The sequence below is a fragment of the Amycolatopsis sp. NPDC048633 genome (genome assembly GCF_040650695.1).
Classification (GTDB): domain Bacteria; phylum Actinomycetota; class Actinomycetes; order Mycobacteriales; family Pseudonocardiaceae; genus Amycolatopsis.
Genome location: NZ_JBEZHS010000039.1, coordinates 1 through 56,753, shown reverse-complemented (window position 1 = coordinate 56,753; position 56,753 = coordinate 1). Strand labels below are relative to the sequence as shown.

Annotated in this window: 55 protein-coding genes and 1 riboswitch (1 of these 56 running past the window's edge); of the genes, 35 read left to right on the top strand and 20 right to left on the bottom strand. The window is 71.4% G+C overall.

From position 1 onward, the window contains the following. From AB0C38_RS42040 to AB0C38_RS41980, 13 genes are all read right to left on the bottom strand, one after another. Window positions 1-211: the 5' end (the start) of a hypothetical protein gene (locus tag AB0C38_RS42040; protein ID WP_360684468.1), read on the bottom strand. 434 nt of this gene lie to the left of the window's left edge; only the first 211 of its 645 coding nucleotides appear in the window; its start codon is at window positions 209-211; its stop codon lies beyond the left edge, outside the window. A 68-nt stretch (window positions 212-279) separates the two neighbouring features. Beyond that, window positions 280-1,056 carry a hypothetical protein gene (locus tag AB0C38_RS42035; RefSeq protein WP_360684465.1) on the bottom strand — a complete coding sequence of 259 codons (777 nt, stop codon included), beginning with the start codon at window positions 1,054-1,056 and terminating at the stop codon, window positions 280-282. Then, entirely contained in the window at window positions 1,053-1,556 is a 504-nt protein-coding gene (locus tag AB0C38_RS42030) for a hypothetical protein (RefSeq protein WP_360684462.1), read from the bottom strand. The genes AB0C38_RS42035 and AB0C38_RS42030 overlap by 4 nt, the downstream gene beginning before the upstream one ends. Then, window positions 1,544-2,743: an MlaD family protein gene (locus AB0C38_RS42025; protein ID WP_360684459.1), complete on the bottom strand. Its 1,200-nt coding sequence runs from the start codon at window positions 2,741-2,743 to the stop codon at window positions 1,544-1,546. The genes AB0C38_RS42030 and AB0C38_RS42025 overlap by 13 nt, the downstream gene beginning before the upstream one ends. Next, the gene (locus AB0C38_RS42020) at window positions 2,743-3,804 is read right to left on the bottom strand and encodes an MCE family protein (protein ID WP_360684456.1); all 1,062 of its coding nucleotides are present in this window, start codon (window positions 3,802-3,804) and stop codon (window positions 2,743-2,745) included. The genes AB0C38_RS42025 and AB0C38_RS42020 overlap by 1 nt, the downstream gene beginning before the upstream one ends. Then, window positions 3,801-4,835, bottom strand: a complete 1,035-nt coding sequence (locus tag AB0C38_RS42015; protein WP_360684454.1) for an MCE family protein — start codon at window positions 4,833-4,835, stop codon at window positions 3,801-3,803. The genes AB0C38_RS42020 and AB0C38_RS42015 overlap by 4 nt, the downstream gene beginning before the upstream one ends. Next, window positions 4,832-5,815 carry an MCE family protein gene (locus AB0C38_RS42010; RefSeq protein ID WP_360684452.1) on the bottom strand — a complete coding sequence of 328 codons (984 nt, stop codon included), beginning with the start codon at window positions 5,813-5,815 and terminating at the stop codon, window positions 4,832-4,834. The genes AB0C38_RS42015 and AB0C38_RS42010 overlap by 4 nt, the downstream gene beginning before the upstream one ends. Further along, window positions 5,812-6,816 (bottom strand): MCE family protein, encoded by a 1,005-nt coding sequence (locus AB0C38_RS42005; protein WP_360684449.1) that lies wholly within the window; start codon window positions 6,814-6,816, stop codon window positions 5,812-5,814. The genes AB0C38_RS42010 and AB0C38_RS42005 overlap by 4 nt, the downstream gene beginning before the upstream one ends. Further along, entirely contained in the window at window positions 6,813-8,087 is a 1,275-nt protein-coding gene (locus AB0C38_RS42000; protein ID WP_360684446.1) for an MCE family protein, read from the bottom strand. The genes AB0C38_RS42005 and AB0C38_RS42000 overlap by 4 nt, the downstream gene beginning before the upstream one ends. Then, on the bottom strand, window positions 8,084-8,935 hold the full coding sequence (locus AB0C38_RS41995) for an ABC transporter permease (RefSeq protein ID WP_360684443.1): 852 nt from the start codon (window positions 8,933-8,935) through the stop codon (window positions 8,084-8,086). The genes AB0C38_RS42000 and AB0C38_RS41995 overlap by 4 nt, the downstream gene beginning before the upstream one ends. 2 nt (window positions 8,936-8,937) lie before the next feature. Then, the gene (locus tag AB0C38_RS41990) at window positions 8,938-9,732 is read right to left on the bottom strand and encodes an ABC transporter permease (protein ID WP_360684440.1); all 795 of its coding nucleotides are present in this window, start codon (window positions 9,730-9,732) and stop codon (window positions 8,938-8,940) included. 466 nt (window positions 9,733-10,198) lie between these two features. Next, window positions 10,199-11,191, bottom strand: a complete 993-nt coding sequence (locus AB0C38_RS41985) for an LLM class flavin-dependent oxidoreductase (RefSeq protein WP_360684437.1) — start codon at window positions 11,189-11,191, stop codon at window positions 10,199-10,201. A gap of 8 nt (window positions 11,192-11,199) precedes the next feature. Beyond that, window positions 11,200-12,579, bottom strand: a complete 1,380-nt coding sequence (locus tag AB0C38_RS41980; protein WP_360684434.1) for an FAD-dependent monooxygenase — start codon at window positions 12,577-12,579, stop codon at window positions 11,200-11,202. A 60-nt stretch (window positions 12,580-12,639) separates the two neighbouring features. Here AB0C38_RS41980 and AB0C38_RS41975 point away from each other — a divergent pair, with 60 nt between their 5' ends. The 3 genes from AB0C38_RS41975 (at window position 12,640) to AB0C38_RS41965 (ending at window position 17,156) form a co-directional block, all read left to right on the top strand. Then, window positions 12,640-12,843 carry a helix-turn-helix domain-containing protein gene (locus AB0C38_RS41975; protein WP_360684431.1) on the top strand — a complete coding sequence of 68 codons (204 nt, stop codon included), beginning with the start codon at window positions 12,640-12,642 and terminating at the stop codon, window positions 12,841-12,843. Between the two features lie 4 nt (window positions 12,844-12,847). Further along, complete coding sequence (locus AB0C38_RS41970; protein ID WP_360684428.1) at window positions 12,848-13,315, top strand: Clp protease N-terminal domain-containing protein; 468 nt, start codon at window positions 12,848-12,850, stop codon at window positions 13,313-13,315. A 76-nt stretch (window positions 13,316-13,391) separates the two neighbouring features. Further along, entirely contained in the window at window positions 13,392-17,156 is a 3,765-nt protein-coding gene (locus AB0C38_RS41965) for a hypothetical protein (RefSeq protein ID WP_360684550.1), read from the top strand. A 301-nt stretch (window positions 17,157-17,457) separates the two neighbouring features. Here AB0C38_RS41965 and AB0C38_RS41960 read toward each other — a convergent pair whose 3' ends face one another. After that, window positions 17,458-19,572, bottom strand: coding sequence for an ATP-binding domain-containing protein (locus AB0C38_RS41960; protein ID WP_360684425.1), 2,115 nt, complete (start codon window positions 19,570-19,572; stop codon window positions 17,458-17,460). A 123-nt stretch (window positions 19,573-19,695) separates the two neighbouring features. Between AB0C38_RS41960 and rsmD the strand changes: the two genes are divergently transcribed. The 13 genes from rsmD to AB0C38_RS41895 all read left to right on the top strand — a co-directional run bounded on the left by rsmD (window position 19,696) and on the right by AB0C38_RS41895 (window position 29,040). Continuing rightward, complete coding sequence (rsmD, locus tag AB0C38_RS41955) at window positions 19,696-20,253, top strand: 16S rRNA (guanine(966)-N(2))-methyltransferase RsmD (RefSeq protein ID WP_360684422.1); 558 nt, start codon at window positions 19,696-19,698, stop codon at window positions 20,251-20,253. Between the two features lie 58 nt (window positions 20,254-20,311). Next, complete coding sequence (gene coaD, locus AB0C38_RS41950) at window positions 20,312-20,797, top strand: pantetheine-phosphate adenylyltransferase (RefSeq protein ID WP_360684419.1); 486 nt, start codon at window positions 20,312-20,314, stop codon at window positions 20,795-20,797. A gap of 142 nt (window positions 20,798-20,939) precedes the next feature. Further along, on the top strand, window positions 20,940-21,650 hold the full coding sequence (locus tag AB0C38_RS41945) for a ribonuclease domain-containing protein (RefSeq protein ID WP_360684416.1): 711 nt from the start codon (window positions 20,940-20,942) through the stop codon (window positions 21,648-21,650). 63 nt (window positions 21,651-21,713) lie between these two features. Next, entirely contained in the window at window positions 21,714-22,214 is a 501-nt protein-coding gene (locus tag AB0C38_RS41940) for a SigE family RNA polymerase sigma factor (RefSeq protein WP_360684413.1), read from the top strand. Beyond that, a complete protein-coding gene (locus AB0C38_RS41935) occupies window positions 22,214-22,897 on the top strand; it encodes a hypothetical protein (RefSeq protein ID WP_360684410.1) in 684 nt (227 codons plus the stop codon). Before AB0C38_RS41940 ends, AB0C38_RS41935 begins: the two co-directional genes overlap by 1 nt. 113 nt (window positions 22,898-23,010) lie before the next feature. Beyond that, window positions 23,011-23,739, top strand: a complete 729-nt coding sequence (locus AB0C38_RS41930; RefSeq protein ID WP_360684407.1) for a DivIVA domain-containing protein — start codon at window positions 23,011-23,013, stop codon at window positions 23,737-23,739. Window positions 23,740-23,956: 217 nt separating this feature from the next. After that, window positions 23,957-24,565, top strand: a complete 609-nt coding sequence (locus tag AB0C38_RS41925) for a YceD family protein (RefSeq protein ID WP_360684404.1) — start codon at window positions 23,957-23,959, stop codon at window positions 24,563-24,565. 70 nt (window positions 24,566-24,635) lie between these two features. Continuing rightward, window positions 24,636-24,818 carry a 50S ribosomal protein L32 gene (gene rpmF, locus AB0C38_RS41920; protein WP_247062158.1) on the top strand — a complete coding sequence of 61 codons (183 nt, stop codon included), beginning with the start codon at window positions 24,636-24,638 and terminating at the stop codon, window positions 24,816-24,818. A gap of 13 nt (window positions 24,819-24,831) precedes the next feature. Continuing rightward, the gene (rnc, locus tag AB0C38_RS41915) at window positions 24,832-25,584 is read left to right on the top strand and encodes a ribonuclease III (protein ID WP_360684400.1); all 753 of its coding nucleotides are present in this window, start codon (window positions 24,832-24,834) and stop codon (window positions 25,582-25,584) included. A gap of 151 nt (window positions 25,585-25,735) precedes the next feature. Next, on the top strand, window positions 25,736-26,593 hold the full coding sequence (gene mutM / locus AB0C38_RS41910; protein ID WP_360684397.1) for a bifunctional DNA-formamidopyrimidine glycosylase/DNA-(apurinic or apyrimidinic site) lyase: 858 nt from the start codon (window positions 25,736-25,738) through the stop codon (window positions 26,591-26,593). Between the two features lie 58 nt (window positions 26,594-26,651). After that, on the top strand, window positions 26,652-27,086 hold the full coding sequence (locus tag AB0C38_RS41905) for a helix-turn-helix domain-containing protein (protein WP_360684394.1): 435 nt from the start codon (window positions 26,652-26,654) through the stop codon (window positions 27,084-27,086). A 227-nt stretch (window positions 27,087-27,313) separates the two neighbouring features. Next, window positions 27,314-27,883: a hypothetical protein gene (locus tag AB0C38_RS41900; protein WP_360684391.1), complete on the top strand. Its 570-nt coding sequence runs from the start codon at window positions 27,314-27,316 to the stop codon at window positions 27,881-27,883. Beyond that, on the top strand, window positions 27,880-29,040 hold the full coding sequence (locus AB0C38_RS41895) for an MAB_1171c family putative transporter (RefSeq protein ID WP_360684389.1): 1,161 nt from the start codon (window positions 27,880-27,882) through the stop codon (window positions 29,038-29,040). The genes AB0C38_RS41900 and AB0C38_RS41895 overlap by 4 nt, the downstream gene beginning before the upstream one ends. Before the next feature lie 15 nt (window positions 29,041-29,055). On the opposite strand, the gene AB0C38_RS41890 is transcribed toward AB0C38_RS41895, so the two are convergent. Continuing rightward, entirely contained in the window at window positions 29,056-29,958 is a 903-nt protein-coding gene (locus AB0C38_RS41890) for an SMP-30/gluconolactonase/LRE family protein (protein ID WP_360684386.1), read from the bottom strand. Between the two features lie 61 nt (window positions 29,959-30,019). Between AB0C38_RS41890 and AB0C38_RS41885 the strand changes: the two genes are divergently transcribed. The 4 genes from AB0C38_RS41885 to AB0C38_RS41870 all read left to right on the top strand — a co-directional run bounded on the left by AB0C38_RS41885 (window position 30,020) and on the right by AB0C38_RS41870 (window position 33,251). Continuing rightward, window positions 30,020-30,466: an Lrp/AsnC family transcriptional regulator gene (locus AB0C38_RS41885; RefSeq protein WP_360684383.1), complete on the top strand. Its 447-nt coding sequence runs from the start codon at window positions 30,020-30,022 to the stop codon at window positions 30,464-30,466. A gap of 88 nt (window positions 30,467-30,554) precedes the next feature. After that, window positions 30,555-30,878 (top strand): PadR family transcriptional regulator, encoded by a 324-nt coding sequence (locus AB0C38_RS41880; RefSeq protein ID WP_360684380.1) that lies wholly within the window; start codon window positions 30,555-30,557, stop codon window positions 30,876-30,878. After that, a complete protein-coding gene (locus tag AB0C38_RS41875; protein ID WP_360684377.1) occupies window positions 30,875-32,131 on the top strand; it encodes a hypothetical protein in 1,257 nt (418 codons plus the stop codon). The genes AB0C38_RS41880 and AB0C38_RS41875 overlap by 4 nt, the downstream gene beginning before the upstream one ends. A 148-nt stretch (window positions 32,132-32,279) precedes the next feature. Next, on the top strand, window positions 32,280-33,251 hold the full coding sequence (locus tag AB0C38_RS41870) for an alpha/beta fold hydrolase (RefSeq protein WP_360684374.1): 972 nt from the start codon (window positions 32,280-32,282) through the stop codon (window positions 33,249-33,251). A 231-nt stretch (window positions 33,252-33,482) separates the two neighbouring features. On the opposite strand, the gene AB0C38_RS41865 is transcribed toward AB0C38_RS41870, so the two are convergent. Further along, on the bottom strand, window positions 33,483-34,004 hold the full coding sequence (locus tag AB0C38_RS41865) for a general stress protein (protein WP_360684372.1): 522 nt from the start codon (window positions 34,002-34,004) through the stop codon (window positions 33,483-33,485). A gap of 228 nt (window positions 34,005-34,232) precedes the next feature. Between AB0C38_RS41865 and AB0C38_RS41860 the strand changes: the two genes are divergently transcribed. Genes AB0C38_RS41860 through AB0C38_RS41845 form a run of 4 tightly spaced genes read left to right on the top strand, consistent with a single transcriptional unit; the run spans window position 34,233 to window position 38,407 of the window. Beyond that, complete coding sequence (locus AB0C38_RS41860; RefSeq protein ID WP_360684547.1) at window positions 34,233-35,579, top strand: glutamine synthetase family protein; 1,347 nt, start codon at window positions 34,233-34,235, stop codon at window positions 35,577-35,579. Beyond that, complete coding sequence (locus AB0C38_RS41855; protein WP_360684369.1) at window positions 35,560-36,276, top strand: gamma-glutamyl-gamma-aminobutyrate hydrolase family protein; 717 nt, start codon at window positions 35,560-35,562, stop codon at window positions 36,274-36,276. The genes AB0C38_RS41860 and AB0C38_RS41855 overlap by 20 nt, the downstream gene beginning before the upstream one ends. Beyond that, window positions 36,273-37,640: an aldehyde dehydrogenase family protein gene (locus AB0C38_RS41850; protein WP_360684366.1), complete on the top strand. Its 1,368-nt coding sequence runs from the start codon at window positions 36,273-36,275 to the stop codon at window positions 37,638-37,640. Before AB0C38_RS41855 ends, AB0C38_RS41850 begins: the two co-directional genes overlap by 4 nt. Beyond that, window positions 37,640-38,407: a 3-oxoacyl-ACP reductase gene (locus AB0C38_RS41845; protein WP_360684363.1), complete on the top strand. Its 768-nt coding sequence runs from the start codon at window positions 37,640-37,642 to the stop codon at window positions 38,405-38,407. The genes AB0C38_RS41850 and AB0C38_RS41845 overlap by 1 nt, the downstream gene beginning before the upstream one ends. On the opposite strand, the gene AB0C38_RS41840 is transcribed toward AB0C38_RS41845, so the two are convergent. Next, a complete protein-coding gene (locus tag AB0C38_RS41840; protein WP_360684360.1) occupies window positions 38,404-38,613 on the bottom strand; it encodes a hypothetical protein in 210 nt (69 codons plus the stop codon). The two genes, AB0C38_RS41845 and AB0C38_RS41840, sit on opposite strands and share 4 nt — an antisense overlap. 72 nt (window positions 38,614-38,685) lie before the next feature. On the opposite strand from AB0C38_RS41840, the gene AB0C38_RS41835 reads away from it, so the two are divergent. The 7 genes from AB0C38_RS41835 (at window position 38,686) to AB0C38_RS41805 (ending at window position 48,287) form a co-directional block, all read left to right on the top strand. Further along, window positions 38,686-39,996: a helix-turn-helix transcriptional regulator gene (locus tag AB0C38_RS41835; protein ID WP_360684358.1), complete on the top strand. Its 1,311-nt coding sequence runs from the start codon at window positions 38,686-38,688 to the stop codon at window positions 39,994-39,996. A gap of 78 nt (window positions 39,997-40,074) precedes the next feature. After that, a riboswitch (glycine riboswitch) is annotated at window positions 40,075-40,168 on the top strand. Between the two features lie 145 nt (window positions 40,169-40,313). Further along, window positions 40,314-43,145, top strand: coding sequence for an aminomethyl-transferring glycine dehydrogenase (gene gcvP / locus AB0C38_RS41830; protein ID WP_360684544.1), 2,832 nt, complete (start codon window positions 40,314-40,316; stop codon window positions 43,143-43,145). Window positions 43,146-43,151: 6 nt separating this feature from the next. Next, on the top strand, window positions 43,152-44,243 hold the full coding sequence (gcvT, locus tag AB0C38_RS41825) for a glycine cleavage system aminomethyltransferase GcvT (protein WP_360684355.1): 1,092 nt from the start codon (window positions 43,152-43,154) through the stop codon (window positions 44,241-44,243). Window positions 44,244-44,255: 12 nt separating this feature from the next. After that, window positions 44,256-44,633, top strand: a complete 378-nt coding sequence (gene gcvH, locus AB0C38_RS41820) for a glycine cleavage system protein GcvH (protein WP_360684352.1) — start codon at window positions 44,256-44,258, stop codon at window positions 44,631-44,633. Next, window positions 44,633-45,907, top strand: a complete 1,275-nt coding sequence (gene glyA / locus AB0C38_RS41815; protein WP_360684349.1) for a serine hydroxymethyltransferase — start codon at window positions 44,633-44,635, stop codon at window positions 45,905-45,907. Before gcvH ends, glyA begins: the two co-directional genes overlap by 1 nt. Beyond that, a complete protein-coding gene (gene lipA / locus AB0C38_RS41810; protein ID WP_360684346.1) occupies window positions 45,904-46,905 on the top strand; it encodes a lipoyl synthase in 1,002 nt (333 codons plus the stop codon). The genes glyA and lipA overlap by 4 nt, the downstream gene beginning before the upstream one ends. 14 nt (window positions 46,906-46,919) lie before the next feature. Continuing rightward, the gene (locus tag AB0C38_RS41805; protein ID WP_360684343.1) at window positions 46,920-48,287 is read left to right on the top strand and encodes an L-serine ammonia-lyase; all 1,368 of its coding nucleotides are present in this window, start codon (window positions 46,920-46,922) and stop codon (window positions 48,285-48,287) included. Between the two features lie 7 nt (window positions 48,288-48,294). Here the strand turns inward: AB0C38_RS41805 and AB0C38_RS41800 are convergent, their stop codons facing one another. Then, entirely contained in the window at window positions 48,295-48,522 is a 228-nt protein-coding gene (locus AB0C38_RS41800; protein WP_360684340.1) for a hypothetical protein, read from the bottom strand. Window positions 48,523-48,660: 138 nt separating this feature from the next. On the opposite strand from AB0C38_RS41800, the gene AB0C38_RS41795 reads away from it, so the two are divergent. Continuing rightward, a complete protein-coding gene (locus tag AB0C38_RS41795) occupies window positions 48,661-49,386 on the top strand; it encodes a GntR family transcriptional regulator (protein ID WP_360684337.1) in 726 nt (241 codons plus the stop codon). An 82-nt stretch (window positions 49,387-49,468) separates the two neighbouring features. Beyond that, a complete protein-coding gene (locus AB0C38_RS41790) occupies window positions 49,469-51,376 on the top strand; it encodes a transglycosylase domain-containing protein (RefSeq protein ID WP_360684541.1) in 1,908 nt (635 codons plus the stop codon). Window position 51,377: 1 nt separating this feature from the next. On the opposite strand, the gene AB0C38_RS41785 is transcribed toward AB0C38_RS41790, so the two are convergent. Then, window positions 51,378-52,034, bottom strand: coding sequence for an O-methyltransferase (locus AB0C38_RS41785; protein ID WP_360684334.1), 657 nt, complete (start codon window positions 52,032-52,034; stop codon window positions 51,378-51,380). Window positions 52,035-52,248: 214 nt separating this feature from the next. Between AB0C38_RS41785 and AB0C38_RS41780 the strand changes: the two genes are divergently transcribed. Both AB0C38_RS41780 and AB0C38_RS41775 read left to right on the top strand, forming a co-directional pair. Further along, window positions 52,249-53,571, top strand: a complete 1,323-nt coding sequence (locus tag AB0C38_RS41780; RefSeq protein ID WP_360684331.1) for a PLP-dependent aminotransferase family protein — start codon at window positions 52,249-52,251, stop codon at window positions 53,569-53,571. A 95-nt stretch (window positions 53,572-53,666) separates the two neighbouring features. After that, on the top strand, window positions 53,667-54,791 hold the full coding sequence (locus tag AB0C38_RS41775) for an NAD(P)/FAD-dependent oxidoreductase (protein ID WP_360684328.1): 1,125 nt from the start codon (window positions 53,667-53,669) through the stop codon (window positions 54,789-54,791). Here AB0C38_RS41775 and AB0C38_RS41770 read toward each other — a convergent pair. Continuing rightward, window positions 54,788-56,581 carry a hypothetical protein gene (locus AB0C38_RS41770; RefSeq protein WP_360684325.1) on the bottom strand — a complete coding sequence of 598 codons (1,794 nt, stop codon included), beginning with the start codon at window positions 56,579-56,581 and terminating at the stop codon, window positions 54,788-54,790. The two genes, AB0C38_RS41775 and AB0C38_RS41770, sit on opposite strands and share 4 nt — an antisense overlap. Window positions 56,582-56,753 lie beyond the last annotated feature (172 nt).

Genomic DNA, 56,753 nt, shown 5'->3' with positions numbered 1-56,753 from the left:
GGTCGTCGATCAGCAGGTTGCCCTTGAGCGAGCCGGGGCCGAGCTGCATGGCACTGCCGGTCTTCTTCACCGTGGTGCTGCCGGTGACCTTGTACGAGACGGGGATCGGGATGACGTCGGCCGAGGCCGGGGTCACCACGACCCCGGTCAGCGCGACGGCCGCCGCCGACGTGAGCACGGCCATTCTCCTCAGCTGCGTTGCCACGGACATGGGTGTCCTCCTTTTGCGTTTCCCGACCGCTTCCGGGTGCTCCCGGAAACGGTGAAGTACTCGTCGGTTCAGCGCGGTTCGAGTGCGGTGACGACCCAGCCGTCACCCGTGTGTTCCGCGGTCACGGAAAGCTGCGCCGCGGCGCTGTCGGTTGCATTGTTGTCAGCCCGGACGGCTGATTGATCGAGAAAGACGAGTAACCGCGCGTGACCATTCTGGAGTTCTTGAACGGCGATCGTCGAAACGCGCGAAGTGAGCACGAGTTTCTGCTCGGGCGCCTTCTGTCGAACCTGGGCGAAGAGCTTGTCGTAGGAATCCTTGGCGGACCCCCGCAGCACCGCGGCGGCGGCCTTTTCGGTGACGTCGGTCTTGTCGTAGGAATAGGAGAAGATCCGGTTCATCGCGAGGGTGACGGCGGAGGTGACATCGGCGGTGGCCCCGACATCGGTGAGCGCGAGGTTGTCGGCGGCGGGGTTGCCGGAGGCGGAACGGGCTTCGAGGGTGAACCAGACACCGGCGCCGGTGAGGACCAGGGCGGCGGCGAGCATGAGGGCTGGCAGGCGGAGCCAGGCGGGGCGGGGCTTGGCGGGGGCTGCGGCCTCGGCTTCCGCCGGTTCCGCTTCGTCTTCGGTGGCTTCGGCCGGCTCGGCAATCGGCCTGGGCTCGGCCTCGGATGCTTGGTCGGTTTCGCCACCGGCCCCGGCTTCGCCGGCGCTGGGCTCGGTGGCGGGTGAGCTGCCGCTGGTCCCGCGGCTCTCGGCCCCGCCCTCGCGCTCCCCGCCCCGGGACTCCACCTCGGCCGGAGCCTCCTCGTCCCGCACTTCGATCACCTTCGCGCGGTTCATCGCGCACCCACCGGGAGCTGGTCCAGCGCGCTCAACTTCCACCCGTCGGCCGTCCGTGACAGCGCCGCCGCGAAGCGGTTGCGCTTCACCGCCGGGGCCGTTCCTTCCTTCGCCATCGTGATCTCCACCGAGGCCAGCATCTTCGCCGTGCCCGCGTGCTCGTCCAGCTCACTGAGCGCCGCGTCCAGGACCCGGCCCGTCGCCACCGTCGCGTTCGCCGTCAGGGTTTCCTTCGTCTTGGGGTCCGTGCGGGCCAGCTGGTCGTGCAGGGGACCCGTCGAGGCCGCCAGCCACTTGCCCAGCCCGCCGTTCACGTCGTGGTAGTCGAGGCTGCTCAGCTCCGCCACCAGCGTCCGGCCGCTCGACAACGCCTCGTCGCGGGCCACCCCGTACGTCAGCGACGCATCATGCGACGCCGCGTACCACGAGTAGCCCGACCAGCCGGCGAACACGGCCGCGGCCGCCGCGACCACCACCGCCCCCTGCTTCAGCGCAGCCACAGCATCTCCTCGAGGCTCGTCGACGTCGCTTGCCCGTCGAGTCCGGTCAGGCCGCCCGGCAGCGCCGGCTCCGGCACCGGCGGGTGCGGTGCGTTCTGCACGCCGCGCACCGAGCTCTCGTTCCCGTACGGCAGCGTGCAGGCCGCTCCGGTGTTGAGCGGCAGGGGGGAAAGATCGTCGCTCGGCCGGTGCTGTGTCCCCTCGTAGCCCTGGACGCACGGCGGCGGGTTGTCGAAGTTCAGCACCAGCCCCATCCGCAGCGCGTCGCCGCGGGGGTTCAGCGCCGACCCCACGCCCGCCACCGCGCGCGGCATGTTCGCCAGCAGCGACTCCTCCGCCGCGGTGCGGGTGCCGAACACCCGGGCCGTCGTCAGCAGGTTGGCCAGCAGGATCGGCAGCCCGGGGTCGTTTTCCTTCAGCAACGACGAAAGCTCCGTCGCCGCCGGCGGCGCGGTCGCGATCAGCCGGCGCAGATCGCCGTCGGAACGAGCCAGCTGCTGGGCGAAGACACGAGCGTTGCCGCTGAACGAACGCCACTCCGACGACGAGTCGACCTGCGTCCGCAGCACCGTCGCCCCGTCGTTGATCAGCTTCGACGTCTGCGGCAGGTTCGCGCTCGCCTCGTGCGTGAACGTCGTCGCCGAGTCCATCAACGTCTGCAGGTCCGGGCCGGCGCCGCGCAGGGCGTCGTCGAGCTCGTCGACCACCGTGCGCAGGTCCTGGGTCGGCACCGACGCGGTGAACGAGTCCAGGTCCGTCAGCAGGCTGTTCACCGGCAGCGGCAGCGTCGTCGACTCGCGCCGGATGACCGAGCCTTCGCCGAGGTACGGCGCGTCGCCCGTGCGCGGCTGAAGGTCGACGTACTGCTCGCCGACCGCCGACCGGTTCGCCACCACCGCGCGGGAGTCCGCCGGGATGGGCGGCGCGCCGTCGTCGATCAGCAGGTCGGCCTCGGTCCCGGTGACGGTCAGCCGCAGCTCGCCGACCCGGCCGACGGCGACGCCGCGGTAGGTCACCTCGCCGTTGGTGAACAGCCCGCCGCCTTCGGCCAGCTCGAGCTTCACCGAGTAGCTCCCGGATCCGAACAGGCGGCCGAGCCCGGCGTAGTTCGCGCCGACGAAAGCCGTGGTGGCCAGGGCGATCACGACGAACAGGACCACCTGGACCCGCACTCTGAGCGTCAGCATCACTGACCTCCCGAGGGGATCGGGAGCGGCGGCAGGCCGGGTGGCACGCCTTCGCCGGGCGGGGGCAACGGCACGCCGGCGGCCGGGACCATCGACGCGTATGCGTTGACGTAGTCGCCCTTGATCGCCTGGAGCACCGAGTCGGGGAAGGGGAACGTCGGCAGCATCTGCAGCGACTTCGGCAGATCGGCCCCGGCTTCGGCCAGCTGGTCCAGGATCGGCGCGAGCGCGCGCAGGTCGGCCACCATGTCGTCGCGGCTGCGGTCGACGACGTCGGTGGCCACCGTGGAAAGCCGGTCCAGCGCCTGCAGCATCGAGACGAGCTGGGTGCGCTGGTCGGTGAGCGCCTGCAGGCCCGGCGTCAGGTCGGTCAGCGCGCCGGAGACCTGTTCGTGGCGGTTCGCGAGCGTCGCGGACAGCTGGTTGAGCCCGTCCAGCGCTTCGGTGATGTCCGACCGGTGCGCGTCCAGGTCCGTCATCAGGGTGTTCACCCCGGACAGGAACGAGCGGATCTGCCCTTCGTTGCCGTCCATCACCTTCGACAGCTCGCGGTTGATGGTCTGCAGCTGGCCGATCCCGCCGCCGTTGAGCAGCAGCGAAAGGGCGCCGAAGATCTCTTCGAACTCGGGGTTGCGGTTCGTGCGGGACAAGGGGATCGTGGCGCCGTTCGCCAGCCGCGCGCCGCCGGCGTTCGACGCTTCGCCGTCCGGCGGGGCCAGTTCGACGAACTTCTCGCCGAGCAGGCTGGACTGGCGCAGCCGCGCGACGGCGCCGGCCGGCAGCACGACGCCGCCGTTGACGTCCAGCACCGCTTCGGCCGTCCACCCGTCGCCGCCCAGCCGGATCTCCCGCACCCGCCCGACCGGGACGTCGCCGACCTTGACGGCCGCCTGCGGCACGAGGTCGAGGACGTCGGCGAACTGCGCGGTCACCGCGTACGGGTGGTCGCCGAGGTCGGCGCCGCCGGGCAGCGGCAGGTCGTAGACGCCCTTGAACTCGCCCGAGGAGCAGCCCGTGAGGACCAGGCACCCGATGCCCACGACGGTGAGGAGCCGTTTCATCGCCCAGCCCCGTTCGTGTAGACGTCCCCGGTGACCGGCAGCGGGAGCGGCTCGAGGTAGTAGTCGACGTTGCTCCGGCCCATCAGCCGCCCGGTCGCCGGGTCGATCGCGTTGAGGACGTTCGACACCGCCAGCGGCACCCCGTCGAGCGTTTCGGCCAGCGACTGGCGCTGCTCGACGAGCGTCCGCGTCGTCGTCACCAGGTTGTCCACATTGGACTTGATCGCGCCGCGGTTGTCCCGGATGAACGCCTGGACGTCGCCGAGCGCCTGGCCGAGGCTGTCGAGGGCGTGGGCCAGCTCGCCGCTGTTCGCGGCCAGCGTGCCGGAGATCTGCGACAGCTGCTGGTTGACGCCGCTGACCTGCTGGTCGTTGGTGGAGAGCATGGTCGTGAACCGCTGCAGCTCGTCGACGGTGCCGAACAGGTCGCCCGAGTTGCCGGCCAGCGTCCGGGCGAGCTGGGCGAAGTTGCGGACGCTGTCGTTGAACGCCTGGCCGTTGCCCTGCAGGTTCTGCGCGCCGGTTTTGAGCAGGTCCGACAGCGCGCCCTGGGAGTTCGCGCCGTTCGGGCCGAGGGCCTTCGACAGCGTGTCGAGGCTGGCGTAGAGCTGGTCGAGCTCCACCGGGGTGGCGGTGCGCTGCACCGGGATCGACGCGCCGTCCGGCAGCCGCGGCCCGCCGCGGGCGAGCTTGGCGAACTGGACGTAGCGGTCGGCGACGACGCTGGGCGCGATCACCAACACCGTGGTGTCCTCGGCGATGCCGACCGAGCCGTCGAGGGTCATGTCCACCTGCACCTGCTCGCCGCGCGGGGTGACCGAGTCGACCTGGCCGACGCGGACGCCGAGCACGCGGACGTCGGAGCCGGAGTAGACGCCGACCGCGCGGGAGAAGAACGCCGTCACGTGGTGTTGCCCGGACCCGGAGAACACCCACCACAGCGCGGCCGTCACGACCAGCGCGAGCAGGATCGCGGCGGCGACGAACCGGGTGGTCAGGACCCCCGCGCGGGTGGTGGTCAGCGCGCTCACTTGGTGCCTCCCGGCGCGGTGCAGGGGTCGTGGTTCTCCGGCAGCAGGCCGCAGAGGTAGGCGTCGATCCAGCGGCCGTTGCCGGTGGTGTTGGTGACCACGCGGAAGTACGGCCCGGCCAGCCGCAGGCCCTGGGTGAGGTTGTCGTTCTGCTTCTTCAGCAGGTCGGTCACCTGGGCCAGCGACTGCAGCGCCTTCTTGAGCGGGTCGGAGTTCTCCGCGACCAGGCCGCGGAGCTGGTCGGCCAGCCGCGCCGAGCCGGTGAGCAGGTCGTGGATCGCGTCGCGGCGGTGGTTCAGCTCGGTCAGCAGCAGGTTGCCGTCGTCGATCAGCTTCTCGAAGTCCTCGTTGGAGTTCGCCAGCGTCGTGGTCAGCTTCCGCGCGTTGGCCAGCAGCTCGGCGATCTCGCCGTCGCGGCTGGACACCGTCTTGGACAGCTGCGACAGGCCGTCGAGCGCGCTGCGGACGTGCTCGGGGGAGTTGCGGAAGGTGTCGGACAGCGTGGTGAAGCTGTCCGCGAGCTGCTTGGTGTCGATGGCGCCGACCGTGTCGGCCAGGCCGTTGAACGCGTCGGTGACGTCGTAGGGCGTGACGGTCCGGGTGCGCGGGATCGGCTGGTCCGGGTCCTGCACGCCGTCGCCGGTCGGGTTCAGCGAGAGGAACTTGCGGCCCAGCAACGTCTTGATCTTGATGTCGGCGGTCGTGCGGTCGCCGATCCACGCGTCCTTGACCCGGAAGGACACGAGGACGTGGTCGTCGGCGAGCTCGACGTCACGGACCGCGCCGACCTTGATGCCGGCGATCCGCACCTCGTCGTCCGCCTGGAGGCCGGCGGCCTCGGAGAACTCGGCCTCGTAGGTGGTGCCGCCGCCGACGACCGGCAGGTTGTCGTAGTTGAACGTGACGGTGAGCAGCGCGGCCAGCGTGACGCTGCCGACCACGCCGAGGGCGATCGGGTTGCGTTCCTTGAAGGACTTCACGAGTCGCACCTCGCCGTCGGGACGAACACACCGCGCGGGGGCGTGGTCTGGAGCGTGGCGCGGCAGAGGAAGAAGTTCATCCACGTGCCGTAGGACGCGACGCGGCCGATTTCGGTGAACTTGACCGGGAGGTTCGTCAGGAAACTGTCCACATCGGACTGGTTCTGCACCAGCGTGCCGGCCACCTCCTGCAGCCCGGCGATGCTCTCCTTCAGCGGGGGGCGCGCCTGCTCGAACAGGCCGGCGGTCGACTGCGTCAGGTCCCCGATCCCGCTGATGGCGTCGCCGATCGCGGCGCGGTCCCCGGCCAGGCCGGACACCAGCTGCCGCAGCGTGGACACCAGGTTCGCCAGCGCGTCACCCTTGCCGTTGACGGTCTTGAGCACCGAGTTGAGGTTCCCGATCACCTCGCCGATCACCTTGTCGCGCCCGGCGAGGGTGGTGGTCAGCGAGCCGGTGTGGGCCAGCAGGCTTTCGACGGTGCCGCCTTCGCCCTGCAGCACCTGGACGATCTCGCCGGAGAGCTCGTTGACGTCGTTCGGCGACAGCGCCTGGAACAGCGGCTTGAAGCCGTTGAACAGGTCGGTGAGGTCCAGGGCGGGGGTCGTGCGCTCGAGCGGGATCTCGCCGCCCTCGGGCAGCTGGTCCCGGGTGCCGGTGGTGCCGCGTTCGAGCGCGATGTAGCGCTGCCCGACCATGTTGCGGTACTTGATGACCGCTTGGACGTCGGCGGGCAGCCGGCGGCCCTGGTCGAGGGAGAACCCGACGAGCGCCCGGTTGTGGTCGCTGATCTCCAGGGACTCGACCTGGCCGACGCGGACGCCGGAGATGCGCACGTCGTCCCCGGCGTTGAGCGAGGTGGCGTCGAGGAACTTCGCCGTGTACCGCTCGTTTCCGCCGACGCCGGAGTTCGTGATGGACACGGCCAGCAGCGTCGTCGCGAGGACGGTGACCGCGATGAAGATGAGGCTCTTGATGAGCGGGGAGGCGATGTTCCTCACTTGAGCTTCACCTCCGTGCCGCGGTAGAGCGGCCCGACGAGCACGCTGCTCCACTCCGGGACCTGCGCGGCCGGCACGCCGATCGACGGCGCGACGAGCGTGGCCAGCAGCTGCTCCTCCTGCGGGGAGTTCGCGACGCCGAGGTCGCCCTGGCCGCCGGTGAGCAGCGGGTGCCCAGTGCTGCCCGGGGCCGCGGCGGCGGTGCCGGTGGTCGGGGCGACGCCGGAGGGGTAGCAGCGCGGCTCGCCGCCGCCGGTGAAGCGCGGGTCGTCCCGGCCGGGCAGGTACTTGCCGCTGTCGGCGGTCACCGTGACCTCGGCGTGCAGGCCCGGCTCCTTCCGGGTGACGCCGAGGACCTTGTCCATGGATTCCTTCAGGGCGCTCAGCGAACCGATGGTGCAGGCGAAGCTGGGGGAGTACTTCGCGGCGATCTCGAGCGGCGCGCGGCTGTCGGCGGCCAGCGCGATGAGGTTGTCGCGGTTGTTCTGCAGGAAGTTCGTGACCTCCTGGGACGACGACGTCACCTGCTGGTAGACCCCGGCGAGGTCGGCCTGCTTCTCCTTGACCGTGTTGAGCGTGACGGCGGAGGAGGTGAGCGCGTCGAGCAGGTCGGGAGCGATGTCGCCGTAGAGGTGCGAAACCGTGGCCAGGTCGTGGATGTCCTTGGTGAGCGTCGGCAGGTCGGGGTTGAAGTCCTTCAGGTAGTCCGCCGCGGTGCCGATCGTCTGCCCGAGCTGCTCGCCGCGGCCCTGCAGCGCCGTCGAGACCGCGGTCAGCGTCGTCGCGAGCTTCTGCGGCTGGACGGCCTTGAGCAGCGGGAGCAGGTTGTCGAAGACGCGTTCCAGCTCGATCGCGTTGGTCGAGCGGTCCTGCTCGATCGTGTCGCCCGCGACCAGATGGGAGTCCTTCGCACCGTCCGGAATGGACAACTGGACGTACCGCTCGCCGAACAGCGTCTTCGGCACGAGCAGCGCGGAGACGTTGCGCGGCAGCATGTCCACTTTGCCCGGCTCCAGGGCAAGCGCTATCTCGGCGCCCTGCGGCGTCGCCCGGACGTCGCGGATCTCGCCGACGAGCACGCCGCGGGCCTTCACCTGGCCGCCCGGGGAGAGCTGGTTGCCGATGCGGCTCGCCTTCAGCGTCACCGGGACCGTGCTGACGAAGTCCTTGTCGTACACCTTGATCGAGAGCGTCACGAGCACGCCCATGACCACCAGGAACAGCACGCCCGCGGTGCGGATCCCGGCCTTGCGGCGGGTCTCCCGTCTCATCCGGCCACCTGCACGGTGGTCGTCGCACCCCAGATCGCCAGGGACAGGAAGAAGTCGATGATGCTGATCGCGACGATCGCGGTGCGCACCGCGCGACCCACCGCCACGCCGACACCGGCCGGGCCGCCGCTCGCGCGGAAGCCGTAGTAGCAGTGGGCCAGCACCACGACGACGCTGAACACGAGGACCTTCCCGAACGACCACAGCACGTCGCCGGGCGGGAGGAACAGCAGGAAGTAGTGGTCGTAGGTGCCCGCGGACTGGCCGAAGAACCACACGGTGATCTGGCGTGAGGCGAGGTAGCTCGACAGCAGGCCGATCGCGTAGAGGGGGATGACGGCGAGGAAACCGGCGATCACCCGCGTCGTCACCAGGTACGGGACGCTGGGGATGCCCATGACTTCCAGGGCGTCGATCTCCTCGGAGATCCGCATCGCGCCGAGCTGAGCGGTGAAGCCGCAGCCGACGGTGGCGCTCAAGGCGAGGCCGCTCACCAGCGGGGCGATCTCGCGGGTGTTGAAGTAGGCGGAGACGAACCCGGCGAACGCCGACGTCCCGACCTGGTTGAGCGCGGAGTAGCCCTGCAGGCCGACGACCGTGCCGGTGGCGACGGTCATCCCGATCATCACCCCGATCGTGCCGCCGATGACGGCGAGCGCGCCGCTGCCGAAGCTGACCTCGGCCAGCAGCCGGACGACCTCGCGCAGGTAGCGGCGCAGCGCCCGCGGGATCCAGGCGATCGCGCGCAGGAAGAACAGGATCTGGTCGCCGAGGGTGTCGAGGAACCCGAACCGGCGGTCGACGGCCTCGCGCACCCGCGCGGACTTGGGGACTTCCGTGGTCGTCACGTTCAGCTCCCCTTGGGCGGCACGAGTTGCAGGTAGACGGTGGTGAGCACCAGGTTCAGCACGAACAGCAGCAGGAACGTGATGACCACCGACTGGTTGACGGCGTCGCCGACGCCCTTCGGGCCGCCCTTGGGGTTCAGCCCCCGGTAGGCGGCGACCACGCCGGCGACGAAGCCGAAGATGACCGCCTTGATCTCGCTGATCCACAGGTCGGGCAACTGCGCCAGCGCCGAGAAGCTGGCGAGGTAGGCCCCCGGCGTCCCGTGCTGCATGATCACGTTGAAGAAGTAGCCGCCGAGCACGCCGACGACGCTCACCATGCCGTTGAGGAAAACCGCGACCCCCATGGCGGCGAGCACCCGCGGCACGATCAGCCGCTGGACGGGCGAGACGCCGAGGACCTCCATGGCGTCGATCTCTTCCCGGATGGTGCGCGAGCCGAGGTCGGCGCACATCGCGCTGCCGCCGGCGCCGGCGATGAGCAGCGCCGTCACGATCGGGGCGGCCTGCTGGATGATCGCGAGCACGCTGGCCGCGCCGGTGAAGGACTGCGCGCCGATCTGCGTGGTCAGCGACCCGATGTGCAGCGCGATCACCGCGCCGAACGGGATCGAGACCAGCGCCGTCGGCAGGATCGAGACGCTCGCGATGAACCAGAACTGCTGGATCAGCTCACGCACCTGGAACGGGCGGCGGAACGTCAGCCGGACGACGTCGAGGCCGAGCCCGTAGAGCCGTCCGGTCTGCCGCAACGCGGCGGCCCCGGGGAACGACGGCGTCGTCGTCCGTTCGGCCATTCGTGTGCCTCCCCAGCGGTTTCGGCGGCACGTCGAATACACCCGAGATGAGCAAGGGGAAATGGTCCGAACGGGGTAATAATTGTCGGCCATTCACGGTCTCGGGGGTCACCGTGCCGTTTCCTACTGGTCGGTACGCTAACCACGGCCCTGCTGGGAGACAAGAACTTGAGCAGGATCACGCGGTCACGGGCTGGTAACCGCGCATTTCTTGTCAGGCGTCGACAAACGGACCGGATCTTGTTGTCAAAGAAGGAAAAGAAAATCCCGTCCCGGATGCGGGACCCGTTCATCGCCCGCGCGGACCTGCCCTTTCGGCGTGTCCGGAGGGTCGACACGCGTGATCACGAGGTCGACACGCGTGATCAGAGGGTCGACACGCCGCAGGAGGGTAGGCCTCGCCGTGTCGTCCGTCCAGTCACGCGTGTCGACCCTTCGAACACGCGTGTCGACCTCCTGAACACGGTCAGGACTTGAGGCCGGCGATCAGTTCGTACGACCGGACGCGGTCCGCGTGGCCGTGGACCATCGTGGTGATCATCAGCTCGTTCGCGCCCGTGTCGGCCAGTAACTGTTCGAGTCCCTTGTGGACCGTCTCCGGCGAGCCGACGATGCTCGAGCCGAAGCGCTCGGCCAGGAAGGCGCGGTCCATCTCCGTGTACGGGTACTCGGCCGCTTCCTCAGGCGTCGGCAGCGCGATCGGGCGGCCGCGGCGGAGGCTCAGGAACGTCAGCCCGGACGGCCCGGCCAGGAACTGGGCGCGGTCGTCGGTCTCCGCGGCGACCACGGACACGCCGAGCATCACGTACGGCTCGTCGAGCACTCCGGGCCGGAAGTTCTCCCGGTAGAGCTGCACGGCCGGGATGGTGTTCTCCGCGGCGAAGTGGTGCGCGAAGGAGAACGGCAGCCCGAGCCGCCCGGCCAGCTGGGCGCTGAAGCCGCTCGAGCCCAGCAGCCACACGGGCGGCTGGTTGCCCTCGGCCACCACCGCGTTGACGCCGCGTGCCTCCGAATGGGTGAAGTAGCCGATCAGCTCCTGCAGGTGCTCCGGGAAGTTCTCCGCGGACAGCCCGCCCGGGCCGCGCAGTGCCAGCGCCGTCCGCTGGTCGGTGCCCGGCGCGCGGCCGATGCCGAGGTCGATGCGGCCCGGGTGGAACGCCTCCAGGGTGCCGAACTGCTCGGCGACCACCAGCGGCGCGTGGTTGGGCAGCATGATCCCGCCCGAGCCGACGCGGATGCGCTCGGTCGCGCCGGCGACGTGGCCGATCAGCACGGCCGTCGCCGAGCTGGCGATGCCGGGCATGTTGTGGTGCTCGGCCAGCCAGTAGCGGTGGTAGCCCAGCCGCTCCGCGGCGCGGGCGAGGTCGAGGGTGTTTCGCAGCGTCTCGCCGACACTGGTCCCCTCGGACACGGGGGACAGGTCGAGCACGGACAGCGGCACGTCAGGCAGTGAGCTCACAACCGGGGTCAACGCCCCGGTGTCGCCATTGCTTCCCGCAGCGCCACCGGATCGTCCCCGCTGAACACGACGACGCCGTCCGGGCGCACGAAAAGCGCCTCCGCCGGGGCGTCCGGGCAGTCCGCCGTGATGATCTTCACGTCCGGGCCGGCTGCTTCCCGCAGGTCGGCGCGGTCGGCGAAGTCGAACAGCACCGGACGCGCCGCGCGCATGACCTCGGCCACGCGCGTGGTGCGGCCATCGACGGTCAGGGGCAGGTCGGGCACGTACGGCAGCTCGTCGGCGTCCCGCATCAGCCCGGCGAGGTGCCGCGTCGCCTGGGGAAGGGCCGCCAGCTCACCGAAGAGCGTCCGCAGCGCGTCGCCGTCCTCGCCGGTCAGGCGGTCGAGCAGCGCCTGGACGCGGGTCTGGGTCAACGTCCGCGCGGCGACCGGGTGCCGCTCGGCGTGATAGCTGTCGAGCAGGCTCTCGGGAGCAGCACCGCGCACGACGGCGGCGAGCTTCCAGCCGAGGTTGACCGCGTCCAGCAGCCCGACGTTGAGCGAGGAGCCGCCGGCCGGGAAGAGGTGCGCCGCGTCGCCGGCCAGGAACACGCGCCCGGCGCGGTACCGCTCGGCGAGCCGGGCGGAGCTGACCGTCCGCGACAGCCACAGCGGCTCGTCCAGCGGCAGGTCGGTGCCCAGCACGCGCCGCACGGCGTCGCGGAACTCGCCGAGCGTCGGCTCGCCCGGCGGCTCAGGCGCCACCTCCCGGACACCGGCGATCACGACGCCCGGCGTCAGCGACGTCACCAGCACCCGGCCGCCGGGCCGGCGGTTCCAGCCCCGCACCAGCCCTGGCACCGTCGTGAAGAGGGAAAGGTCGGCCCGGAAGTGCCCGAGGCGCATCAGCTCGTCGTCGGTCGTGCCCGGGAACCCGATCCCGGCCAGCTCGCGGACGCGGCTGTGCGCGCCGTCGCAGCCGACGATGTACCGCGCCGCCAGCCGATATGAGCCGTCCGGGCCTCGGACGGTGTCGAGATCCACCAGCTCGTGACCCCGCCGGATCTCGGCGCCGAGCTCGGTCGCGCGTGCGGCCAGCAGGGCCTCCATCCGCGGCTGCTGCAGCATCAGGCCGCGCATCGGCGTGCCCAGTCCGGCGAAGTTCAGCGGCACCGGCCCGAACGGGAACCCGGGCAACGGCCCGGCGAACGCCGCCTCGGCCCGGAACCGCTCCAGCAGGCCGCGGTGGTCGAGCTGCTCGACGATCCGGCCGCCGAGCCCGTTCGCCCGCGGCCGCTCGTCCGGCGTGGCTCGCCGGTCCAGGACCACTACGTCGGCCCCGCCGAGCCGCAGCTCCGCCGCCAGCATCAGGCCCACCGGGCCCGCGCCGATCACCGCGACCTCCATGACGTCCTCCTCGTTGTCAGTCTGTCCTGACAGATCACTGTCAGGCTAGACTGACATGCCATGGAGGCGGAAGAGCTTTCCGGGCGGATCTCGGCAACCGACCCCGCGGTCGCGCTGCGGGCGGTCGGCGCGCTGCACCGGCTCGCCGAGCAGGTCGAGGCGGCCGCGGTCGCGCACGCCAGGGAGCGCGGCTGGTCGTGGGAGCAGATCGGGGACGCCCTCGGCGTCGCCCGCCAGTCCGTGCACGCGAAGTACGGGAAGTGAGGCCGTGGTGCTCGACCGGCTGATCGCGAAGAGCCCGTTCGCCGTGGTGGTGACGGCGGCCCTGGAGGAGTCCCGCCGCCGCGGCGACCGGCGCCTCGGCACCGAGCACCTGCTGCTCGGCCTGCTCCACGACCCGGACGGCGCCCGGGCCCTCGGCAAGACCCTCGAAGAGGCGCGCGCGGCCCTCGAGCGCCTCGACCGGGCGGCGCTGGCGGCGCTCGGCATCGAAGTGGAGGGACTGCGGCCGGCCGAGGTCCCGGTGAAACGGGGGCGGCTGTCCCCGGGCGCGTTGACGTCGAACGCCCGCGCGGTGGTCGACGAAGCCATCCGCGGGAGGCCGAGAGAACCCGCCGAACTGCTGCGTGCGCTGCTGAAGGTGACCCCGCCGGATCCGGCCGCCGACCTGCTCGCGGAGCTGGGCGTCGACGCCGAAGCCGTGCGCCGGAGGCTGGTTTCGCCGAACGAGCCCTGACGCGCCGCGACACCCGATACCTTTGACCGAAACCGGCGGAAAAAGGGAGGACGGGGTGCCGCGTCCGGAGCGACCCTTGGATCCCGGGGACGACCCGCTCACCGAATTCGCCGCCGATCTCCGGCGTTTGCGCGAGAGTGCCGGGAATCCGACCTACCGCGAGCTCGGCCGGCGCGCGCACTACTCGGCCGGGACGCTTTCGGAGGCCGCCGGCGGGCGGAAACTCCCCAGCCTGGCCGTGACGTTGGCCTACGTCCGGGCCTGTGGCGGGGTTCCCGGCGAATGGGAAGAGCGCTGGCACGCCGCCGCCGACGACTCACGCGGGGATGGTGCCGATTCACCACCCGAGCCGGAAACCGGGGAAAAGCCGCCCTATGTCGGTCTGGGCGCATTCGGCCCCACGGACGCGAGCCGATTCTTCGGCCGGGAACGGCTGGTCGAAAAGCTCGTCGGCCGGCTTTCGAGACAGCGTTTTCTCGCCGTCCTCGGCGCGTCCGGTTCGGGAAAGTCCTCGTTGCTGCGCGCCGGCCTGCTGCCGTCGGTGAAGGACCCGGTCATCCTGCTCACCCCGGGCGCCCGGCCGCTGCAGGAATGCGCCGTGAAGTTCGCCGCCGCGCTCGGCCTGGCGCCCGGCGCGCTGCTCGACGACTTCGCCGCGCACCCGCGCAACCTGGGGCTCGCGGCCCGGCAGCTGGCTGACATCGACGACACCGACGTCGTCGTGGTCGTCGACCAGTTCGAAGAGGTCTTCACCCTCTGCCAGGACGACCAGGAACGCGCGCGCTTCCTCGGCGCGCTCGTCAGCGCGACCACCGAGCCCGGCAGCCGGACCCGGGTCGTCCTCGGCATCCGCACCGACTTCTACACCCACTGCGCGCGGCACGCGGACCTCGCCGAAGCCATGCAGGACGCGCAGGTCCTCGTCGGCCCGATGACCACCGAGGAGCTCCGGCAGGCGATCTCACGGCCCGCCGTCGACGCCGGCTACCGCGTCGAAAACGCCCTGGTCTCGCGGCTCGTCGCGGACGCCACCGGCCAGCCCGGCGTGCTCCCGCTGCTCTCGCACGCGCTGCTGGAGACGTGGCGGCGGCGCCGCGGCACCACGCTCACGCTGGCTGGGTACGAGTCCACCGGCGGCATCGAGCGGTCGGTCGCGCAGACGTCGGAAGGCACCTTCGCGACGCTCTCGGCGCGTCAGCAGCGGCTGGCGCGGCAGATCTTCCTCCGGATGACCGCGCTCGGCGAAGGCACCGAAGACACCAAGCGCCGGATCAGCCGCGCCGAGCTCGACACCGACGACGAGGACACCGCCGTCGTGCTCGGCGAGCTCGCCGCCGCGCGGCTGGTCACCCTCGACGACACCGGCATCGAGATCGCGCACGAGGCCCTCATCCGCGGCTGGCCCCGGCTGCGCGAGTGGCTCACCGAGGACCGCGAAGGCCTGCGCGTGCACCGGCAGCTCACCGAGGCGACCGACGCCTGGGAGTCCGTCGACGAGGATCCCGGCTGGCTCTACCGCGGCACCCGGCTGGCCATCGCGCGGGAGTGGGCCGCGCGCCAGGACACGGCGCTTTCCCAGCGGGAACGGCGGTTCCTCGACGCCAGCCTCGCCGTCGAGCACGCCGACCAGGAGCGCGAGCGCCGTCGCACGCGGCGGCTGCGGCAGCTCGTCGCGCTGCTCGCCGCGCTGCTGGTGTTCGCTTTCGCGGCCACGGTGTACGCCGTGCGCGCCGAGAACACGGCCACCGACCAGCGCAACAGCGCGCTCGCCCAGAAGGTCGCCGGCCAGGCGCTGGCCATGCGCGCCACCAACCCCGCGCTGGCCGCGCAGCTCGCGCTGGCCGCGTACCGGCTCGACCCGAGCGCGGACGCGCGCAGCAGCGTGCTCGGCATGTTCGCGACGCCGTACTCGACCCGCGTCACCGGGCACACCGGCCGGGTCAACACCGTCGCCCTCCGGCCCGACGGGCAGGTTCTCGCCACGGCCAGCTGGGATGGCACGGCGCGCCTGTGGGACGTCCACGACCCGCACCACCCGGTGCCGCTCGGCGTCCTCGCCGGGCACACCGGCAACGTCAACAACGTCGCCTTCAGCGCCGACGGCCGGACCGTCGCCACCGCGGGCTTCGACGGCACCGCCCGGGTTTGGGACGTCAGTGACCCGGCGCGGCCGGGGCCCGGAGTGGTCGTCGAGCAGCACGAGGGCAAGGCGTACGCGGTCGCCTTCAGCCCGGTGGGGCCGCTGCTGGCGACCGGCGACGTCACCGGCACGCTCCGGCTGTACGACACGACCGACCCGGCCCACCCGCGACCGGCGGGCGAGCTGACCGGGCACACGTCGTACGTCAACAACCTCGCCTTCAGCCCGGACGGCCGGCTGCTCGCCTCCGCGTCGGCCGACAAGACCGCGCGCGTCTGGGACGTCGCCTCGCGGAGTCCACTGGGGGTCGCGACCGGGCACACCGACGTCGTCCACTCGGTCGCCTTCAGCCCCGACGGGCGCACCCTCGCCACGGCGAGCGCCGACGAGACCGCGCGCCTCTGGGACGTCACCGACCCTGCGATGCTTCGGCAGCTGTCTTCGCTCGGCGCGCACAAGGCGATCGTGCGGTCGGTCGCGTTCAGCCCCGACGGGCACACGCTGGCCACGACCGGGTTCGACCGCACCGCGCGGCTGTGGGACGTCGCGGACCCGCGGCAGCCGCGCGAGCTGTCGTCGCTGCCCGGGCACACCGGCGCGATCGGCTCCGCGGTGTTCACCCGCGACGGCCGCACCCTCGCCACGGCCAGCGACGACCAGACCGCCCGGCTCTGGGACCTGCCCGGCCCGGCGTTCCCCGCGCACACGGCGCAGGCGTGCCACGCCGCGTTCGGCCGCGGCGTGCTCGCCACCGGCGGCTACGACGAGGCGGTGCGGCTGCACGACCTCACCGACCCGGGCGCGCCCAGGACCGTCGCCACCGTCGGCGGCTTCGGCAACGCGGTCTGCGGCGTCGCGGTCAGCCCGGACGGCCGGACGCTGGCCACCGGCAGCTGGGACCACACGATGTCGCTGCGGGACATCACCGACCCCGCCCACCCCGGGCCGCCGGTGGTGTTCGCCCGGCCGCACGACGACATCGACGCGGTCGCGTTCAGCCCCGGCGGCAAGGTGCTCGCCACCGCGGGCGACGGGCACACGGCCCGGCTCTGGGACCTCGCCGACCCCCGGCACCCGGTGGAGATCGCGAAGCTGGAAGGCCACGAGGACGACGTCCACACGCTCGCCTTCAGCCCCGACGGCCGGACGCTGGCGACCGCGGGCTGGGACCACACCGCGCGGCTGTGGGACGTCTCGGCGCCCCGGAGCCCGCGGCCGCTCTCGAAGCTCGAAGGGCACACCGACACGATCTTCTCGGTCGCGTTCAGCCCGGACGGCCGGACGCTGGCGACCGCCGGCGCCGACCGGATGATCCGCCTGTGGGACGTCGGCGACCCCGCCGCCGCGCACGTGTCGGCGGTCCTCGCCGGGCACGCCGACATCGTCATGTCGGTGTCCTTCAGCGGCGACGGCCGCGTGCTGGCCTCCGGCAGCTACGACCGCACGGTCCGGCTGTGGGACGTCGCCCGCCACGAGCCGGCCGCGGTGCTGCCCGAGGAAGGCGACCGCGTCTACGCCGTGCAGTACGCCCCGGACGGCCATACGCTGGCCGGAACGGTCGCGGACGGCACGGTCCGGTTCTCGGAGACCGACCCCGACCGCGCGGCGGCGAGGATCTGCGCGGTCGCGGCACCCCGGATCACCGAGGTCGAGTGGTCGGCGAGCCTGCCGGGCATCGACTACACCCCGCCCTGCCCCTGACCGGGTTGTTCGGCGTTGTTGTTCGGTGCCGGCGCGCGGACACCGAACAACGATTGTCCACTAGACATGCCCTCGGACGAGATTCGTCTTTCGTCCACGAGACGTTTCTTTCACCGGGGGTCTGAAGGGCTCCTTCAAGGGCACGGGAACCCCGCCGCCGTCCCTCGAAGGGGCCCTTCAGCGTGTCCGGGCCCGGGGCCGACGTCATGAACGACTCGTTCACCGCGTCCGGCGAGATGAAAGAGTCGTTCATGCCATCCGGCCGGCCGACGTACCCAGGTACGCGAGCCGACCGCTCAGGTCAGGCCGCCGGGATCCAGTCGGGGTTCGAGGCCAGCACGATCAGCTGCTGCGTCGCCCGGGTCAGCGCCACGTACAGCACCCGCCGCCCGGTCGTCGACTCCGTGATCAGGTCGTTGGGCTCCACGAGCACCACCGCGTCGTACTCCAGGCCCTTCGAATCCAGGCTGCCGACGACCTTCAGCCGCTCGTCCGCCTGTCCCGACACCCAGCCCGAGACCTCCGGCACCCGGTCCATCGCCGTGATGACGCCGACTGTGCCCTCGACCGCGCCCAGCAGTTCCTTCACCGCCGCCTGTGTCGCCGCCGCCAGGCCCGCCGCCTCCACCGGGCGGACCTCCGGCTCGACGCCCGTCTTGCGCACGGCCACCGGCAGCTCGCCCGACTCCGCGTGCCCGGCCACCACCTTCGCCGCCAGGTCGAAGATCTCGGCCGAGTTCCGGTAGTTCGTCCGCAGCGTGAACCGCCGCCGCGCGGTCTTGACCCCGAACGCCTGGTCGCGCGCCTGGGCGGCCTCCGCCGGGTCCGGCCACGAGCTCTGCACCGGGTCGCCGACGACCGTCCAGCTCGCGTACTTCCCGCGCCGGCCGACCATCCGCCACTGCATCGGCGACAGGTCCTGCGACTCGTCGACGACCACGTGCGAGTACTCGTCGTAGTGCTCGGGCCGGGTCGGGGCGCCGCCGGACCGCTGCGGCTCCACCTCGATCAGCTGACGGCGCTTGCGCTTCGGCGGCGGCCCGATCAGCACGCGCAGCTCGTCGAGCAGCGCGACGTCCGCGATCGACCAGCCCCGCGACCGGTCCGCGAGATCCCTGGCCAGCAGCGAGATCTCCTGCCGGTTCAGGACGCCCTTGGCCACCGACGCCAGCCGCTTCTCCTCGCCCAGCCACTTCAGGATCTGCGCCGGGTACAGCACCGGCCACCAGACGACCAGGAAGCGGTGGAAGTCGATCCGCTCGCCCAGATCGGTGATCAGGTCCGCCCGTTCGAACGGCTTGCCATCGGCCTTCGCGTACTCCTCGGCCTTCGCCGCGAGCGTGTCCAGCAGCATCTCGGCCGCCCGGATCCGCGACCGGTTCGGCGGCGCGCCCTGCGTGTGGGCCCTGCGGCGCACCTTCTCGAGCTCCCGCGCGTTCAGCCGGAGGACCTCGCCGCGGTAGACGATCCGCATCTCCTCGGGCGCCTCCGGCGGGGTGTCCCGCAGCGCCCGCAGGAGGATCTTCCGCATCCGCAGCGACCCCTTGATCGCGGCCAGCGGCGCCGCGTCCTGCCGCGTCGCCTCCAGGCCGTCGAGGACCTCGCCGAGCGCGCGCAGCTCCACGTTCGTCTCCCCCATCGAGGGGAGGACGCGCGAGATGTAGCTGGTGAACACTCCGGACGGCCCGATCACGAGCACGCCGGCCCCGCCGAGCTGACGGCGGTAGCGGTACAGCAGGTAGGCCGCGCGGTGCAGGGCGACCGCGGTCTTGCCGGTGCCCGGGCCGCCGGTGATCTCGGTGACGCCGCGCCACGGCGCCCGGATCACCTCGTCCTGCTCCTTCTGGATGGTCGCGACGATGTCGCGCATCTTCTCGCCACGCGAACGTCCCAGCGCGGCCATCAGCGCGCCTTCGCCGACGATCTGCATGTCCTCGGGCACGGCGTCGGCGATCAGCACGTCGTCGTCGACGTCGAGGACGTTCTGGCCGGAGCAGCGGATCACGCGCCGCCGCACGACGTCCATCGGCTCCTCGGCGGTGGCCTGGTAGAACGCGGCCGCGGCCGGCGCGCGCCAGTCCGTGACGAGGTTGTCGAACTCGGCGTCGCGGATGCCGAGCCGGCCGACGTAGGTGCGTTCCCCTTCGCGGTCGTCGAGCCGGCCGAAAACGAGCCCCTCGTACTCGGCGTCGAGCGTCTGGAGCGTCTGGTTCGCGTGGTAGACCATCATGTCGCGCTCGAACAGCATCGACGCCTGCTCGAAGATCGCCTCGCGCTGCGCGCCTTTGCCGATCTCGTAGCCCTTGGTGCGCATCGCCTCGGCTTGGACACGCAGTTCGTCCAGACGGGTGTACACGCGATCGACGTGGGCTTGTTCGATGGCGATCTCGGCCCGTCTGACCCGAGGTTCCGACACGCATGGCTCCTTGACAGCTCTGGATCGCCTCCGAGGGCGAAGAACGACTCTACGCGTTGGGTCCGGCGGGTACACCCGTGTCCCGGTCATCCGCGCCGCGCGCCGCCCCCGCACAATCGGGGGGTGACCAGGATCGTGGCCGGGACGGCGGGCGGGCGGCGGCTGAAGGTGCCGCCGAAGGGCACCCGGCCGACGTCGGAGCGCGTGCGGGAGGCCCTGTTCAACGCCCTGGAGACGGCGGGCGAGCTGGACGGCGCGCACGTCCTCGACCTCTACGCGGGCTCCGGCGCCCTCGGCCTCGAAGCGCTCTCCCGCGGCGCGGCGGACGCGCTTTTCGTGGAGGCCGACCGGCGCGCCGTGGACGTCCTGCGCGGCAACGTCGCGGCGCTGGGCCTGGGCGGCACGGTCCGGGCCGGGCAGGTCGAGGCGGTGGTCGCGGCGCCCGCGCCCCGGCCGTACGACCTGGTGCTGGCCGACCCGCCCTACGCCGTGGACGCGGCCGCGCTCGGCAAGGTGCTGGCTTCGCTGGCGGCAGGCGGCTGGCTGGGGGAGAGCGCGCTGGTCGTGGTCGAACGCGCGGCCCGCGACGGCGAGCCGGACTGGCCGGCGGGCTTCGAGCCCTCGCGCGCGAAGAAGTACGGCGACACGGCGGTCTTCTGGGCGGACTACCGCACTTCGTGACGTGGGCCACGCCCGGCGGAGCGGGCGCCGCGACCTGCGGCACGGTAGCGTCCGCGCCATGCGGCGTGCGGTCTGTCCCGGTTCCTACGATCCGGCCACCAACGGGCACCTCGACATCATCGAGCGGGCGAGCGGGCTGTTCGACGAAGTCGTCGTCGCGGTGGGGGTGAACAAGAGCAAGAAGGGCCTCTTCGAGATCGAGGAGCGCCTGGAGATGCTGCGCGAGATCACCGCGAAGCTGCCCAACATCCGCGTCGACGCTTGGGAAGGCCTGCTCGTCGACTACTGCCGCGAGCACGACATCGCGGCGATCGCCAAGGGCCTGCGCTCGGTCAGCGACTTCGACTACGAGCTGCAGATGGCGCAGATGAACCGCGAGCTGACCGGCGTCGAGACGCTGCTGATGGCGAACAACCCGGCGTACGGGTTCGTGTCCAGCTCGCTCGTCAAGGAGGTCGCGGCGCTCGGCGGCGACATCGAGCACCTGGTCCCCGCGGTGGTCTACGAGCGCCTCTCGGAGAAGTTCCCGAAGCTCGGCGCCTGATCATCCACAAGAGACTGCTCGCAACGCGGGACGTCCGGTTCCCGTCGTTCGGCCCCCTACGTTCGTCGGGACTTCCCTCGCGCACGGCCGGAGTTCACGCTCTCGTCTTCTGACGATCATCCGATCGGGTTACGGTCCGAAAATGACCAACTACCGATCACACCTGGTCGCGGTCTTGTTCGCGCTCCTGGCCACCCTGTCCATGGGGGTCACCGCCGCCGAAGCGGTGACAGCAGCACCGGCATCACCGGCCGTCGCCGCCCAGAACGCGTGCGGGAACCTCTCCGGGTTCTCCCACACGACGCTCCCGGCCCTGCCCGCCGAGGCGACGACGACGTACAACCTGATCCGGAAGGGCGGCCCCTTCCCGTACCCGCAGAACGACGGCGTCGTCTTCGACAACCGGGAAGGCATCCTCCCGTCCTGCGCGTCGGGCTACTACCACGAGTACACGGTGCCGACACCCGGCTCGAGCAACCGCGGCACGCGCCGCATCGTGACCGGCTCGGGCGGCGAGTACTTCTACACCGGCGACCACTACGCCACCTTCAAGGTCATCGACATCAGCGGCGGCGGCACGACGCACGCCTGCGGTGACCTGACGGGCCTGACGAAGGTCGGCTACTCCCAGCTTTCCGCGGCCGCTCGCACGGTGGTCGACAACGTCCGCGGCGGGGCGACCAGCAGCACGACGTACGAGAACCGCGAGGGCGTGCTCCCGGCCTGCGCATCCGGCTACTACAAGCTCTTCACCGTCGGCACGAACGACCGCGTGATCTCCGGCAAGGCGGGCGAGCTGGCCTACACGCCCGACCACTACGTCACCTTCAAGCGGATCGACCTGAATTCCTGATCCGTGCAACGCGCCGCGCCTCCCCGTCCGTGAGGTACACCGGAACGAGGACGAGGAGGCGCGATGCGCGCTGGGGACGACGCGGACTTCCGGGAGTTCGCCCGGGCGCGGGCGCTGGCGCTGAGGCGCACCGCGTACCTGCTGTGCGGCGACTGGTACCTGGCCGAGGACCTGGTCCAGAACGCCCTGGTCAAGCTCTACCGGGTGTGGCCGAAGATCACCCGCCGCGGGCCGGTCGACAACTACGCCCGGCAGGTTCTCCTGCGCTGCTGGCTCGACGAGCAGCGACGGCCGTGGCGGCACCGCGAACGCCGTGACGGCGTCGTGCCCGACCAGCCCTCTCCCGCACCGGAGACCGGGATCTCCGCCCCGCTCCTGCGCGCCCTCGCCGAAGTTCCGCCGAAGCAGCGCGCCGCCGTGGTGCTCCGCTACTGCGCCGACCTCCCGGCCGCGGACGTCGCGGAAGTGCTGCGCTGCTCGGAAGGAACCGTCCGGAGCCAGGCCGCGCGCGGGCTCGAGACCCTCCGGGGCGTCCTCGAGCACAGCGCGGAGAGGAGCGCGTGATGACCGACCTCGAGACCCGCCTGCGGGAAGTCCACCTCGATGAGCCACCGCTCGGCTTCGACCCCGACGAGGTCGCCGACCGGGCGGCGAAGCTGGCCCGCAAGCGCGCGGCCGGGTTCGCGGTCACCGTCGTCGCGTGCGCTGCCGTCGTGGCCGCGTTCCTCGCCGGTCCCGGACCCGCCCCGGCGCCTCCGGCGGGCGGGCCCTTGCTGCCGTCGCCCGCCGAGCAGGCCCGGATCCGCCAGGCGCTCACCGACGCCGTGACGCGGGTGTTGCCCGGGCTGCGGCACCTGAGCGTGGGGACCTCGCCCGCCGACTCCGTCGAACCGGCGCAGATGAGCGTGTCGGCCGAGTTCGTCGACGCGACCGGACAGCCGGGCAACTTCCAGCTGACCGTGCGCGGCCCGGCGGCCGGTGCGTCGGTCGTGCCGCCCGACCGGCTCTGCTCCGGATCCCGCCCGGAAGCGCACTGCACCGGGGTTCCCCAGCCCGGCGGCGCCGTGCTGGTGATCTCCGAGCTGGCGTACCAGGGCGGAAGCGGGGTCACGGTGAAGCAGGACTTCAACGGGTTCCTCTACCGGCCCGACGGCTCGACGGTGAGCGTCATCGAGGGCATCGGGTATTCGATGACCCGGGAGCAGCTCACGAAGGTGATCACCGATCCGGCCTTCGAGCTGCCGTAGGGGGAGCCGGCACCGGGCGTGGCCGAGGGGGACACGCCCGGTGCCGGTGGCGTTCACCGGTTCCGCGGGGAAAACGGGCAGACTGATCTCAGCGACAGGGGATTGGAGTTGCCGTGTACCGGGTTTTCGAGGCGCTCGACGAGCTCGTCACCATCGTCGAGGAGGCGCGCGGCGTCCCGATGACGTCCAGCTGCGTGGTGCCCCGCGGCGACGTTCTCGAACTCCTCGACGACGTCCGCGACGCACTGCCGGCGGAGGTCGACGACGCCCAGGACGTGCTCGACAAGCGCGACGACCTGATCCACGCCGCCCGCAAGGAGGCGGGGGAGACGGTCGCCGGCGCGAACGCCGAGGCCGAGCAGGCGATCGCCGAGGCGACCGACGAAGCCGAGCGCATCATGGCCGACGCGCGCGCCCGCGCCGAGCAGATGCTCGCCGACGCGCACGACCAGGCCGACCGCACGGTCGCGGCGGGCCAGGCCGAGTACCAGAACCTCACCGACCGCTCCCGCGGCGAGTCCGAGCGCATGATCCAGGCCGGCCGCGACGCCTACGACCGCGCCATCGAGGACGGCCGCGCCGAGCAGGGCCGTCTCGTGGCGCAGACCGAGGTCGTCCAGGCGGCGCACGCGGAGTCGGCGCGCATCGTCGACGAGGCCCACGCGGAGGCCGACCGCCAGCGCGGCGACTGCGACGCGTACGTGGACGGGAAGCTGGCGGAGTTCTCGGAGCTGCTGGCGACGACGCTGCGGACCGTCGACTCGGGCCGCAACCACCTGCGCTCCCCGGCGAACCTGCCGAACTCGGGCGGCCGCCCGACGCTGTACGACTATCAGGTGTGACGCGAATCTCGCTCCCTCCGGCCGTCGTGGTCGCGACCTGCGCCGGGTGCTCGGGTGCCGGACGTCATGAACGACTCGTTCAGTGCGTCCGGCGTCATGAACGAGTCGTTCATGACGTTCGCTGCCGCCGGAAGCCGCGCTGGGTGCCGGCCGTCGTCGCAACCTGCGCCGGGTGCCAGCTCCAAAGGGGTGGCACCCGGTGCGTACCCTGGACTGGATGTCCGAGAACAAGACCCCCCAGCTCGACGACCGAAGCCCGTGGGTGATCGACACCCGTGAGCTCGGCCGTCACGCCGGCCTCAGCCGCGCCGTCCAGCGCAGCGTGCCGGTGGAGACGCCGCTCGGCGTCCCCGATGTCATCACCATCGACGCCGGCTCCGAACTCAAGCTCGATCTGCTGCTCGAGTCCGTCGTCGAAGGCGTGCTCGTCAGCGGCACCGCGAAGGCCACCGCGAAGGGCGCCTGCGCGCGGTGCCTCGACCCGGTGACCGAGGAGGTCGAGGTCGAGGTCCAGGAGCTGTTCGCCTACCCGGGTTCGGCCACCGAGGAGACGACCGACGAGGACGAGATCCCCCGGTTGATCGACGACCGGATCGACCTCGAGCCCATCGTGCGCGACGCCGTCGTGCTCGCCCTTCCGCTGGCGCCGCTGTGCACCGAGGACTGCGCCGGGCTCTGCATCGACTGCGGCGTCAAGTGGGCCGATCTCGAGCCCGGACACGGGCATGAGAAGATAGACCCTCGGTGGGCCGCACTGGTCGAGCGCTTCGACGAGAATGCGGGCGAAAAGCCTGCGCAGGACCCCGCTGAGCAAGAGCAAGCCTGACGAGCGTCCAGCTCGTCGGTGAGGAAAGTTCGCTCGCACCGCGAGCAGACCGTCTTAAGGAGATCTACTCGTGGCCGTCCCGAAGCGGAAGATGTCGCGATCCAACACGCGCGCCCGCCGCAGCCAGTGGAAGGCGGCTCCGGTTCAGCTGGTGCCCTGCTCCAACCGCGCCTGCAAGCAGCCGAAGCTCCAGCACATCGCGTGCCCGTCGTGCGGCCAGCACAACGGTCGCCAGGTCGTCGAGCCCGCCTGATCGGGTAGCCGACATGGGGGGCAAGACGCCCGGGGGACCACCCGCCGATCCGGCGCCGTTGCTCGAAGCGCTCGGGGTCACACTCGACCCCGAGCTGCTCCGGCTGTCGCTGACCCACCGTTCGTACGCGTACGAAAACGGGGGCCTGCCGCCGAACGAGCGGCTGGAGTTCCTCGGTGACGCGGTCCTCGGCCTGGTCGTCACCGATCACCTGTACAACACGCACCCGGACCTGCCCGAAGGTCAGCTCGCGAAGCTCCGCGCCAGCGTCGTCAACATGCACGCGCTGGCGCGGGTCGCCCGCGCGCTCGGCGACGGCGGGCTCGGGGCGCACCTGTTGCTGGGCAAGGGCGAAGAGCTCACCGGCGGCCGGGACAAGGCGAGCATCCTCGCCGACGGCCTGGAAGCGGTCATCGGTGCCGTGTACTTGGCGCACGGCATCGAGATCGCCCGCAAGCTCGTGCACCACCTCTTCGACGGCCTGCTCGCCGAAGCTCCGCTGCGCGGCGCCGGGCTGGACTGGAAGACGAGCCTGCAGGAGCTGACCGCGTCGGCCGGACTCGGCGTGCCCGAGTACCGCGTCGAGGACACGGGTCCGGACCACCGCAAGGAGTTCACGGCCACCGTCCTCGTCGCCGGCCGCCCGCTGGGCAACGGCAACGGGTCGACGAAGAAGGAAGCCGAGCAGAAGGCCGCCGAGACGGCCTGGCGCTCGCTGTCGGCCGAGCTCGAAGCCGAGAAGCAGGACGACGAACCGGAGTCCTGAGCACCGGGACCTCCGTTGGACGCTTCCGCCGGCTTCTCAGTAGCGCGATGATCATCCGCCGCGCTCGTATTCACTGAGAGGCTCGGCGGAATGCGTCTGTTCTGCCCGGTGCCTTTCGAGAAGTGTCGTACCTCCCGGGCACAATGAACGCATGCCCGAACTCCCCGAGGTCGAAGTCGTCCGCCTGGGCCTGCAGGTGCACGTCGCGGGCCGGACCATCCGCGAGGCGGAGGTCCTGCACCCGCGCGCCATCCGCCGGCACGCGCTGGGCGCGGAGGACTTCACGAAGCGGCTGATCGGCAGCCGCGTCGAGGCGGCGCGGCGCCGCGGCAAGTACCTGTGGCTGGAGCTGTCCGACAAGGAAGCGCTGCTGGCCCACCTGGGGATGAGCGGGCAGATGCTCGTCCAGTCCGAGGGCGCGCCGGACGAGAAGCACCTGCGGGTGCGGCTGCGCTTCGACGACGACGGCCCGGAGCTGCGCTTCGTCGACCAGCGGACGTTCGGCGGCCTCGCGCTCGACGACCTCAACGAGGTGCTGCTCCCGGACACGATCGCGCACATCGCACGCGACCCGATGGACCCGGCGTTCGACCTCGACGCGGCGGTGCGCGCGCTGCGGTCGCGGCGCACCGAGGTCAAGCGGGCGCTGCTGGACCAGACGCTGGTTTCGGGCATCGGCAACATCTACGCGGACGAGGCGTTGTGGCGCGCTCGCCTGCACTGGTCCAGGCCGACCGAAAAGCTGACCCTGGCGAAGGGTCGCGAGCTGCTGTCCGCGGCGTCGGACGTGATGAACGCGGCGCTGGGCGCGGGCGGGACTTCGTTCGACGCGCTGTACGTGAACGTCAACGGGCAGTCGGGGTACTTCGACCGGTCGCTGGACGCGTACGGCCAGGAAGGGCTGCCGTGCCACCGGTGCGGCACGGCGATCCGGCGGGAGCCGTTCATGAACCGGTCGTCGTTCTCCTGCCCCCGTTGCCAGCCGAGGCCGAGGGTGAACTCGCGTTGATAAATGGTGTTTGCCTTTCAGCTAGGATGAATGTGCCTGGTAGCTGAGGGAGTGCAACGTGGTCAACGAGCCCGGAAAGTCGACGCTGGCCGACAAGATCGACCGGCTGTTCCACGTGGTCCGCAGGCCCGATCGGGAGCCGTACAGCAACGAAGAGGTCGCGAAGGCCTGTCGTGAAGCAACGGGCGAGAGCTTCTCGACGACGTACCTGTGGCAGCTGCGCACGGGCCGCCGCAACAACCCGACGAAGCGTCACCTCGAAGCACTGGCCCAGTTCTTCGGAGTGCCTCCGGCATACTTCTTCGACGACGAGCAGAGCATCAAGATCGCGGAGGAGCTGGCCCTGCTGGGCGCCCTGCGCGACGCGGGGGTCCGGGACCTGGCCCTGCGCGCGGTGACGTTGTCGGCGGACGGCCTCGACACGATCAGCGACATGATCGACGCGATCGCCCGAAGGGAGGCCGGTCGCAGCGGACCGAAGAGGGAGGGCTGAGGTGACGGCGTTCGCGGGAGCGGCAACCGGGCCGGGCCCGGTTCCGGGCGCCGACCTGCCCATGGGTTCGAGCTACCGGCCGGGCGCTCTCGCGAGTCGTCGGCGCGCAGGCTTGGAAGCGCTCTCGAAATCCGCGTGGCCGATCTTGCCCCGACCGCGTATCCCCGCCGGGCCCGTCGCGTTGAACCGGCCGGAGCCGTGGGGTCGCGGCGGGAGGGTGGGCTGACGTGGCGCGGACATCGTGGCGCCGGCGACCGGGGCGGGCGCTGTGGAAGCGGGCTCGCGAGGTCGCCGATGCCGTCACCCTTCCGGAGCCCTTCGCTGCCGAGGCGTTCGTCGCGAGCCTGGCTGCCGGCCGCGGGCGCCCCATCGAGCTCATGCCCGTCAGCGCTCCCGAAGGCGCTCCCTGCGGGCTGCTCATGAGCACCGAACGCGCCGACTACATCCTCTACCCGACCACCACGACCGCCCTGCACCGGCAGCACATCCTGCTCCACGAGGTCGGCCACCTGCTCTGCGGTCACACCGGCCCCGACGGCGGCGCGGACGGTGTCGCGATCGACGCCGCCGCCGGGCGGCAGCTCATGCCGAACCTCTCGCCCGAGCTGGTCCGGCGCGTGCTCGGCCGCACCACCTACACCGAGGTCGAGGAACGCGAAGCCGAGCTCGTCGCGAGCCTGCTCGCGCAGCGCGTCGTCCGGCACGGAGAGCCGCGTGAGCTCGCAGCCGACGCCCCGGACGGTCTGCGGCGCTTCGACTCCCTCTTCGGCGGCCGGTCCCGCCGCCGGACGCCGTGATCGAGACCCTGGCCTACCACCTGTGCCTGGTCGGGTTCGCCGGGTTCGGGTACAAGCTCGTCGAGGCGCGCCGCAGCCAGCCGGTGCGCACCATGTGGCTCCTCGCCGGGTTCGGCATCTGCATCGCCACCGGCATCGTCGTGCTGACGCCCGCGATGGCCGCCCTCGCCGGCCCCGGCCCGGTGACCGAATGGGTCCTGAGCCTGGCCGGCGACGAGCTGAAGCTGGGCGCGATCGGTTTCGCCGTCGCGTTCACGCAGTCGGTGTGGCGCGGCGAAGGCGCCCGGCTCGCGCCGCACGCGCTGGTCACCGGCGCGACGATGGTGCTGCTCGCGGTGTGCTTCACGCTTTCCGGACCGCGGCGCGTCGGCGACGACACGGTCTTCTCGGGCGCCGGCCTGCCGTTCGCCCTGGCCGACAAGCTCGTCTTCCTGGTCTACAGCCTCGTCAGCCTCGGCCTGCTGATCGCGGTGTTCGCCCGCAGCGCGTGGCACGCGGAGCCCGGCCCGCTGCGCACCGGGCTGTGGCTGCTGGTGGTCGGCGTGGGCGCGGCGTTCGCGTGGACGTTCTGGGACATCGACGACGTCCGCCAGCTCGCCCAGACCGCGCGGATCGGCGCGCGCGAGGACCTGCCGTCGTCGGTGCTCGCCGCGACGACGATCGGTTTCGTGACGGCCGGCGCGACGCTCAGCGCGTGGTCGCCGGCGGTGTCGTCGGTGCTCGGCCGGGTGCGGGCGTACCGCGCCTACCGCCGCATCGAGCCACTGTGGACGGCGTTGCGCGCGGCGGTGCCGGGCATCGCGTTCGACCCGGGCCGCGAGCTGACGGGCGGCGCCGAGTTCGCGCTGTACCGCCGGGTGATCGAGATCCGCGACGGTCACCTCGCGCTCCGAGCCCACTTCGACCCGGACCTCCCGGCCCGCGCGGAGACGGCGGCCCGCCGGGCGGGAGTCCCGGAGGCGGAGGTGGCGCCGACGGTGGAGGCGGTGACCCTGGCCGCGGCGATCGAGGCGGGCCGGCAGGGGAGACGGTTCGAGCAGGCGCAGGGCGAGGCCGGGCAGCTCGCGGAGGCGGACGCGGACGTGGTGGCGGAAGCGGCCTGGCTGGTCCGGGTGAGCCGGGCCTGGCAGCGAGTCGTGAGTGAGAAACCGGGTTAGAACACTGTTTCCCACTCACGACGGGTAGCGAGCCCCGTTGACCGTCACCCTCAGCGTGTACAGCGAGCTCGAAGCGGTGATGAACAGCTCGTTCCCCCGCGCGCCGCCGAACGTGAAGTTCGAGCAGATCTCCGGCACCCGCAGCTTCCCGATCCGCGTCCCATCGGCCGCGAAGCAATGCAGCCCGTCGTGCGCCGCCGCCCAAACCTGGCCTTCGCTGTCCACCCGGACCCCGTCGAACGCGCCGTTGTCGCACGTCGCGAAAACCGACCCGCCGGTCAGCTCGCCTTCCCGGCCCACCCCGAACACCCGGATGTGGCTGGGCTTCTGCCGCGTGTCCGCGATGTACAGCAGCGACTCGTCGGCCGAAAACGCCAGCCCGTTCGGCCGGGAGAAGTCGTCCGCGACGATCTTCACTTCACCCGAAGGAGACACGCGGTACACGTGGCAAGCTCCGATCTCGCTCTCCGCCCGGTACCCCTCGTAGTCGCTGTCGATGCCGTAACTCGGGTCGGTGAACCAGATTGAGCCGTCCGAGTGCTCGACGACGTCGTTCGGGCTGTTGAACCGCTTGCCCTCGAACTCCGACGCCAGCACGGTGATCGAGCCGTCGTGCTCGGTGCGCGTCACGCGGCGGCGGCCCTGCTCGCAGCTGACCAGCCGGCCGGCGCGGTCGACCGTGTGCCCGTTCGAATAGTGAGCGGGCTGCCGGAACACGCCGACCTCGCCCGTCGTCTCGTCCCAGCGCAGCGTGCGGTCGTTCGGGATGTCGCTGAACACCAGGTAGCGCCCGGCCGGGAAGTACGCCGGCCCCTCGGTCCAGCGGCAGCCGGTGTGCAGGCGCTGCATCCACTCGTCGCCGTTGACGCGCGCGAAGCGCTCGTCGAGCACCTCGAAGTCCGTCTTGATCAGATCCATCAGTCGCTCCTAATGAGGTTCTGCGATAAGCATGGATTGCCGAACCTGATATGGTCAAGTCGTGGATGACGTGGATCGCAAGCTGCTCTCCGAACTGCAGCAAGACGCGACGCAGGCGTACGCCGCGCTCGGCAAAGCCGTCGGCCTGTCCGCGGGGGCGGCTCACGAGCGCGTCCGCAAGCTGCGCGAGCAGGGCGTGATCCGCCGGACCACCGTGGACGTCGACCCCGGGGCGGTCGGCCGCGGCGTCGCGGCGTTCGTCCTCGTCGAGGCCAACGCCTGGATGGGGGACGAGCCGGTGCGCGCGGCCCTCGAAGCCCTGCCCGAGGTGGTGGAGGCGCACGTCATCGCGGGGCCGGCGTCGCTGCTGGTCAAGGTGCGCACGCCGACGACCGAAGAGCTCCAGGCGTCGCTGCGCCGGCTGTTCGCGATCGACGGCGTCACCGGCACGCAGACCATCGTGATCCTCGAATCCTTCTTCGAACGCCCGGTGGACCCGACCGCCTGAAAGAGCCCGACACGCCCAACTGGCCCTCCGCCGTGCGCACTACTGTGCAATGCGTGGTACCTTTCCAAGCGTAAGACTGGAGGGTGCAGTGGAGATCAGTCAGCTGCTCAAAGGGGTGCTCGATCTGGCCGTGCTCGCGGTGCTCCGCGAGGAAGACGGCTACGGCTACGACGTCCTGCGAAGACTCAGGACCGCCGGCCTGAACGAGGTGGGGGACGCGTCGGTGTACGGGACGTTGCGCAGGCTCTACAAAGCCGGCCTGCTCACCTCGTACGTGGTGCCCAGCGAAGAGGGCCCGCACCGCAAGTACTACAGCCTGAACGAGCCGGGCCGGCTCCGCCTGGCGGAGTCGGGCAAGACCTGGCAGAGCTTCGCATCGACGATGAACGTGCTTTTGGGAGAGGCAGCATGAGCGAGAAGCCGACCGCCGTGCGGGTGTATCTGGCGCGGGTCCGCACCGCGCTCGCCGACCTGCCCGCGAGCGAGATCGAAGAGATCCTCGAAGACGTCCGCCCGCACCTGGCGGAGCTGGAGGCCGAGCTGGGGGAGGGTGCCCGCGTCGAGGCCCTGATCGAACGGCTCGGCACGCCCGAGAGCTACGCCGCCGAGCTGCGCGCGTCCGGCGGGTACCCGCCGGCAGCGGAGGGCTCGACGCAGGTACTGGCCACCAGGACCGCCCCGAGTGTCGTGAAACCGCGGGTCGCGTTCTGGGGCCTGGTGCTCTGCGCGGTGGCGCTCACGCTGATCGCGTTCGGTGCCGCCGTCAGCGTCGACCCCGACGTGCTGGTGGCCGTGCTGTTCTTCCTGCCGGTGTTCCTCGTCAGCCTGTTCCTGCTGCTGCGCGGCGGGATCGAGCCGGTGCTGGCGCTGCCGGAGGTGGCGTGGCTGCGGCAGACGCTGGCCAAGGGGCGCCGTCAGGAGGATTCCGGAAAGGCGCTGAACTACCTCGCTTCGCTGAAGCCGGCGTGGTGGATCGTGTGTGCCTTCGTGCTGGTCGCCTTCGGGCTGTTGCTCATGCTGCGCGCGCGCGACGCCGTGCTGCTGCTGCCGTTCCTGCTCGTCGCGGGCGGCGCGGCCGTGTGGGTGGGCCCGCGGCTGGGGCGCGACCGGCGGCTGCTGTGGGTGGCCGTGCCGATCTCGGCGTTCGTCATCGGCGGCATCCTGGGCGGGTTCGGTGCCGCGGTCGACCTGATCTCGAACCGGAACTCGTACTCGAGCTCGCCGTCGTACTACCCGTCGTCGTCCGACCGGTACGGCAACGACCAGCTGAGCTACGGCAACCACGAGATCGAGAACGTCTACGCGTTCGACGCCGAGGGCAAGCCGCTGACGGAGGTCTACCTCTACGACGAACAGGGCCGGCCGATCACGCTGACCCGCTACGGCTGCGAGCGGTCGAGCGGCAGCAAGGAGAAGATCGGCGAAGACAACCGGTTCCCGCGGCCGAAGATCGAGCAGGGCGTCACCGACGACCAGGGCAACTACAACGGCTACAACGGGTACCGCTCGGCCTGCCGCGAGAACGCGGGGGTGCCGTTCAGCGCGGCGATCCCGAAGGTGACGGTGCCGCCGTCCCCGTCGGGTACACCGTCGGCCACGACGACGCCCGCGCCCACGACGACGCCTGCGACGACCACGCCGCCGACGGCGACGCCGACCAGGTAGAAGCCATCAGGAGCGGAGGTCGGGGCCGCTCCTGACGCGACGAAGGCCGCCTCCGGACTCGATCCGGGGGCGGTCTTCGATCTTTCGCCGCTCGCGGTGTTCACCCGGTCCCAACGTGCGCGAAACGCGGGCGTGCTGAGCTGGACATGTGCCACTCACGGACCCTTTCGCCCCGCGCACCCGGGTCGTCCACGGGTACGAACGCGCCTACCGGATGGCCGGGCGCGGGCCGGCCCTGCTGTTCCTGCACGGCATCGGCGACGACTCGGCGACGTGGCTGGAGCTGCTGGCCTCGCTCTCGGCCGACCACACGGTGATCGCGCCCGACCTGCTCGGCCACGGTGCCTCGGCCAAGCCACGCGCGGACTACTCCGTCGCGGCCTACGCGTGCGGCATGCGCGACCTGCTGACCACTCTCGACGTCGACCGGGTCACCGTGGTCGGGCACTCGCTCGGCGGCGGTGTCGCGATGCAGTTCGCCTACCAGTTCCCGGAACGCTGCGAACGGCTCGTCCTGGTCGGCTCGGGCGGCGTCGGGGCGAGCGTGCACCCGCTGCTGCGGCTGGCCGCCGCGCCGGGCGCGGGGCTGGTGCTTCCGCTGCTGGGCACGCGGCCGGCGTTGACGGCGCTGCGCGGGCTCGCCGGGCTGCTGCGGGTGTCCGAAGGGCTGGGGCTGGGCCCGGACCTCGACTACGTGGTGACCCGTTACGTCCGGCTGCTCGAGCCGAGCACGCGTTCGGCGTTCCTGCGCACCCTGCGTTCGGTCGTCGACTGGCGCGGCCAGGTGGTCAACATGCTGGACCGCTGCTACCTGACCGAGGGGATCCCGACGCTGCTGGTGTGGGGGACGGACGACCGGGTCGTGCCGAGCGGCCACGCGCGGCGCGCGCACCAGGCGATGCCGGGCAGCAGGCTGGTGCTGTTCGAGGGCGCGGGCCACTTCCCGCACCGGTCCGACCCTCGCCGGTTCCTGGAGATCCTGCGGGAGTTCCTGGCGCAGACACCGCCGGCGCGGTACGACCGGGGCGGCTGGGGCGACCTGCTGCGCGCGGGCCGGCGGGCGGGGTCACCGGACCCGGCGGAGATCCCCGACGCACCGACGGTCTCCTCGGGCACCTGAGCAGCCCCCGTTTTCCACGCTACCGGCGGACACCGACAGTTCCGGCGCCTCCCGCGCGAGTTGTCCACAGCCGGGCAAGCGCCCCAATGTGGCCTTCGGTGCGTTGAACGCACCCAAGGGGCCCTTCGGTGCGTCTGATGCAACCAAGGCCACATTGGGGCGCTTGGCGCCGGACCCTGGACGCGGCGAAGGCCACCTCCCAGGGGAGATGGCCTTCGAGGTTTCCGCGCGTCAGTGGCCGAACGCGCTCCGGGCCGCGAGGTCCGCCAGCAACGCGCGGCCCTTCTCGGCGTTGCGGGGCTGGGACAGGACGTCATACCGCCGAGCCACCAGCTGGCTCTGGGAGATGAAGCCGCGCTTGTTGCGGTTGGCCGCGTAGCCGAGTGCGCCGAACAGCAGGTTGAACCCCAGACCGGCGACGAGGCCGATCACGATCGGGATCATCCCTGCGCCCGGGTTCAGCAGGCTGAGCACCAACCCGAGGAACAGACCGAACATCGCGCCGGACGTCGCCGCGCTGCCCAGCACCTTGCCCCAGGACATCTTGCCCGCGATGCGCTCGACGAGCATGGGCTCGACGCCCACGATCGTGACGTCGGTGACCGGGAACTCCGCGCCCGCGAGGTGGTCGACCGCGCGCTGCGCCTGCTCGTAGGACTCGTAGGAACCGATCGGCCAGCCGGTGGGCAGGGTGGGCAGCTGGGGTCGCGCCTGCTGCCGTCCGATCGTGCTCTGCTGCGTGAATGTGGTCATCGATCTCACCTCTCCTGCCCGTACAACGAAGGAGTACCCCGGATTCCTCCCTTCGCGCGGAATTCACAGGGACTTCTCAGCCGGGCAAACGGCGCATACCGGCGGTCGATCCAATGGCTCAAGAAAATACCTTTGTTCCGGTTGACCCGTCCGGCGTCACCGGGTAGGAAGAAGCCGCAAAGGATTCGCATCAAACCTTTGGGGCGGCTGATGGCACGCAGACGAGGCATGCTCACGCTCGACGAGCTCCGGGCGCGCGTGGACGCGGGCACGATCGACACCGTGCTCGTCGCGATCACGGACATGCAGGGCAGGCTCCAGGGCAAGCGCTGCTCGGCCGAGTACTTCCTGGACGAGGTCGTCGGGCACGCCACCGAGGCCTGCAACTACCTCCTGGCCGTGGACGTCGACATGAACACCGTCGACGGCTACGCGCTCTCCTCCTGGGACAGCGGCTACGGCGACTTCGTGCTGCGCCCCGACCTCGAAACCCTGCGCGAGGTCCCGTGGCAGGAGGGCACCGCGCTGGTGCTGGCCGACGTCGAGCGCGTGCAGGGCGGGCCGGTGTCGGTGTCGCCGCGCCAGATCTTGCGCCGCCAGCTCGAGCGCCTCGCCGAGCGCGGGCTCGCCGCCTACGTCGGGACCGAGCTCGAGTTCATCGTCTTCGACGACACCTACGAAGCCGCCTGGGACAAGCGCTACCACGGCCTCAAGCCCGCCAACCAGTACAACGTCGACTACTCCATGCTCGGCACCGCGCGGCTGGAGCCGCTGCTGCGCCGCATCCGCAACGACATGGCCGGCGCCGGGCTCTACCCGGAGTCCGCCAAGGGCGAGTGCAACCCCGGCCAGCAGGAGATCGCCTTCCGCTTCACCGATGCCCTGAGCACCTGCGACAACCACAGCGTCTACAAGAACGGCGCCAAGGAGATCGCGGCGCAGGAGGGCAAGAGCCTCACGTTCATGGCGAAGTACAACGAGCGCGAGGGCAACTCCTGCCACATCCACATCAGCCTGCGCTCCACCGAGGGCCGCGCCGTCCTGGCGGGCGAGCACGACCACGGCTTCTCGACGCTCATGGAGCAGTTCCTCGCCGGCCAGCTCGCCGGGCTGCACGAGCTGACGTACTTCCTCGCCCCGAACATCAACTCCTACAAGCGGTTCGTGCCCGGCAGCTTCGCGCCGACCGCGATCGCGTGGGGCACCGACAACCGCACCTGCGCGCTGCGCGTCGTCGGCCACGGCGAGTCGCTGCGCGTCGAGAACCGCGTGCCGGGCGGGGACGTCAACCCGTACCTCGCCGTCGCCGCGCTGATCGCCGCCGGCCTGCACGGCATCGAGAACGAGCTGGAGCTGGAAGAACCCTTCACCGGCAACGCCTACCACTCCGGCCGGGACACGGTGCCGACCACGCTGCCCGAAGCCGCCGCGGCGCTCGCCGGCAGCGAGCTGGCGCGCGGAGCGTTCGGCGAGGACGTCGTCGAGCACTACCTGAACGCGGCGAAGATCGAGGTGGACGCCTACAACGCCGCCGTCACCGACTGGGAGCGGGTTCGTGGCTTCGAGCGCCTCTAACGGCCGGCCGGTTATCGGACTCACCACCTACCTCGAGCCCGCCAAGTTCCTCGTCTGGGAGACGGAAGTCGCGCTGTTGCACCGCGTGTACGTCGACTGCGTCGTCGCCGCGGGCGGCATCCCGGTGCTGCTGCCACCGGTCAGCGACGCGTACGACCGGCTCGTGTCCACAGTGGACGGACTGGTGCTCACCGGCGGCGCCGACGTCGAGCCGCAGCGCTACGGCCAGGAGCAGCACCCCGCGACCTACACCCGCCCGAACCGCGACGCGTTCGAGTTCGGCCTGTTCGCCGCCGCGCGGCGGCAGGGGAAGCCGGTCCTCGGCGTGTGCCGCGGCCTGCAGGTGATGAGCGTCGCCCTCGGCGGCACGCTCGCCCAGCACCTGCCCGAAAGCGCGGGCACCACCGAGCACCAGCCCGCGCTCGCGACGTTCGGCCGGGGCACCGTCACGCTCGCCGACGGCAGCCGGGCGGCGGCGATCCTCGGCTCGGAAACCAAGACACTTTGCTACCACCACCAGGCGATCGACCGGCTCGGCGACGGCCTGGAACCGGTCGGCTGGGCCGCCGACGGCACCATCGAAGCCGCGGAAGTACCCGGCGAGTTCACCCTGGGCGTGCAGTGGCACCCCGAGCAGGACAGCGACGACGTACGGCTCTTCGCGGCCCTCGTCGACGCGAGCAAGGAGAGGGCATGACCAGCAGCTTCGACGTCCTGAACCCCGCCACCGAGGAGGTGGTGCGGAGGGTCCCGCTGACCAGCGCCGAGGAGACGGACGCGGCGATCGCCCGCGCCCGGGCGGCGTTCCCGGCGTGGCGCGACGTCACCCCCGGCGACCGCGCGCGCCTGCTGCGCCGCTTCGCCGACGCCGTCGAGGCCGACATCGAAAACCTCGCGCGGCTGGAGGTCGCCAACTCCGGGCACACGATCGGCAACGCCCGCTGGGAAGCGGGCAACGTCCGCGACGTCCTCAATTACTACTCCGCCGCGCCGGAACGCCTGGTCGGCAAGCAGATCCCGGTGCCCGGCGGCGTCAACGTCACCTTCCAGGAGCCCCTGGGCGTGGTCGGCGTGATCGTGCCGTGGAACTTCCCGATGCCGATCGCCGGCTGGGGCTTCGCACCCGCGCTCGCCGCCGGCAACACCGTCGTCCTCAAGCCCGCCGAGCTGACGCCGTTGACCGCGATCCGGCTCGGCGAGCTGGCCCGCGAGGCAGGCATCCCCGAGGACGTCTTCCAGGTGCTGCCCGGCAAGGGATCCGTGGTGGGACAACGGTTCGTGGACCACCCGGGCGTGCGCAAGGTCGTCTTCACCGGTTCCACCGAGGTCGGCAAGCAGATCATGGCCGGCTGCGCGGCCCAGGTGAAGCGCGTGACGCTCGAGCTGGGCGGCAAGAACGCAAACATCGTCTTCGCCGACTCCGACCTGGAAAAGGCCGCGGCGACCGCGCCCTACGGCGTCTTCGACAACGCGGGCCAGGACTGCTGCGCGCGTTCCCTGATCCTGGTGCAGGCGAGCGCGTACGACCGCTTCATGGAGCTGCTCGAACCCGCGGTGCACGGCGTCGTCGTCGGCGACCCCGGCGACGAGAAGACCGAGATGGGCCCGCTGATCTCCGCCGCGCACCGCGAGAAGGTCGCCTCCTACGTACCGGACGACGCGCCGGTCGCCTTCCGCGGCACCGCGCCGGAAGGCGACGGCTTCTGGTTCCCGCCGACCGTCCTCACCCCGCCCGACCTGCGGCACCCGGCCGCGGCGGACGAGGTCTTCGGCCCGGTCGTCGCCGTCGTGCCGTTCGCCGAAGAGGCCGACGCGGTCCGGATGGCGAATGCCACCGAGTACGGCCTGTCCGGGTCGATCTGGACCCGCGACGCCGGCCGCGCGTGGCGGGTGGCGCGTGGTGTCGAAGCCGGCAACCTGTCGGTGAACTCGCACTCTTCGGTGCGCTACTGGACGCCGTTCGGCGGCTTCAAGCAGTCCGGCCTCGGCCGCGAGCTGGGCCCCGACGCCGCGGCGGCGTTCACCGAAACCAAGAACGTCTTTCTCAGCACGGAGGAGTAATGGTCCAGCGTTTCGAAGGCCGCGTCGCGGTGATCACCGGCGGCGCGAGCGGCATCGGGCTCGCCTCGGCCCGCCGGCTGGCGAGCGAAGGCGCGAAGGTCGTCATCGCGGACCTGACGCCGGCCGTCGGCAAGGCGGCCGCGGACGAGGTCGGCGGCGCGTTCATCCAGACCGACGTCACCGACGCCGAGCAGGTCGAGAACCTGTTCCACAGCACGGTCGAGCAGTTCGGCTCGGTCGACGTCGCGTTCAACAACGCCGGCATCTCGCCGCCGGAGGACGACTCCATCCTCACCACCGGCATCGAAGCATGGGACCGCGTGCAGCGCGTCAACCTGACGTCGGTGTTCCACTGCTGCAAGGCCGTCCTGCCGCACATGCAGCGCCAGGGCAAGGGCTCGATCATCAACACGGCGTCGTTCGTCGCGGTGATGGGCGCGGCGACGTCGCAGATCTCCTACACCGCGTCCAAGGGCGGTGTGCTCGCGATGAGCCGCGAGCTGGGCATCCAGTTCGCGCGGGAGAACATCCGGGTCAACGCGCTGTGCCCGGGGCCGGTGAACACGCCGCTGCTCAAGGAGCTGTTCGCGAAGGACCCGGAACGCGCGGCGCGGCGGCTGGTGCACGTACCGGTCGGCCGGTTCGCCGAGCCCGAGGAGATCGCGGCGGCGGTGGCCTTCCTGGCCAGCGACGACGCCAGCTTCATCACGGCCTCGCAGTTCCTGGTCGACGGCGGCATCTCCGGCGCGTACGTCACCCCGCTCTAACGGCGCGTCTTCTTCTCCCCGGGTTTCCGCACGCCGTACACCTCCCGCAGGTACTTCCAGGCCGCGTTGAGGGTCTTGCGCTCTTCGGAGAGCTGACGTTCGCGCCGCCGCAGGATGCGGGTGGCCACCTCGGCGGCGAGGAAGGCGCCGGCGGCGAAGGTCAGCGTGCCGACGATCAGGATGAGGGCGATCACGGTGGTGGTCATGGTCACCAGCGTCGGGCCGGCCTGGGCGATTTGTCCCTGCGCAAAGCTAGCGGGTTTCGTTAGCTTTGTGAGGTGACGCACTGGCGCGCCGACGAGTGGGCGGAAGCGGTCCGGACCGGCATCCGGGCGCGGGGGCTTTCCCTGGACGAGGCCGCGCGCCGCATCGGGGTCCCGACGTCGACGCTGCGCAGCTGGATCGAGCACCGGCACGCGCCGAAGGTGACCGTCTTCGACCACTGGGCCGAGCTCGCCGAGGTCACCGGGCTCGGCGAGGCCGAGCTGCTGCGCGTCGCCGGCGTGCTGCCCGAAAGCCTCGCGAGCCCGGTGCACGTCGCGCAGGCCGCGAAGGCGCTGCGCGAGGGCATCGACCAGGCCGGGCAGTTCCTCCGGCAGGCCACGGCGCTCGTCTACTCCTCGCCCGGCACGCAGGTGGCCAACCTCATCGCCGCGTCGCCGACCGACTGGGAGATGCGGATCCGCTCCGCGACCCGCGGTGACGAGGTCCGCGTGACCTACCACCACTACGTCGGCGTCGTGGCGCCCCGGGACTTCCCCCACGACGACGCCGAGGTGCGCCGGATCCTCGAGCACGACGTCCTCGGCGAGCTGTGGCGGCCGCTCGGGCTCTACTGGCGGGTCGCCGAGGTGCACGACTGGCACGAGCCGCCGCGGCTGGTGATCCAGGTGCCCGAGCAGGAGGCGACGCGCCCGCCCGTGCCGTCGCCGGTCGTCGCCGCGCCGCCGGTCGTGGTGCTGTCGCCGATCTGGGGGTACGGCGAGCTGCTGGCGTCGCTGGTCGCCGACGGCCTCGGGTTCGGCAACGTCGACTTCCGCTACTTCGGCCTCCCGGACGCGATGGCCGACCGCGTCCGGATCACCGCCCGCGAGCTGGCCGAGCCCGCGCCGCGGCTGGTGCACACGGTGCCGCCGATCATGCTGCTGCACGGCCTGGCCGTGCCCGACCTGACCGGACGGCTCCCGGTCGTCGTCCGCTACGGCCCCCGCATGCGCGAGCGGGCAGCGCGTATTTACCGCGAGCCGCTGCTCGAAGCCGGGTTCGCGGACCCCTTGGCCGGGGCACGCGCGATCGAGCAGGCGGTGTCGTCCGGGGTACCACCGGGCTGCGCGTACTTCGAGGTCACGCTCGACGACGAGGACGTCTTCGACGGCGACGATCCGTCGCTGGACCGGCTCAACGACTCGGTGGCGTGGCTCGCCGAGCAGATCGTCGAGCAGGTGCTGCTGGGGGCCGGCCACCCGCCGGTGCCCCTGGGCGGGCCGCTGAAACGCCTGGTCCTGCCCTCGGGCCGGGTCCGGCGGCCGCCGGCACTGGCCGGCCGGGTCGTGCGGCGGGTCGCCGATCGAGGCGGACTCGAAGAGTGATGTGGCGTTGGCCCGGTGAAGTAGACGGACCTCGGAGGCGGCAGGTACCGTAGCCGCCACAACTGCAGATCGGGCCGTTGAGCCGAGGCGGGAGAGCCCTCACGAAGTCGGTGGGGCACCGAAGGAGCAAACTCCCCGGAATCTCTCAGGTACCTGCTACCGCTTCGCGCGAGGCCACTCTGGAAAGCAGGCGCACCCGCGCCTCACCCAAGGTGAAAGCCGTGCTGTGTCTACTCGAGCAGCACGGTGAAACTCTCAGGTGCCATGACAGAGGGGGAGTTCCCAGCGCACCCGTGTGCCCGGCCCGAGGAGCTCCCATCACTTCTACGCAGTTCGACGCCCGCCACATCGGCCCGTCCGAGGCCGAACGCGCGAAGATGCTGGCCGAGTGCGGCTACGGAAGCCTGGACGCCCTCGTCGGCGCGGCCGTGCCGACCGCCATCCGCGCCACCCGTGACCTGCGGCTCCCGCCCGCCGCGTCCGAAGAGGACGCCACCGCGGAGCTGCGCGCCCTCGCCGCGCACAACCGCCCGATGACGCAGATGATCGGCCTCGGCTACTCCGACACCGTCACCCCCGGCGTGATCCGCCGCAACGTCCTCGAGAACCCGGCTTGGTACACCGCGTACACGCCCTACCAGCCGGAGATCTCCCAGGGCCGGCTCGAAGCGCTGCTCAACTTCCAGACCATGGTTTCCGATCTCACCGGCCTGGCCACCGCGAACGCGTCCCTGCTGGACGAGTCGACCGCCGTCGCCGAAGCCGTCACGCTGATGCGCCGCGCGTCCAAGTCCAAGTCGAACAAGGTCGTGCTCGACGCCGAGTGCCTGCCGCAGACCATCGCCGTCGTGCGGACCCGCGTCGAGGCGCTGGGCATCGAGGTCGAGGTCCGCGACCTGCTCACCGGCCTGCCGGACGACTTCTTCGGCGTGGTCGTCCAGTACCCCGGCGCGTCCGGCGTGCTGCGCGGCCGCGGCTTCTACCACGCGATTTCCGAGTCGGCGAAGGCCGCGGGCGCGCTGTTCACCGTCGCCGCCGACCTGCTCGCCCTCACCCTGATCACCGCGCCGGGCGAGTTCGGCGCCGACGTCGCCGCCGGGTCGACGCAGCGCTTCGGCGTCCCGCTCGGTTACGGCGGCCCGCACGCCGGGTTCATGTCGGTCCGCGCCGGACTCGAGCGCTCGCTGCCGGGGCGCCTGGTCGGTGTCTCGGTCGACGCCGACGGCAACTCCGCCTATCGGCTGGCGCTGCAGACGCGTGAGCAGCACATCCGCCGCGAGAAGGCGACGTCCAACATCTGCACCGCGCAGGTCCTGCCCGCCGTGCTGGCCGCGATGTACGCGGTCTACCACGGTCCGGACGGCCTCAAGCGGATCGCCCAGCGTGTCCACGGCCTGGCCGCGGGCTTCGCGGACGCTCTCCGGAAGACCGGCGTCGAGGTCGTGCACGAGTCCTTCTTCGACACCGTCGTCGCGCGCGTCCCGGGTCAGGCCGCCGAGGTCCACGCGGCTGCCCGCGAGGCCGGCATCAACCTCGGTCACGTCGACGCCGACCACGTGCGTGTCGCCTTCGACGAGATCAGCACGCCCGCTATCACCGCGAAGGTTCTGAAGGCCTTCGGAGTCGAGGCCGACGTCCAAGACGGCGTCGCGCTGCCGAACGGCCTGGCCCGCGAGAGCGGCTTCATGGGCCACGAGGTCTTCGGCACCCACCGCTCCGAGACGGCGATGCTGCGCTACCTGCGCCGCTTGTCCGACCAGGACTACGCGCTCGACCGCGGCATGATCCCGCTCGGCTCCTGCACGATGAAGCTCAACGCCACCACCGAGATGGAGCCGATCAGCTGGCGCGAGTTCGCCGGCATCCACCCGTTCGCCCCGGCGGAAGACGCCGAGGGCTACCACACGCTCGTGGGGCAGCTCGCGGACTGGCTGGCCGAGGTCACCGGCTACGACCAGGTGTCGCTGCAGCCGAACGCGGGCAGCCAGGGCGAGCTGGCCGGGCTGCTGGCCATCCGCGCGTACCACCGCGCGAACGGCGACGAGGCCCGCGACGTCTGCCTGATCCCGTCGTCGGCGCACGGCACCAACGCCGCTTCGGCGGTGCTCGCCGGGATGCGCGTGGTCGTCGTGAAGTGCACCGACGAGGGCAACGTCGACCTGGCCGACCTGCGGTCCAAGGTGGACGCCCACCAGGACACGCTCGCCGCGATCATGGTCACCTACCCGTCCACGCACGGCGTCTACGAGCACTCGATCGACGAGCTGGCGAAGATCGTCCACGACGGCGGCGGCCAGGTGTACGTCGACGGCGCGAACCTCAACGCCCTGCTGGGCCTGGCCAAGCCGGGCGAGTTCGGCGGCGACGTCTCGCACCTGAACCTGCACAAGACCTTCTGCATCCCGCACGGCGGTGGCGGCCCCGGCGTCGGCCCGGTCGCGGTGCGCGCGCACCTGGCGCCGTACCTGCCGAACCACCCGCTGCTGGACCAGGCCGGCCCGGCGACCGGTGTCGGCCCGATCAGCGGCGCGCCGTACGGCTCGGCGTCGATCCTGCCGATCTCGTGGGCCTACGTCCGGATGATGGGCGCGCCCGGCCTGACCGCGGCCACCAAGGTCGCCGTGCTGGCCGCGAACTACGTCGCCTCGCGGCTCGCGCCGCACTACCCGGTGCTCTACACGGGCCAGGACGGCCTGGTCGCGCACGAGTGCATCCTCGACCTGCGGCAGATCACCAAGGAGACCGGCGTGACGGTCGACGACGTCGCGAAGCGGCTCATCGACTACGGCTTCCACGCGCCGACCATGTCGTTCCCGGTCGCGGGCACGCTGATGGTCGAGCCGACCGAGTCCGAGGACCTGGGCGAGATCGACCGGTTCGTCGCCGCGATGATCGCCATCCGCGCCGAGATCGACGAGGTCGCTTCCGGTAAGTGGAGTGCCGACGAGTCACCGCTGCGCGGGGCGCCGCACACCGCCGAGACGCTGGTCGGCGAGTGGGACAAGCCCTACGACCGCGAGCTGGCGGTGTACCCGGCCGGGGTGTCGCGCAAGAACAAGTACTGGCCGCCGGTGCGGCGGATCGACGGCGCCCGCGGTGACCGTAACCTCGTGTGCTCCTGCCCGCCCCTCAACGCTTACGAAGGCTGAAACCCAGTGTCGAAGGAAACCTCGCTGCACGGCGTCCACAAGGGACTCGGTGCGCTGTTCACCGACTTCGCCGGCTGGTCCATGCCGGTCCGCTACGCCAGCGAGCTGGCCGAGCACAAGGCCGTCCGCGAGGCGGCCGGGCTGTTCGACCTCTCGCACATGGCCGAAATCCACGTCACCGGCAAGCAAGCCGCCGACGTCCTGGACTTCGCGCTGGTCGGCAACCTCACCGGGGTCAAGCCGGGCCGGGCGCGCTACACGATGATCTGCGACGCCGACGGCGGCGTGCTCGACGACCTGGTCGTCTACCGGCTCGCCGACGAGCACTACCTGGTCGTCGCGAACGCGGGCAACGCGAAGGTCGTCGCCGACGCGCTGGCCGAGCGGGTCGCGGGCTTCGACGCGGTGGTCGACGACCGGTCCGAGACGACCGCGCTGATCGCCGTCCAGGGCCCGAAGGCCGTGGAAATCCTCGGCGCCGTCACCGACGCCGACCTGGGCGCGCTGAAGTACTACGCCAGCGTCCCGGCGGTCGTGAAGGGCCACGAGATCCTCCTCGCCCGCACCGGCTACACCGGCGAGGACGGCTTCGAGCTGTTCGTCCCGGCCGACGAGGCCCCGGCGGTCTGGCGGCTGCTCATGGAAGCGGGCGAGTCACACGGCCTCGTCCCGGCCGGACTCGCCTGCCGCGACACGCTGCGTCTCGAAGCCGGAATGCCGTTGTACGGCAACGAACTCACGCTCGACCAGAGCCCGTTCGAAGCCGGGCTCGGGCGTGTCGTGAAGTTCGAGAAGCCGGGCGACTTCGTCGGCCGCGCGGCGCTGGAGGAACGGTCCAAAGCTGACGTTCCGCGAGTGCGGGTGGGCCTTCGCGGAGCTGGCCGTCGCGCTCCGCGTCACGGTTACAAGCTGCTGGCCGAGGGAACCGAGATCGGCGAGGTCACCAGTGGGGCGCTGTCGCCCACGCTGGGTTACCCGATCGCCATGGCGTACGTCGATCGGGCGTACGCCGAGCCCGGCACCGAACTTTCCGTCGACATCCGGGGCAGGATCGAGCCCGTCGAGGTCGTCGCCCTGCCCTTCTACTCCCGCGCGTAAAGGACTTTCACCATGAGCATCCCCGAGAACCTGAAGTACACCAAGGAACACGAGTGGCTGAGCGTCGCCGACGGCGTCGCCACCGTCGGCATCACCGCCTTCGCCGCCGAGTCGCTCGGTGACATCGTGTTCGTCCAGCTGCCCGAGGCCGGCTCGGCGATCACCGCGGGCGAGGTGTTCGGCGAGGTCGAGTCGACCAAGTCGGTCAGCGAGCTGTACGCGCCGGTCTCCGGCGAGGTCGTCGAGGTGAACGGCACCACAGCGGACACCCCCGAGGTCATCAACTCCGACCCGTACACGGAAGGCTGGCTGCTGAAGGTGCGTCTGACCGGGGACGTGCCCGAACTGCTCGACGCCGCCGCGTACGCCGCGCTCACCCAGGAGAACTGATGACGACGTTCGACCAGCACCTGTCCGAAGTCGACCCCGAGGTCGCTGCGGCCGTCGCCGACGAACTGAACCGCCAGCAGTCCACCCTGGAGATGATCGCCTCCGAGAACTTCGCCCCGGTGGGCGTGCTCGAGGCGCAGGGTTCGGTGCTGACCAACAAGTACGCCGAGGGTTACCCGGGCCGCCGCTATTACGGCGGTTGTGAGCACGTCGACGTCGTCGAGCAGCTCGCGATCGACCGCGCGAAGGCCCTGTTCGGCGCCGAGCACGCCAACGTGCAGCCGCACTCGGGCGCCCAGGCCAACGCCGCCGCGATGTTCGCCGTGCTCAAGCCCGGCGACACCATCCTCGGCCTCGACCTGGCGCACGGCGGCCACCTGACGCACGGGATGAAGATCAATTTCTCGGGCAAGCTCTACAACGTCGTCGCCTACCACGTCGACAAAGAGACCGGCATCGTCGACCTGGCCGAGATCGAGCGCCTCGCCGTCGAGCACAAGCCGAAGCTGATCATCGCCGGCTGGTCGGCGTACCCGCGTCAGCTCGACTTCGCCGAGTTCCGCCGCATCGCCGACCTGGTCGACGCTCGCCTGATGGTCGACATGGCGCACTTCGCCGGGCTGGTCGCGACCGGGCTGCACCCGTCGCCGGTGCCGCACGCCGACATCGTCACCACGACCACGCACAAGACCCTCGGCGGCCCGCGCGGCGGCCTCATCCTCTGCCGCCAGGAGCTGGCGAAGAAGATCAACTCGGCGGTGTTCCCGGGACAGCAGGGCGGGCCGCTCGAACACGTCATCGCGGCCAAGGCCGTCGCGCTGAAGATCGCCGCGAGCGAGGAGTTCAAGGAGCGCCAGCAGCGCACCTTGGAGGGCTCCCGGATCCTGGCTTCGCGCTTGTCCCAGTCGGATTGTGCCGACGCCGGTGTGCGCGTGCTGACCGGTGGCACCGACGTCCACCTGGTCCTGGTCGACCTCGTCCAGTCCACTCTGGACGGTCAGCAGGCCGAGGACCGGCTCCACGAGGTCGGCATCACGGTCAACCGCAACGCCGTGCCGTTCGACCCGCGCCCGCCGATGATCACCTCCGGCCTGCGGATCGGCACCCCGGCGCTGGCCACCCGCGGCTTCCAGGCCGGGGACTTCACCGAGGTCGCCGACGTCATCGCCGAGGCCCTCAAACCGGACTTCGACGACGCCCTGCGTTCGAAGCTGCGCGACCGCGTCGAGACGCTGGCCAAGAAGCACCCGCTGTACGCGGACCTGTCCCGGTGAGCGCGCTGCCCGAAGGCCGGAAGCTGCTGCGTCTGGAAGTCCGCAACAGTGAGACGCCGATCGAGAAGAAGCCGCCGTGGATCAAGACGCGGGTGCGGATGGGGCCGGAGTTCACCGAACTCAAGGGTCTCGTGCGTCGTGAGGGTCTGCACACGGTGTGTGAAGAGGCCGGTTGTCCCAACATCTATGAGTGCTGGGAAGACCGTGAGGCGACGTTCCTCATCGGTGGTGATCAGTGCACGCGTCGGTGTGATTTCTGTCAGATCGACACGGGTAAGCCGGCTGAGCTGGACCGGACCGAGCCGCGGAAGGTCGCGGAGTCCGTGCAGGCCATGGGCTTGCGGTACTCCACGGTGACCGGTGTCGCTCGCGATGATCTGGACGACGGCGGTGCGTGGCTCTACGCCGAGACCGTGCGTCAGATCCACGACTTGAACCCGGGCACTGGTGTCGAGTTGCTGATTCCGGACTTCAACGCCGACCCCGCTCAGCTGGCCGAGGTCTTCGGGTCGCGGCCGGAAGTCCTTGCCCACAACGTCGAAACGGTGCCGCGGATCTTCAAGCGGATCCGTCCCGGGTTCCGGTACGCGCGTTCGCTCGAGGTCATCACCAAGGCCCGTGAGTTCGGGCTGGTGACGAAGTCCAATCTGATCCTGGGTATGGGTGAGACCCCGGACGAGGTCGCTCCGGCGATGCAGGATCTGGTCGACGCGGGTTGCGAGATCTTGACGATCACGCAGTACCTGCGTCCCTCGCCGCGGCATCATCCGGTGGATCGGTGGGTGAAGCCGGAGGAGTTCGTCGAGCATTCCAAGGCCGCCGAGGCGATGGGCTTCGCCGGTGTCATGGCGGGACCGCTCGTGCGTTCCTCGTACCGCGCGGGACGGCTGTACGCGCAGACCAAGGGCTACCGTGGGGAGGAGCTGCCGGAGAACCTGCGGCACCTCGCCGACCAGGGCCCGGCCGCGCAAGAAGCCAGCTCCCTGCTGGCGCGATAGGAAGGGGCAGATCAATGGCGATCAGCGTCTTCGACCTGTTTTCCATCGGCATCGGCCCGTCGAGCTCCCACACCGTCGGGCCGATGCGGGCCGCACGGACCTTTGCGGACGGACTCGGCGACGATCTCGGGAAGACCGCGCGGGTGCAGGCCGAGCTGTTCGGTTCGCTCGGCGCGACCGGGTTCGGCCACGGCAGCGACAAAGCCGTCTTGCTCGGGCTTTCGGGTGAGCGTCCCGAAGAGATCGACACCGACACCGTGCCGGTTCGCGTCGCGGAAATCCGCGAGTCCGGCCGGCTGCGGCTGGCCGGGACGCACGAGATCGCGTTCGACGAGGACAACGACCTCACGATGCACCGGCGCAAGTCCCTGCCGGCGCACCCGAACGGCATGGTCTTCCGCGCGTTCGACGCGGCGGGCTCGCTGCTGATCGAGCGCACGTACTACTCGGTCGGCGGCGGCTTCGTCCGCGACGAGTCGTACGAGACGGACGCGGTGTTCGTCGAGGATTCGACGCCGGTGCCGTACCCGTTCCGCACGGGCGCGGACCTGCTCGGGCACTGCGCCGCGACGGGGTTGCCGATCAGCGAGATCATGATGGCCAACGAGCTGTCGTGGCGCACTCGTGCGGAGGTCCGGGACGGGCTCCTGGCGATCTGGGCGGTCATGGCGGAGTGCGTCCGCAACGGCTGCACGCACGAAGGCGTCCTGCCGGGCGGCCTGAAGGTGCCGCGGCGGGCGCGTTCGCTGCACGAGAAGCTGCTCGCCGAGGACGGCGTCGGCGATCCGCTGTACGCGATGGACTGGGTCAGCCTCTACGCCCTCGCCGTCAACGAAGAGAACGCCGCGGGCGGCCGAGTGGTCACCGCGCCGACCAACGGCGCCGCGGGGATCATCCCGGCGGTCCTGCACTACTACCAGCGGTTCATCCGGCACTCGTCGGACGACGGCATCGTGACGTTCATGCTGACGGCGGCCGCGATCGGCTCGATCCTCAAGCAGACGGGCTCGATCTCCGGCGCCGAGGTCGGCTGCCAGGGCGAGGTCGGCTCGGCGTCCGCGATGGCGGCGGCGGGGCTGACCGAAGTCCTCGGCGGCTCACCGGCCCAGGTGGAGAACGCGGCGGAGATCGGGGTGGAGCACCACCTCGGCCTGACGTGCGACCCGGTGGGCGGGCTGGTGCAGATCCCGTGCATCGAGCGCAACGCGGTGGGGGCGTCGAAGGCGATCCACGCGGCCCGCATGGCCATGCGCGGCGACGGCAGTCACGTGGTGACGCTGGACAAGGCGATCAAGACGATGCGCGAGACGGGCGCGGACATGAGCGTGAAGTACAAGGAGACGGCTCGGGGCGGCCTGGCGGTGAACGTCATCGAGTGCTGACGACGGGTCAGTTCCGCCGGTCCTCGTCCTCCACCGCCAGCTTCAACCCCACCTCGACCAGGCGCCAGCCCAGCTGCTGCTTTCTCGATCCCGGGCTGCGGCTCGGCGTCGCTCTGCCCGGCGGGCGGTTGCGCACGCCGTGGCGCAGCTCGTTCTCTCGCTCGTGAACCAGATCCTCGGCCATCAAGAAGTGCACCGGATCGCCCCCTGCGTCGTTCGGTGTCAGTGGCTCCATCGTCGCCGACCGTGGCCGTCCGGTTCCACCGGTTTTTCCGCCCGCGAACACCATTGTCACCGACAGCGACCGTCCGTGGCCACTCCGAAGGTGCGCCGCGCCGGGGGTGGACCCCGCGCGGCGGCCTAAACTCGCGGGATGGAACCGACCTCGGTGGTGAATGCCGGTGAAGCGCTGTTCCGGCCGGTCCGCGCGGGCAACGCCTTCGAGGAGACCGTCGAGCGGCTGCTCCAGGCCATCCGCCTCGGCGTGGTCGGCGCGGGGGAGCGGCTGCCGTCGGAACGCGAGCTCGCCGAGCGTCTCGGGGTCAGCCGCGTCACGCTCCGCGAAGCCATCCGCGCCCTCTCCGACGCCGGTTACGTCGAGTCACGGCGAGGGCGCTACGGCGGCACGTTCGTGAACGACACGCTGCCCGGACCGCCGGATCGGTCACCTGGAGGCAAGGTCGAACCCGTCGCGCTGGAGGACGCGCTGAGCCTCCGCTACGTCCTCGAGACGGGCGCCGCGGAGATGGCCGCCGCCCGCTCGCTGAGCCCGGCCGACCGCCGGCACCTCACCGGCACGCTCGCCGAAGCCGCCGGCGCGGAGCTCGACGACTACCGCCGCAAGGACTCCCGCCTGCACCTCGCGATCGCGGAGGTGACGGCGTCCGGCTCGCTGACCACGGCGATGGCCGATGCCCGCACCCGCGTCAACCAGCTGCTCGACCGGATCCCGCTGCTCCCGCCCAACCTCGAGCACTCGAACGCCCAGCACGAGGCGATCGTCGACGCGATCCTGGCCGGCGACGCCCCCGCGGCCCGCCAGGCCATGGCGGAGCACATCGAAGGCACGGCGTCGCTCCTGCGCGCGTTCCTGGCTTGAACCCGTCTTGACAGGATTCGAACAACCTCGTTAGTTCTCCACAGAACCTTCTCACCCGTTCGGCCGTCATCCATTCGTGACCTTGCCGACCGAGGAAATAGCGGAAGAAGACCCGAAGCCGGACACCCCGCGCCGACGGCGGTGGCGGCGGATCCGGCGGATCGGCTACTGGAGCTTCGGGCTGCTGGTCGGCGTCCCGCTGATCGCCTTCTGGGTCGCCTACCTCGTGCTCGACGTCCGCAGCCCGCAAGAGGTCCTCGACGGGCTCGACAAGACCGTCGTCCTGAACTACTCGGACGGGTCGACGCTGCTCAAGGTCATCCCGGCCGACGGCGACCGGACTTTCGTGCCCTACCCGCAGGTGCCCGCGAAGCTGCGCGACGCGATCATCGCCACCGAGGACCCGACCTTCTGGGACAACCAGGGCTTCGACCCGACCGGCATAGGCCGCGCGTTCCTCACCGGCGTCGGCGGCGGGTCCGGGATCACCCAGCAGTACATCAAGAAGTCCACCGGTGACGACGACGCGACGCTCGGCCGCAAGTTCGCCGAGCTCGTCCTGTCCACGAAGATCACCCAGGAGCAGAGCAAGGAACAGATCTTCGAGAGCTACGTCAACATCATCTCCTTCGGCCGCGGCACGTTCGGGCCGGCCGCGGCGATGAACGCCTACTTCGGCAAGAAGCTCGACGACTCGATCACCTGGAGCGAAGCCGCCTTCCTCGCCGGGATGATCCAGTCGCCGTCGGTGCACGACCCGGCCGCCTCCGGCGACGCCCACGCCGCCCGGCGCTGGGAGTACGTGCGCGACAAGCTCAAGGGCCGCGGATACGTGCAGAACGACGAACCGATGGCCTACCCCGGCGCCGAGGTCCAGCCGCCGTCGGAGACCCGGGCCGGCAAGGTCACCTACGACGAGTTCCACGTCAAGCAGCAGGTCCTGGCCGAGCTCGAACAGGACGGCTTCCCGCTCGGCCGGCTCCAGCAGGGGAACATGACGGTCGAGACCACGCTGGACCACGGCATGCAGGACGCCGCGAAGAAGACGTTGCAGGACAGGCTGAAGGGCGAGCCGAAGGAGTTCCGGGGCGCGGTGGTCGCCGTCGACCCGAAGACCGGCGCCGTCCGCGTCTACCAGGGTGGCGACCAGGGCGTCCGCGACTACGCGAGCACCCCGCACGCGGCGGGCTCGGCGTTCTACCCGTTCACCCTCGCCGCCGCCCTGCGCCGCGGCTACGGCCCGGACGTGCCGGTCCCGGCGCCCGAAGAACAGGAGTTCCTCGGCGAAAAGTTCAAGTACCCGGACGTCTGCGGCCCCAAGTGCACGCCGCGCACGGCGATGCAGGCGCACGCCGACGGCCCGTTCGTCGCCCTGGCGAAGAAACTCGGCCCGGACGTGCTGAGCGAGACCGCGCGGCAGGCGGGCGTCCCCGAGACCGTCGACGGCACGCCGACGATGCGCGAGAAGGACGGCTTCCTCATCGGGCCGGGCATCGCGATCGGCCGGTACCCGCTGCGGCCGCTCGACCTGGCCGGCGCCTACGCCACCTTCGCCGCGGACGGCAGCCGCACCACCCCGCACCTGGTGGCGAAGGTGCGGGACGAGAGCGGCAAGGTCATCTGGGAGCACACCGACACCGCGCGCCCCGCGTTCGACGAAGACGGCGACGAGAGCCGCCGCATCGCCCAGGACGTCACCGGCACCCTGGCCGACGGCAGCGGGGCCGCGTTGCGCACCGGCGAGGCCGAGCACGGCAGCAGCCCGGACAACCAGGACGCCTGGGCCGTCGGCTACACCCCGCAGCTGGCGACCGCGGTCTGGATCGGCTCCGACGACGACCGCCGGCTGAAGGACGCGACCGGCGCGAAGCTCACCGGCGACGTCGTCCCGGCCGACATCTGGCGCGGGTTCATGGCGGCGGCGCACCAGGGCGGGCCGGCCCGGAAGATCGCCGTGGGCCCGCCGCCGGTGGTGCGGCCGCCGCGGTGAGTCAGCGCACGAGGCCCAGCACGAACCCGTCGTGCCCCTTGCCGCCCACGGTCTGGACGGCGGTCGCGTCCAGCCGCGGTTCGGCGGCGAGGACGGCGAACATCTCCCGCACGCCGATGACGTCCGGGTCGGTGCTCGCCGCGTCGGTCACCCGGCCCTGCCGGACGACGTTGTCGACGACGATCGTCGTGCCCGGCCGCGACAGCTCCAGCGCCGCGCGCACGTAGTTCGCGAGGTTGCGCTTGTCGGCGTCGACGAAGACGAAGTCGAACGGCCCGGTCAGCGCCGGCAGCGTGTCGAGCGCGGCGCCGACCTTGATCTCGACGACGTCCTCGCCGAAGCCCGCGCGGGCCAGGTTGGCCCGGGCGACCTCGGCGTGCTTGGGCTCGTACTCGCAGGTCACGAGCTTGCCGCCGGCCGGGAGCGCGCGGGCCAGCCAGATCGTGCTGTACCCGCCGAGCGTGCCGATCTCCAGGATCGAGCGGGCCCCGGCCTGGCGGGCCAGCAGGTGCAGCAGCTTGCCCTGGTTGGGGGCGACGGCGATGCGCGGCAGCCCGGCGGCGGCCGAGTCGGCGAGCGCGTCGTCGAGCACCGGATCGGGGGAGAGCAGCGCCCCGCTGAGGTAGTCGTCGACTTCGGCCCAGGTCTTGTCGGTCATGGCACCTCCACGGCCAATCTAGCGGCCCGACACGCCAGGCACAGGGGATGGCGTCGCGGGCCCAAGCGCCCCAATGTGGCCTTGGTTGCGTTGAACGCACCGAAGGCCGCCTTGGGTGCGTTGAACGCACCGAAGGCCACATTGGGGCGCTGGTGAAGGCAGAGCCGGCGGGCTGGGATCATGCTCAGGAGCGATCGAAGGCGGGAAGGTGGACATGGACGACTACCGCGTCGTCGCGGACGCCCTCGCCGCCGACATCGAAGCCGGCCGGCTGCGGCCCGGCGACCGGCTCCCGCCGCAGCGTCGATTCGCGCGGCAGCACGGGATCGCGAACTCCACCGCCGCCCGCGTCTACGGGGAGCTCGTCCGGCGGGGGCTGGCCGTCGGCGAGGTCGGGCGCGGCACGTTCGTACGGGCCGCGAAGCCGCCGCCCGAGCCCGCGCTCGCCGAACCCGGGGACGCCCGCGTCGACCTCGAGCTCAACTTCGCCGTCCTGCCCGACCAGAGCGCGCGGCTCGCCAAAGCGCTCGAACCCCTGCTGCGCGACGACGTCCTCACCGCGGCCCTGCACCCGATCGGCGCCGCGGGCACCCCCGCCGCCCGGGAAGCCGCCGCCACGCTGCTCACCCGCGGCGACTGGCGGCCGGACCCGGCGACCGTCCTGTTCACCGGCAACGGAAGGCAGGCCATCGCGGCCGCGATCGCCGCGTTCGTGCCGGTGGGGGAGCGGCTCGCGGTGGAGTCCCTGACCTACCCGGTCGTGAAGGCCCTTTCCACCCGGCTCGGCGTGGAGCTGGTCCCGGTCGAGACCGACGAGCACGGCCTGGACCCGGACGCCCTGGCCGCGGCCGGACCGGTGCGCGCCCTCTACGTCCAGCCGACGCTGCACAACCCGCTCGGCACGACCATGCCCCCGCGGCGGCGGGAGGAGCTGGCCCGCGTCGTCGCCCGGCTGGACCTGCCCGTCATCGAAGACGGCATCTACACGTTCCTGCGCGACGACGTCCGGCCGTTCGCCGCGTACGCGCCGGAACGGACGGTCTTCGTCGACAGCCTGTCCAAGCGCGTCGCGCCCGGCCTGACGGCGGGATTCCTGGTGGCGCCGCCGTCCTGGACCGCGCGGCTGGCGTCGTCGGTGCGGTCGGGCGCCTGGGCCGCGTCGCGCTTCGCCGTCGAAGCGGCGACGCAGTGGATCGTCACGGGCACCCTCGCCGACGTCGAAGCCGCGAAACGCCGGGACGCCGCCGTGCGGGCGGCGGTGGTCGCCGAGAAGCTGCCGGGACTGCGGGGCGACGCGGCGTCCTACCACCGCTGGTTCGAGCTGCCGGAGCAGTGGCGGGCGGAGACGTTCGTCGCGGCGGCGGCCCGGCGCGGCATCGCGTTGTCCCCGGCGGCGGCGTTCGCGGTGCTACCCGGGCACGCGCCCAACGCCGTGCGGATCGCGGTGTCGGCTCCGCCGGTCGAGACGCTGGCCGCGGCGCTGGACGTCCTGGCGGCGCTGGCGAACGGCAGCCCGGACGACCTGCTGGCCGACTGACAGCGGGTGCCAGGGGCGTGCCAGCGCGGTGTGCGGCCCGCACCAGGGGCCCGCGCCACTCTTCGGTGGTCGCGAAACGAACCGAAGGAGCATCCATGAACGTCACGATCATCGGCGCCGGCCTCGGTGGCCTCACCCTGGCCCGGGTCCTGCACGTCCACGGCATCGCCGCCACGGTCTACGAGGCCGAGCCGTCGCCGATGGCGCGCATGCAGGGCGGGATGCTCGACATCCACGACTACAACGGGCAGCTCGCCGTCGAGGCCACCGGCCTGGCCGCCGAGTTCCGCGAGCTCATCCTCGAAGGCCGCCAGGCGATGCGGATCCTCGACCAGGACGGGAACCTGCTGTACGAGAAGACCGACGACGGCACGGGAGGCCGTCCCGAAGTGCAACGCGGCGAGCTGCGCCGCATGCTGCTCGACGCGCTCCCGGAGGGCACGGTCCGGTGGGGGCACAAGGTCAGCGGTGTCCGCACCCTCGGCGACGGCCGCCACGAAGTGACCTTCGCGGACGGCGCCGGCGTCGTCACGGATCTGCTCGTCGGCGCGGACGGCGCCTGGTCGAAGGTCCGGCCGCTGCTCACCGACGCCACTCCGGAGTACGAAGGTACGGCGTTCGTCGAGACGTACCTGTTCCTCGCCGACTCCCGTCACCCCGAGACCGCGAAGGCGGTCGGCGGCGGGTCGATGGTCGCGCACGGCGGCTCGCCGGACGACGGGATCAACGCCCACCGGGAAAGCGGCGACACCGTGCACACCTACGTGGCGCTCGCCCGGCCGCTGGACTGGTTCGCCGCCATCGACTTCACCGACCCGGCGGCGGCCGCGGCGCGGATCGTGGAAGAGTTCGACGGCTGGGCGCCGGAGCTCACGGCGTTGATCACCGAAGGCGACACCGCCCCGGTCCTGCGTCCGCACTACACGCTGCCGGTCGGGCTCCGGTGGGACCGCGTGCCGGGCGTGACCCTCCTCGGCGACGCCGCGCACCTCACAGCTCCGAACGGCGAGGGCGCGAACCTGGCCATGCTCGACGGCGCGGAGCTCGGTCAGGCCCTCGCCGCGCACCCCGGCGACGTCGAAGCCGGCATCGCCGCCTACGAGGAGACCATGTTCGTCCGCAGCGCGACTCCCGTGGACGACGCTGTCCTGCTCGAAAGCCTGTTCGGCGACGACGTCCCGGAGAGCCTGCTCGAGCTGGTTCGGGGCGAGCAGAACTAGGGCGCGTACTTCCCGACGAAGCTGCCGCAGGTGACCACGCGGCCCGTGAGCCGGTCTTGGATCGCCTTCTCCAGGCCCAGGTAGGTGAACACCGGCGTGTCGGCCGGGACCGCCGCCGGCACCGGGCCGCCGGTCGCCAGCAGCCGCGTCGGCACCGTCTGGAACAGCACCAGGTAGCCGCCTTCGCGGTTCAGCTCGTCGGCTTCCGCGAGCATCCGCTGGGGCGCGTCGCCGACGATCTCCAGCGGCAGCGGCCACTCCAGCGGGAACGGGTTGCGCAGGCCGAACGCGGGGTAGGCGAACGCGTTGTCCGGCAGGACCGCCGTCCGCGGGGCCGGGAAGCGGCCGACGCAGTCGCGGATCTGCCGGACGTAGGTGAAGGTCGAGGGGTTGGTGCGGATGCCGGACATCGCCGGGCTGACGTCGCCGAGGTCCGCGGTCAGCCGGTCGTGCCCGAGGTCGAGGTAGGCCGCCTGGTCGTGGCGCGCGACGACGACCCAGCCGCACACCGCCACCGCGGTGAGGCCCGCCGTCGCGGTCACCCAGCGGCGCGCGAGCCGCGGCCGCGGCGGGACGACGTGGCTCAGCAGCAGCAACGCCGTCAGCGCGAGGGTGCCGGTGAGCAGCGTCGGCGTGTCGTTGCCCCACGACAGGCTGGTCATGAACCCGGTCGCGAGCACGAGCAGCCCGGCCCACGGCACCCGCCGCCGCACGGCCGCGTTGACCGGCACGCTGACCGCGACGATCCACCACAGCACGTCGGCCCAGCGCGAGGAGCCGGTGAACCGGCCGTCGACGACCGTCCAGACGACCGCCGCGGCCCCGGCGAGCACGAGCACCCAGGACGCGGCCCGCCCGGCCGCGCCGAGCCGGTCGCCGGGCAGCCGGACGGCCAGCAGCACGACGGCGATCGCGGCGAAGAAGCTCAGCTCCCGGAACGGTGCCTGCGTCAGCACTTCGGGGTCTTCGAGCCAGAGCCCGAGCAGCCGTTCGCCGTACGCGGGCACACCGCCGGTCAGCTGCTCGACCATTTCGGCGAACCCGCCGCCGAGGCTCACCCACGCCACGTACACGAGCCCGGGCGCGCCGAGCGCGAGGAGGTCGAGGACGAGGCGCCGCCACCAACGCGCGGTCCGCAGCGCACCCGCGCGGGTGGCCGGGTGCAGCAGCAGCCACAGGACACCGATCACCGCGGCGAGCGCGAAGCTCTGCTTGACGAACACCGCGCAGCCGAGCAGCACCAGCCCGCCGCGCCGGGCGAACGCGCGGTCTCCGCTCAGGCCGGCGTCGAGCGCCCACGCGCCGCACGCGGTGAGCGCGATGCCGTCGACGGTGTGCCAGGCCATCAGCGGGAAGGCGTTGAGGTTGATCAGCGACGCCGCCGCGACCATCGCGGTCATGCCCGGGCCCCACTCGAGCACCCGGCGGCGGGTGACGAGCGTGGCGAAGGCGATGGTGGCGACGATGATCTCGATCATCGAGAGGAAGCTCGACCCGAAGAACAGCGGCATCGGCAGGGCGTAGTCGGCGACGTGCAGCACCGCGGACCCGAGCGGGCGGGCGGAGATGATGTCGGCGTGCGGGACCTCGCCGTGCAGCACGCGCCACGCCTGGGCGAGGATGAAGCCCTGGTCGGAGGGGTGGAAGCCGAAGCGGCCGACGCGCAGTTCGGTGGCCAGCGCCAGCAGCACCACCCAGCCGGCGTGGATGCCCCAGCGCAGCAGCGGCCGGGCGGGTTTCGCGGGCGCGGGTTCCGGGGCAGCGGCGCGCGTCGGACTCGCCACGTCCACGCCTGCCCGCCTTCCGCTCCCGATCACACCCGGGAAGCGATGGTAGCGGCCGGGGCGGTCACCGGCATGGACAGCACCACCGGGCCCGCGCGGTCCGGAACCTGCCGGAATGCCGTTGATCGTGGTGACCTTGACCGGCGGCGACCCGCGTGACCCGCACCCGGCGCTCTAC

Bases quoted from the DNA above. Each gene is read 5' to 3' on its own strand.
- AB0C38_RS41975 (WP_360684431.1), top strand. From the start codon at position 12,640: ATGGAGGCGGAAGAGCTTTCCGGGCGGATCTCGGCAACCGACCCCGCG.
- mutM (WP_360684397.1), top strand. From the start codon at position 25,736: ATGCCCGAACTCCCCGAGGTCGAAGTCGTCCGCCTGGGCCTGCAGGTG.
- AB0C38_RS41845 (WP_360684363.1), top strand. From the start codon at position 37,640: ATGGTCCAGCGTTTCGAAGGCCGCGTCGCGGTGATCACCGGCGGCGCG.
- AB0C38_RS41850 (WP_360684366.1), top strand. From the start codon at position 36,273: ATGACCAGCAGCTTCGACGTCCTGAACCCCGCCACCGAGGAGGTGGTG.
- AB0C38_RS41795 (WP_360684337.1), top strand. From the start codon at position 48,661: ATGGAACCGACCTCGGTGGTGAATGCCGGTGAAGCGCTGTTCCGGCCG.
- AB0C38_RS41890 (WP_360684386.1), bottom strand. From the start codon at position 29,958: ATGGATCTGATCAAGACGGACTTCGAGGTGCTCGACGAGCGCTTCGCG.
- AB0C38_RS42020 (WP_360684456.1), bottom strand. From the start codon at position 3,804: ATGAAACGGCTCCTCACCGTCGTGGGCATCGGGTGCCTGGTCCTCACG.
- AB0C38_RS41805 (WP_360684343.1), top strand. From the start codon at position 46,920: ATGGCGATCAGCGTCTTCGACCTGTTTTCCATCGGCATCGGCCCGTCG.
- AB0C38_RS41925 (WP_360684404.1), top strand. From the start codon at position 23,957: ATGTCCGAGAACAAGACCCCCCAGCTCGACGACCGAAGCCCGTGGGTG.
- AB0C38_RS41775 (WP_360684328.1), top strand. From the start codon at position 53,667: ATGAACGTCACGATCATCGGCGCCGGCCTCGGTGGCCTCACCCTGGCC.
- AB0C38_RS41840 (WP_360684360.1), bottom strand. From the start codon at position 38,613: ATGACCACCACCGTGATCGCCCTCATCCTGATCGTCGGCACGCTGACC.
- AB0C38_RS41875 (WP_360684377.1), top strand. From the start codon at position 30,875: ATGAGCGAGAAGCCGACCGCCGTGCGGGTGTATCTGGCGCGGGTCCGC.
- AB0C38_RS41860 (WP_360684547.1), top strand. From the start codon at position 34,233: ATGCTCACGCTCGACGAGCTCCGGGCGCGCGTGGACGCGGGCACGATC.
- AB0C38_RS41935 (WP_360684410.1), top strand. From the start codon at position 22,214: ATGACCGACCTCGAGACCCGCCTGCGGGAAGTCCACCTCGATGAGCCA.
- AB0C38_RS42025 (WP_360684459.1), bottom strand. From the start codon at position 2,743: ATGCTGACGCTCAGAGTGCGGGTCCAGGTGGTCCTGTTCGTCGTGATC.
- gcvH (WP_360684352.1), top strand. From the start codon at position 44,256: ATGAGCATCCCCGAGAACCTGAAGTACACCAAGGAACACGAGTGGCTG.
- AB0C38_RS41800 (WP_360684340.1), bottom strand. From the start codon at position 48,522: ATGGAGCCACTGACACCGAACGACGCAGGGGGCGATCCGGTGCACTTC.
- AB0C38_RS41990 (WP_360684440.1), bottom strand. From the start codon at position 9,732: ATGGCCGAACGGACGACGACGCCGTCGTTCCCCGGGGCCGCCGCGTTG.
- AB0C38_RS41865 (WP_360684372.1), bottom strand. From the start codon at position 34,004: ATGACCACATTCACGCAGCAGAGCACGATCGGACGGCAGCAGGCGCGA.
- coaD (WP_360684419.1), top strand. From the start codon at position 20,312: ATGCGGCGTGCGGTCTGTCCCGGTTCCTACGATCCGGCCACCAACGGG.
- AB0C38_RS42035 (WP_360684465.1), bottom strand. From the start codon at position 1,056: ATGAACCGCGCGAAGGTGATCGAAGTGCGGGACGAGGAGGCTCCGGCC.
- AB0C38_RS42000 (WP_360684446.1), bottom strand. From the start codon at position 8,087: ATGAGACGGGAGACCCGCCGCAAGGCCGGGATCCGCACCGCGGGCGTG.
- AB0C38_RS41785 (WP_360684334.1), bottom strand. From the start codon at position 52,034: ATGACCGACAAGACCTGGGCCGAAGTCGACGACTACCTCAGCGGGGCG.
- AB0C38_RS41940 (WP_360684413.1), top strand. From the start codon at position 21,714: ATGCGCGCTGGGGACGACGCGGACTTCCGGGAGTTCGCCCGGGCGCGG.
- AB0C38_RS41780 (WP_360684331.1), top strand. From the start codon at position 52,249: ATGGACGACTACCGCGTCGTCGCGGACGCCCTCGCCGCCGACATCGAA.
- glyA (WP_360684349.1), top strand. From the start codon at position 44,633: ATGACGACGTTCGACCAGCACCTGTCCGAAGTCGACCCCGAGGTCGCT.
- rnc (WP_360684400.1), top strand. From the start codon at position 24,832: ATGGGGGGCAAGACGCCCGGGGGACCACCCGCCGATCCGGCGCCGTTG.
- AB0C38_RS41945 (WP_360684416.1), top strand. From the start codon at position 20,940: ATGACCAACTACCGATCACACCTGGTCGCGGTCTTGTTCGCGCTCCTG.
- AB0C38_RS41980 (WP_360684434.1), bottom strand. From the start codon at position 12,579: ATGGAGGTCGCGGTGATCGGCGCGGGCCCGGTGGGCCTGATGCTGGCG.